Genomic DNA, 51,271 nt, shown 5'->3' on the forward strand with positions numbered 1-51,271 from the left:
ACCGCCGATTGCGCGGTCGCGACGCTGGCGGTGACGGTGCCGGCGCAGGCGTTGGGATTGTAGTTCAGCAGCTGGCTGTAGAAGGGCGAGTTCTTGTCGAGCCCGTAATCGTAGGAGAGATCGTCGGTCAGCCCCTCGACCGGCGCCCAGCGTGCCGCGATGCGGCCGCCGCGACGGTCGTAGTAATTGAAGCCGGTCTGCCCCGCGAGCGGGTTGCGCGTGGTCGGCCCCTGATATTGCACCACGCCGTCCACCTTGACGCTGACGTCGTGATAGCTCGGCAGATCGAGGTGGAGCTCGCCGGTATAGGCGCCGTAATTGCCGATCCCCGCGCGCACCCGCCCCTCGAACTCGCCCGAGGGCGCGCGCGTGACGATGTTGAGCGCGCCGCCCTCGGTGTTGCGCCCGAACAACGTGCCCTGCGGGCCCTTGAGCACCTCGACGCGCTCGACGTCGAACAGCGCGGCGTTGAGCCCGTGCTGGCGGCCGAGATAGACGCCGTCGACATAGATGCCGACGCCCTGTTCGCGCGCGGGCTGGTTGGCGTCGAGCGGGACGATGCCGCGGATGCCGACGGTCAGCGCGCTCTGCCGCGCCTCGAAGGTGGCGACGCGCAGGCTGGGTACCGCGCCGTCGGCGAGGTCGTAGAGGCTCTGCACGTGGCGCTGTTGCAGCGCCTGGGTGCTCAGCACGTTGATCGCGACCGGGGTGGATTGGAGGTTGGTCTCGCGTCGCGTCGCGGTGACCACCACCTCGTCGAGCCCCGGCAGTTCCGCGTCGGCGGCGGCGGCGGCGGCGGGGGCGGCGTCGGGCGTCGACGGGGCGTCGGCCGCGGGCGAGGCGGCGGGATCGACCGCGGCGGCCTCGACGTGACGCGGAACGGCGAGCGCCGGACCCGTGACGGTGAGCGCGGCGATCCCCGCCAACAGATGCCAACGGTGGTGCGAGACGTGCGACATGGAAGATCCCCCCTCAATGGCCGAAAAGCCGGCGCGGGGCCGATACGTGTGGCACGTGGCGTCTCAGTGACTGTTTGGAGACAGCCGTTTACATCTTGATCTCATCCTATTTTCATCTTCGGTGAGCTTGTCGTGATCTTAACGATCGTTGCCGCCACCCGCGCGCGACGGGGCGCGCGCGGGTCGATGCCGAAGCGGTTGGTTCCCGGCGAGCCGGGCAGCAGCAGCAGCAGCGGCCAGCCGGCGAGCCCCGCCGGTAGCCACCAGCCCGAGCGGCCGAGGTCGTGGAGCCGCCGCGCGGTCACGGCGGCGAGCGGCGCGGCGCCGAACAGCAGCACGAAACCGAGCAGTGCCAGCATGGTGAGCCCCGCCACCGCGTCTTGGTGGCGCTCGATCGGCTCGAGCCGCGCGGCCGCGAGCGCGGAGAGCGCGAGCGCGAGGGCAATCGCGCCGCCCGCGGTCAGCAGAAAGGCGCCATATTCGCGTCGCGTCGCGCGCCCGGTCGGCTCGGCATAGAGCCGCCAGGGCCGGATGAAATAATCCATGTGCCGCCTCCCCACGCATCGCGTGGCGCGGCGCCGCGCCGCCCACGTCCCTCCGGGGAATCATAGCGGGCGGGCAGGGGCGGGCCGGGTCGTTCGGCGGCCCGGGATGGCGATCGCGTCACCGCGGCGGGTCGCCGCGGGCGCCGCTCAGCCGAGCGTCTCGTCCAGGAAGCCGCGCATCGCGGCCCAGCTGCGGCGGTCGGCGCGCTCCTCATAGGCGACGCCGGGCACGGTCGAGTCGCGCCGCGCCTCGTCGGTGAAGGCGTGGCCGGCGTTGCCATAAGCGTGGATCTGCCAGTCGGCGCCGGCCGCGCTCAGCTCGCCCGCCAGCGCCACCACCGCCTCGGGCGGGCCGAGCGGGTCGTCCCAGCCATGGCACACCAGCAGCTTGGCGGTGATCGGCGAGACGCTCGCGTAATCGGGGCGGTCGTACACGCCGTGGAAGCTCACCGCGGCGCGGATCGCCAGCCCCGCCCGCGCCATGTCGAGGACGCACTTGCCGCCGAAGCAAAAGCCGATCGCGGCGACGCGCGTGCCGTCTACCTCGGGCTGCGCGACGAGCGCGGCGAGGCTGGCGGCGAGCCGGTCGCGCAGCAGCGTGCGATCGGCGTTCAGCTCGTCCATGTAGCGCGCGATGTCCGGACCGCGCTCGGCGCGCCGACCCTGGCCGTACAGGTCGCAGGCGAAGGCGGCATAGCCGAGCGCCGCGAGCGCCTCCGCGACGCGATTGTCCGCCTCCTTCTGGCCGAGGATGTTGGGCACGACCAGGATCGCGGGCCGCGCGCCCGTGGCGGCATCGTCCCAGGCGAACACGCCCTCGAACCGGCCGCCGGGGCCGTCGTGGAGCAGCGGGCGGCGGGTGATCGTCATCGCTCAGTCTCCGGGCAGGCGCATTGGTCGCGCGCGCCTCTTCCGCTAGAAGCATGGCGGGCGAGCGACAAGCGGGGACGGTGATGAGCGATCGGGTGGGGGCGCGACGCGCCTGGACGGTGCGGCGCGGCGACCCCGCCGAGCCGGCGGTGGCCGCCCTGCTCGCCGCGCACGTCGCCGATCAGCGCGCGGGGACGCCTGCCGGCTTCTCGTTCGCGCTCGACGCGGCGCGGCTCGCCGCACCCGACGTCGCCCTGTTCGCGGCGTGGGACGAGGACGCGCTCGCGGCGGTCGGCGCGCTCAAGCGGCTCGACGCGGCGAGCGGCGAGGTCAAGTCGATGCGCGCGGCCGACGCCTATCGCGGCCGCGGCGCGGGTCATGCGATCCTGGCGGCGATCGTGGCCGAGGCGCGCGCGCTCGGGCTCGCGCGTCTCTATCTCGAGACGGGCACCACCCCGGCCTATGACCCCGCGCTGGCATTGTACCGACGCGCGGGCTTCGCGCCCTGCGCCGCCTTCGCCGATTATCGGACCAGCCCGCACAATCAGTTCCTCATGCTCGCGCTTTGAGGGGCGCGGGCGCGGGGCGGAAACAGGCTATCCCGGCGCGACCCAGCCACGTAGGCAGCCGTCTCGCTCTAGCAGGAGTTCCCTGATGCCCACGCTCGTCCTGATCCGCCATGGCCAGTCGGCCTGGAACCTCGAGAACCGCTTCACCGGCTGGTGGGACGTCGACGTCACCGAGCAGGGCGCCGCCGAGGCGCGCGCCGCGGGCGAGCTGATGGCGGCCAAGGGGCTCGACTTCGACCAGACCTTCACCTCGCTGCAGACGCGCGCGATCAAGACGCTGGACCTCGCGCTGGAGGCGATGGGGCGGCTGTGGCTGCCGGTGGAGAAGGACTGGCGGCTCAACGAGCGCCATTACGGCGGTCTGACCGGGCTCAACAAGGCCGAGACCGCGGCCAAGCACGGCGACGAGCAGGTCCACATCTGGCGCCGCAGCTTCGACGTGCCGCCGCCGGTGATGGAGGCGGGCAGCGCCTTCGATCTCTCGGGTGACCGCCGCTACGCCGGGATCGACGTGCCCGCGACCGAGAGCCTCAAGGACACGATCGCGCGCGTCCTGCCCTATTGGGAGCAGCGGATCGCACCCGCGCTGCGCGACGGCCAGCGCGTGCTGATCTCGGCGCACGGCAACTCGCTGCGCGCGCTGGTGAAGCACCTCTCGAACATCCCCGACGACGAGATCACCGGGCTGGAGATCCCGACCGGCCAGCCGATCGTCTACGAGCTGGACGCGGCGCTGGCGGCGACGGACCGTTATTACCTCAACGAGCGGTGAGGCCGAGGGAGCGGTGAGGCGGAGCGAGCGGCGCTCATGCGGGTGAGGCACCGGGCGCGGTCCCGGCACGGCCGATGTCGTGCCCGCGTCGCTGACCCGCGGCGGCGGCGCCGCCCGCGCGGGGGCGGGGGCGCACGCTACAATCCGATATGGCCCTGCTCCCCTCGCGTCCCTGGCTGCGGCTGGCGTGTCTCGTCGCCGCTGCGATCGTCCTCGCCGCGCTCGTCTTCGGGTTGCGCATCCATGTCGTCGGCGATCCGCCGGGGACGGCGCGCGTGCTGCGTCTCGCGCCGCCCCCCGGCGGCGAGGCCACGCCGCGCTCCGCCGCGCCCGGCGTGAGCGAAGCGCCCGCCGCCGTCCGCGGCTGACCGGATCGCGCGCGTCACAGCGCGACGATGACCACCCCGCGCAGCCGCCCGGCGCAGGCGTCGTGCAAGGCGGCAGGGGCCTGATCGAGCCCCTCCACCCGGCTCACCGCATGGTGGAGCGCGGCACCCGCCTGCCAGCGGAGCCAGTCGGCGAAGCCGCCCGCCGCCTCGTCCGCGCAGGCGCTATAGCCGCGGATCGTCACGTCGCGCAGGATCAGCTGGAAGGAATCGAGCAGCACCGGCGCCGCCAGGGTCGCGCGCGTCGCGTCGAGCTCGGCCCCCAGCGCACCGAGCAGCACCAGCCGCGCGCCCGTCCGCGTCTGCGCCGCCGCCACGGCGAGCTGGTCGCCGCCGATCATGTCGACCACCAGGTCGACGCCATCGGGCGCGGCCGAGGCGAGTTGGGCGGCCAGGTCGCCCCGGTCGCGCCGTACCACCGCATCATAGCCGAGCTCGGCCGTCATCCACTCGGCCTTGTCCGCGCTGCCGGTGCTGCCGACGATCCGGGTCGCGCCGAGCCGCCGCGCGATCTGCCCCGCCATCGCGCCGATCGCGCCCGCGCCGCTGGTGACGAAGACGGTGTCGCCCGCGCGAACCTGTGTGCCGTGGGTGAGCGCGGCATAAGCCGTCCAGCCATGGCCCAGATAGACCGCGGGCTCGAACGCCGCCGCGTCGTCCGGGGCAGGGATCGAGGTGCACTGCGAGGCCGCGACCACCGCCCAGTCGCGCCAGCCATAAGGGTGGAGGACGAGGCTGCCGACCGCGATCGCGCTGTCGGGAGCGCTCGCCACCACCTCACCGATCGCGCCGTCCGCCAACGTGTCGCCCGGATGCAGCGGCGGGAAGGGTATGCCCTCCACCACCTGCGCGCCGGGGTCCGCCATCAGCCGCGTCGAGATCGAGATACGAAACCAGCGATTGCGCACCAGCAGCTCCCCCGCGCGGAGCGGCGGCACCGCGCGCGAGACGATCGCGAGATCGTCCGGCCCGATCATGTCGCGGGGATGGTGGCGCAACGTGACCTCGCGGCCGATCGTCAAGGCTTGGGTCATGGTGCAGGCTCTCCGGCAGGCGACGGGACCGCCCCGCCGCCCGTCTCTTTGGTTAGTGACCGAAGGTCAGTCAAAAGCTGGCGTGACCCGTTCTGGCGAAAGCATGATGCCGTGGCACGCGCGGGCACGGCCGCGAACGTCCCATCGCGGCGGGGCTTTCTTCACGGGCACGAGATGCCGACCAGTTCCCGCGCCGAGCCTGCCGCACAGCGCCGCGACGATCCGTTTGACGCCGCCGCCGCGCTGTTCGCGCGACGCGGCATCGGCGACACCCGGGTGGAGCAGATCACCGCCGCGGCGGGCATGGCCAGGGGCAGCTTGGGTCCGGACCCAAAAGGTTTATCGTCGCGGAAGCGGCTTACCCCGTCATCCCGGGCTCGACCCGGGATCCATGGTGCCGCGAGAGCAACGGGCGTTGCTCTCGTGGAGAAATGGATCCCGGCGCGAGGCCGGGATGACGATGAGGGAAGAGAAAGCGGCCTTCCTCATCGCAGCGCCGGATCCTTCTACCTGCGTTTTCCCGGCGCGAAGCAGGCGATCGCCCGCTGCCGGCGCGTCGTCGGCGCCGCGCGCCCCGGTCGAGCGCGCGGGCCGGCCGGCTCAGCGCAAGGTGGCGCGGTAGCGCAGCAGCGCCTCGGGCTCGTCGGTCTGGACGATGCTCACCCCCGCGCGCCACAGCCGACCCCAGACCGCTTCGGGGTCGCGCAGCGCCTGGACGTCGCCGCCATAGCCCTGCGCGAATCCCTCCCATAAGGTATTGATCCACAGCCGTACCCCGCGCTCGCGCGCGATCGGCGCCACCGCGCCGAGCTGCGCCGCGGTGAGCCGCGGCAGCTCGATCCCGAGCGGGCGCGCGTCTCCCTCGGTCTGATGGCGCAGCATCGCGGCGAGGTCGGCGTGATAGCCCGGGTTGAGCAGGATCGGCATATAGCCCAGCCCCGCGAAGGTCGGCGCCGCCGCCATCGCGGGCGTGCCCGCGCCCACCTCGCTCTTCAGGATGATGTCGCGCTCCATCCCGGCGCGCCGCACCGCCGCGGCCACCTCGGCATAGACATTGGCCTTCACGTCGAGGTTGAGCAGGATGCGCCCGCGCGCGAGCGCCAGCAGCGCGTCGAGCGTCAGCACGCGTTCGTCGGTCACCTCCGTGCCCGCGCCGCCCTCGCCGTCGATGCCGCCGCGCAGGTGGAGCGCGGCGAGCTCGGCCGCGGTGAGCCGGTCGACCGCGCCATGGCCGTCGGTGGTGCGGTCCACCGTGGCGTCGTGGAGGATCACCAGCACGCCGTCGGCGGAGCGGCGCACGTCCACCTCCATCACCTCGACGCCGAGCGCGACGCAGCGCTCGAGCGCGGCGCGCGAATTCTCCGGCACGCTGCCTCTCTCGCCGTGAAGCGGCGCAGGATTGTGGCAGCCGCGATGCGCCGCGACGATCAGTCCCCCGCGCGGGTCGGCGAGGCGCGCGCGGATCGCGGCGGTGTCGCCGGCAGGGCCGATGGTGGGATGACCGAGGGTGGCGAGCGTCAACGCGCCCGCGAGCAGGGGAGCCAGCATGATCGTTCCGTTCACAGCGAAGGGGTGAGGCGCAGTCCGACCCAGAGCGTGGTCGGCACCGAATAATGATCCTTGAGCAGCGAGACGCCGGGGCCGGTCAGCGTCGTGATGCCGCGGTGCGTCGCGTTGCCGAGCTGGGCGATCAGGCTTGCCGCCGGCGTCAGCCGGTAGCTGGCGGCGAGATCGACCTGGCTGCGCGGCGCCCAATACAGGTCCTGCCAGCCGATGTTGCTCACCACCGCGCGCAGCGCGCGGCCCTGCCGGTTGAAGGCGGCGCGCAGCTCCAGCCCACCCGCGTTGTAGAACAAGGTGGCATTGGCGGTGTGGTCGGGCTGGCCCACCAGCCGGTCGACGGTGCGGCTGACGTTCACCCCCGGCGTCGGCGAGTAGGGGACCGCCATGCGGCCGTCGAGCAGCGCGACATTGGCCGAGAGGCCCCATCCCGCGAGCGGCGAGGCGACCGCGCGCAGGCTGTTGACCACGAGGCTGGCCTCGGCGCCGCGGATCCGCGCCGCGGCGGCGTTGGCGGGGGTGCTGACCGCGGCATGGCCGTAGGTCACGCCGTCGAAGGTGAAGGCGCCGACGCGCGTGAGCGTGAAGATCTCGTCGTGGATCCGCTTGTCGAACAGCGCGAGCGAGACCATCCCGTCGACCGCCTCGACGCGATAGTCGGCGGCGACGTCGAGGTTGCGCGACACGCGCGGGCGCACGTCGGGGTTGCCGATCGTCACGGTCACGCCGTCCGCCGCGGCATTGCCCTGGTCGGCGGGATTGACGAAGCCGATCGAGGTGCGCCCGGCATAAGCGTCATAGGGTGGTCGCCCGATGGTCCGGCTGAGCGCGGCGCGCAGATCGAGCAGCGGTGTCGCATGGACCGTCAGCAGCGACGACGGCAGCCAGCGCCGATAGGAGGAAGCGGTCGGATTGGGCACATAGACATAGCCGCCGGTGGCGCGATCGAGCTGGCGCCGGCGCCCGACCGTCTCCTGCCGCGCCGCGTCGTAGCGCAGCCCGGTGACGAGATGCACCGTCTCGCTCCGCAGCGTCGCCATCGCATAGCCCGCGGCGATGCGCTCGCGATGTTCGAAATCGTCCTGATTGTTGTAGATCGTCTGGTCCGTGGCATTGTAGCCACGCGCGGGGGCCGCCTCCACCTGCGCCTGCGCGCGCCGCGGGTCGATCGCATACATGTTGAGCCCCAGGCCGCGCATCGGTGCGTCCGATTTGCCCAGCACCTCGCTCATGCCCAGCCGCGGCGCGGTGACATTGGGGGCGAACTCGCTGCGATCGATCGCGTAGCGCGGGCGATCGTCGGTATAGGCCGCGCCGACCGCGGCGCCGACCCCGCGATCCTCGGGCGCCTGGTTGATGGCGTAATCCAGCCGCGCGGTCGCGATCCGGTCGCTCGCGGTGCGGTGGTAATCGCGCGCGGGGCGCCAGTAGAGCAGGCTGTAGGCGTCGCGGTCGCCATAGGCCGCGGCGGTGATCGCGAACCGCTGGTCGCGCGCCGACGTGTCATAGTCGAAGCCGTAGGCCGCGGTGGCGGTCGGGCTGGCGCCCTTGCCGATGCCGCTGCGCCCGTCGGCGCCCGGCGCCGCCGCGGCCGGGCGCGCGACGTTGGTGGCATATTTCACCATGAACACCGGCTCGCCATAGGTGGCGTGCGAGACCGCGGCCCTGGCGGTGAGCGCGTGACGCTCGGCCGGTCGCCAGGTGGCGCCGACCTGCCCCAGGCGGGTGCGCGTGGTGATGATCTGATGCGCGTAGCCGACCTCGACGTCGCCCTTGGGATAATGGCCGCTGGTGGCGGTCTGCGCAGAGACGCGCTGGCGCTCGCGCGGGTCGACGATCAGCTCGTTGCGCTCCATGTCGTCGCGGAACGCGTAATAGCCGCCGGTGGCGAACAGCTCGAGCCGCGCGGCCGCGCGCGCCTCCAGCTTGGCGGTGACCCCGACGCGGCTGCGCGTGTCCATCACATACCAATATTTGTCCTGCTGCGGCACCGCATGCCCGTTGCCCAACGCGGCGCCGCTCAGCAGCACGCCGGCATCGTCGTAGTAGCCGTAATGCACCGAGTCGGTGGTCATGTGCGTGGTGGTGTCGCTCGCCAGCGATTGGTAATTGGCGGACACGGTCGCGCCGAACTGATGCGCCGCGCCGAAACTGGTGCTGGCGGTGGCGATCACGCGGCCACCGGGATCGGGCTGCGCGCGCGGCCGGCCATTGTCGCTGGCATGGCCGAGCGAGCCCTCGGCGGTCAGGAACGGGGCGCCGCCATGTTCGAACGCCGAGCGCGTCCGCAGGTTGACCGCGCCGCCGATCGCGTGCGGGTCCAGATCGGGGGTGAAGCTCTTCACCACCTGGATCTCGCTCACCATCGACGAGGGCAGGATGTCGAGCCGCACGCCGCGCGCGACCGACCCGATCGAGCCGTTGGGGGTGCCGGGCGACGCGATCGTCAGGCCGTCGATCGTGACATTGTTGTAGCTCGGCCCGAGCCCGCGCAGCACCGGTGTCACCGCTTCGTCGCGCGGATGCTCGTTGTCCGAGGTCGGCAGCACCGAGAGGCCGGGGATGCGGCGCAGCGCCTCGACGATCGTGGCGTCGGGCAGCGCGCGCACGTCGGTCGCGCTGACCACGTCGACGATGTTGGTGGCGCCGCGCTTGGCCGCGATCGCGGCGGCATTGGCGCGGCGGATGCCGGTGACCACCACCTCCTCGCCCGGCGCCGCCGTGTCGCGCGCGGCAGCATCGGCGTCCGGTGCCGCCGGCGCGACCGTCTGTGCGATCGCCGGCAGCGCGGTGATCGCGGTGGCGGCGGCGAGCAGCCGCGCGAGCGCGACGGCATGATGATTCATCTCGAACTGTCCCCCCGATGGTGGCGCCGCCCGTGTCGGGAGGTCACCGCCGCCGAGTGTCGGCGCGACATGTCGTCCGGGTTACGGTTCGCCGTCGCGGGTCAGGCGGGGCGCGCCGCGCCCGCGGCTCAATACCCCGCCGCGCTGCAGAGCGATTCGAGCTTGCGCAGCCGCGGGTCGTCGGCGCCGACCTCGCGGCGGAAGCGCGCGCGATTGGCGCAGGCCTGGCGCTGGAAGGCGGGCGTGCCCGGGCGCGGCGCCACGCGCTGATGGCGGCGGATCGCCTCGGCCTGAGCGCCCATGCGCGAGCGGTGGAACGCGCCCTCCGCGGCCTGTGACGGGCTGATCGCGGGCGCGAGATCCTGCGCGGCGGCGGGGGTGGCCAGACAGGCCAGCGCGATGACGGCGATGCGGTTCATGCGACCTCCTTCGTCCGACGTCGGGCCTAGCGCGCAGCGCACCGGCGACAAGTCGCGCGCCGCGAGCCGTGCCCGCGCGTCGGTCGGGCGCTGGGGCGCGGGAAGACAGGGCAGGGTGCCACCCTGCAGCGCGCCCGCCGCAGGGCGCGCCTTCCACCGGCTCAGCTCGCCATCGGCAGCCGCAGCCGCACCAGCAGCCCGCCGAGATCCTCGCTCTCTTCCAAAGCCACGGTGCCGTCGTAGATCTCGGCGACGTCGCGCACGATCGCGAGGCCGAGCCCGGTGCCGGGCTTGCCGGTGTCGAGCCGGACGCCGCGGTCGAAGATGCGGACGCGGTCGGCCTCGGGGATGCCGACGCCATCGTCTTCCACCACCACCTCGACGAAGCCGGCCTGCGCGCCGACCGTGACGAAAACGCTGCCGCCACCGTATTTGGCGGCGTTCTCGACGAGATTGCCCATGATCTCGTCGAGGTCCTGGCGCTCGATATGCGCCACCAGATCCTTCGGCCCGGTCATGTCGATGCGGACGTGCGGGTAGAGCCGCTGCACCGCGCGCTCGACCGATTCGACGCTGGGCCACACCGCGGCGCGGCTGTGCGCCGAGCCGCGCCGGCCCACGGCGCGCGCGCGCGCGAGGTGATGGTCGACCTGGCGCCGCATCGTGCGCGCCTCGCGGATCACCGTGGTCGCGAGATCGTCCGACTGGGCGGTGGCGGCGTTCATGATCACGGTCAGCGGCGTCTTGAGCGCGTGCGCCAAGTTGCCGGCGTGGCGCCGCGCCTCCTCCGCCTGGGTCTCGTTGTGCGCCACCAACGCGTTGAGCTCCTCCACCATCGGCAGCAGCTCGAGCGGCATCTTGCCGCTGATCCGGCTGGAGCGGCCGGCGCGCATCTTGGCGATCTCGATCCGCAGCCGGCGCAGCGGCAGCAGCCCGTAGAAGGTCTGCAACGCCGCCAGGATCACCAGCCCGACACCGAGGAGCACGAAGCTGCGCACCAAGGTGCGGCGCAGCACCGCGATCTGCGCGTCGAGCGCCTCGCGGCTCGACGCCACCTGGAAGCGCCAGCGCACCTTGGAGCCGGGCAAGGTGACGTCGCGCTCGACGATGCGCAGCTTCTCGTTGGAGAATTGATCGCTGTCGTAGCTATGAACCGCCCGGTCATTGTGCTGCTTGCCGTAGGCGAGCTGGCGGTCCCACAGCGAGCGTGACGGGAAAACCTCGTGCCCGGGCGCGGAGACCTGCCAGTACAGGCCGGAATACGGCTCGAGGAAGCGCTGGTCGGCGGGCTCGCGGTTGAAGGTCACCTCACCGGTCGAGTCCATCTCGGCCGAGACGAGTAGCGAGCGCAGCACATATTCGAGCTGGTCGTCGGCATTGCCCGTCACCGCGCCGACCAGCACACGATCCAGCGCGAACCCGCCGCCGAACAGCAGCGCCGAGATCCACAGCACCGCGATCAGGATCATGCGCCGCGTGATCGAGCCGCGCGCGCGCGGTGCCTCGACCGGCGCGTCGACGGCGGGGTCGGCCGCGGTCACGCGATCAGGCGTCCGGATCGTCCAGGCTGTAGCCCAGCCCGCGGATCGTGGTGATCACGTCCTGGCCCAGCTTCTTGCGGATCCGCGTGACGAACACCTCGATCGTGTTCGAATCGCGGTCGAAGTCCTGGTCGTAGATATGCTCGATCAGCTCGGTGCGGCTCACCACCTTGCCCTTGTGGTGGAGCAGGTAGCTGAGCAGCTTGTATTCCTGCGCGGTGAGCTTCACCGGCTCGCCGTTGCGCGTCACCTTGCCCGAGCGGGTGTCGAGCCGCACGTCGCCCGCGGTCAGCTCGGACGAGGCGTTGCCCGAGGCGCGGCGGATCAGCGCGCGCAGCCGCGCGATCAGCTCCTCGGTCTGGAACGGCTTGGCGACATAATCGTCGGCGCCGGCGTCGAGCCCCGCGACCTTGTCGGACCAGCTGTCGCGCGCGGTGAGCACCAGCACCGGGGTGGTGCGCCCCTCCTTGCGCCAGCGGTCGAGCACGGTCAGCCCGTCGATCTCGGGCAGGCCGAGGTCGAGCACGATCGCGTCATAGCTCTCGGTCGAGCCGAGGAAATGCCCCTCCTCGCCGTCGGTGGCGAGATCGATGGCATAGCCCGCTCCCTCCAGCGTGGACTTGAGCTGCTGGCCGAGGTTCGGCTCGTCCTCGACGATGAGCACGCGCATTACTGATGATCCCCCTCAATTGCCGGTTCGGCCGATGATCTGCCCCGAACGCCCGTCCACGTCGACCCAGATCACGTTGCCGTCGCGCAGGAACTTCAACGTGTAGATGCCGCTGGGCATCTCCAGGTCGACGCCGATATATTGCGCGCCCTTCATCGTCGGCAGCACGCGCCGCTCGATCTCGGGCAGCGGCAGGATCTTGCCCGCGCGGCGCGCCTGCAACGCCACCGCCCCCTCGCGCACCTGCTCGGGCGCGGCCTCGACGGGCGCGGCAAGCAGCAGCGGGAGCAGGGGAAGCAGCATTCTCACCGGTGCTGGCATAGGCGGAGGGGCTTGAACAGCCTGTGAATGATGGCGTCGCGCGGGCAACCCGCCGTGTCGCGAGGATGTTCCCGCGCGCCATGGCCGATCCGCGCCCGCGCCGCCATTGCCAGCCGCGCCCCCGCCACCTAGGTCCGCGCGATGGCCGCACCCATCCTCTCCTACGAAGACCTCGGGCTGGTGCAGGGCGCCGGCTGGCTGTTCCGCCACCTCGACCTGTTCATCGGCGAGCGCGACCGCCTCGCGCTGATCGGGCGCAACGGCGCCGGCAAGTCCACCCTGCTCAAGCTGATCGCGGGCGCGATCGACAGCGACGAGGGGCGTCGCACGATCGTACCCGGCACCAAGGTGGTGATGCTCGAGCAGGACCCGAATCTCGCCGGTTTCGCCACCTTGGCCGACTATGTCCTCTCCGGCGAGCACCCGCCGCAGCCCTATGAGGCCGAGGCGATCGCGGGGCAGCTCGGGATCGACCTCACGCGCGAGGCGCCGTCCGCCTCGGGCGGCGAGCGCCGCCGCGCCGCAATCGTGCGCGCGCTCGCGCTCGACCCCGACGTGCTGCTGCTCGACGAGCCGACCAACCACCTCGACGTCGCCGCGATCGAGTGGCTGGAGGATTGGCTCAAGCGCTTCAAGGGCGCCTTCGTCGTCATCAGCCACGATCGCACCTTCCTCACCCGGCTGACGCGCCAGACCTTGTGGCTCGACCGCGGCGAGCTGCGCCGCGCCGAGGTCGGCTTCGGCGGCTTCGAGGCCTGGACCGAGCAGGTCTATGCCGAGGAGGAGCGCAACGCCGCGCGGCTCGACGCCAAGCTCAAGATCGAGGAGCATTGGCTTCAGCGCGGTGTCACCGGGCGGCGCCGGCGCAACCAGGGCCGGCTCGCCAAGCTCAAGGAGATGCGCGCCGAGCGTGCCGCGATGACCGGGCCGCAGGGCGCCGCCGCGCTGTCGATCGCGAGCGACGACGTGAAGACGAAGGTGGTGATCGACGTCGAGCATGTCTCCAAGAGCTACGGCGAGCGCGCGATCATCCGCGACCTCAATTTGCGCGTCGCGCGCGGCGACCGGATCGGCATCGTCGGGCGCAACGGCGCGGGCAAGACCACCTTGCTCCGGCTGCTCACCGGCGAGATCGAGCCCGACGCCGGCACGATCCGGCGCGCCAAGACGCTCGACGGCATCGTCATCGACCAGCAGCGCAGCCTGATGGCGCCCGAGAAGACCGTGCGCGACGTCGTCGCCGACGGCGGCGAGTGGATCGACGTGCTCGGCACGCGCAAGCATCTCCACGGCTATCTCAAGGAGTTCCTGTTCGACCCGTCGCTCGCCGAGGCCAAGGTCGGCACGCTGTCGGGCGGCGAGCGCTCGCGGCTGCTGCTCGCGCGCGAGTTCGCGCGGCGCTCCAACCTGCTGGTGCTCGACGAGCCGACCAACGACCTCGACCTCGAGACGCTCGACCTGCTTCAGGAAGTGATCGCGGATTACGAGGGCACGGTGCTGATCGTCAGCCACGACCGCGACTTCCTCGACCGCACCGTGACGGTAACCCTGGGGCTCGACGGCTCAGGCCATGTCGACGTCGTCGCGGGCGGCTACGAGGATTGGGAGCGGCAGCGGCGCCCGCGCGTCGAGGCGGCGCGCAAGCCCGCGGCGAAACCGGCGACCGCGGCGCCACCTCCGCCCCCGGCGCGGACCAAGCTCAGCTACAAGGACCAGCGCGACTATGAGCTGCTGCCCAAGCGGATCGAGGAGATCGACGCTCGAATCGCGCGCGACGAGGCGGCGATGGCCGATCCTGGGCTGTACGCGCGCGACGCCGCGGCGTTCGACCGGCTGAGCAAGGGCATCGCCGCGCTCCGCGACGAGAAGGAGGCGGCCGAGCTGCGCTGGCTCGAGCTGGCGGAGAAGGTGGAGGGCTGAGCGCCGGCGCGCGGTTCGCTCCGACCGACTACCGACCACCAGCCACTACCCGGCGCCGCCCATCCGAGTGCCCGCCTGCCTTCGTCATCCCGGCCTTGCGCCGGGATCCAACCGTCCGCGCACGCAGCGCCGGTGAAGCTCGCGGCACGATGGATCCCGGCGCAAGGCCGGGATGACGAGGGCAGCTGGCCGGGATGACGAAGGCAGGGGCGACGGGTTCCTCCGACAAAGGCGCCGGTCCCGTTCGCGCCCATCGTTGCGCCATGATCGTCGGGCGCCCCGAACCCCTGATCGGACAAGGCCCACCTCAGCCTGCTACACCGCGCGGTCGCGCGCGCCCCTCCGCCGCTACGCCTCCGCGGCGGCGCGGTCGCGCAGCAGCATCTCCCGCGCCAGCTCGCGCGCGCGGCCGCGGGGCAGCTCCAGCGCGCGCGCCATCGCCGCGCCCAGCAGCGCGTCCCCCAGCGCCGCCAGCACCAAGTGCAGCGTCTCGTCGCGGATCGGCGCGTCGGGGCGCTCCTCGTCGCGTGCCAGCTCCTCGACCAGATCGTGGATCGCGGTCAGCACGGGGTCGAGCGCGTCGCGGTTACCGGTCAGGATCATCCAGCTCGCCAGCGCGCCCGCACCGCCGCGGCCGAACGCGTCGAACACCACGTCGACCAGCTCGGCCGGGTCGCGCTCGGCGCGCGAACGACGCACCGCGTCGCGGATCGTATCGACGATGCTCGCGGTCATCCGCTCGATCAGGGCGCGTTGCAGCCCATCGGCCGAGCCGAAATGGTGGAGCAGGTTGGCGTGGGTCCGCCCGACACGCCCCGCCACCGCCTTGAGCGTCACCGCCTGCGGCCCGTCCTCGAGCAGCAGCGCGCGCGCCGCCTCCAGCGCCGCGTCGCGCGACGCCTCGGGCGTCAGCCGGCGGCGGGGGAGGGCAGCGGTCGCCCGCGTCATCGGATCGTTACCAGTCGGATTACGGAACGTTGCTGCCCTTGTGCCGGGTTCGGCGCCGAAAGCAACCGATCATCAGGCCGCGATCGGCATCGCGCGCGACGGGTCTCCGGCGAGGTCGAGCGCATAGTCGACGCATTCCACCTCGCGGTCGCGCGCCAGCGCATAGCGCCGCGAATGGCCGCATTCGACGAAGCCGAGCTTGCGCAGCACGCGACCCGACGCCGGATTGTCGGCGTGGTGGTGCGCGGTGACGCGCGTGAGCGCGAGCGCGTGGCGCGCGACGTCGAGCACCGCGCGCCCCGCCTCGGTGGCATAGCCGCGCCCCCAGGCGTCGGGCGTGAGCCAATAGCCGAGCTCGACCCCGCCGCGCTCGCCGCGGTGCAGGCCGACGCCGCCGATCAGCCGATAGTCGCCGGTCCGCTCGACGATCAGGAAGCGCGGCTCTCGCGGATGCGGCGCCAGCGAGAGGAAGGCCGCCGCATCCTCCTCGGCATAGGGCCAGGGCGCGCGCGCCAGCCGCGACACCACCGCCTCATGCGCGATCGCGCGGGCGAGTGCCGGGGCGTCCTCGAGCCAGCCCGGTCTGAGGGTCAGTCTCGGCGTCAACGCGAACATGCTCCGTCTCCTTGTTCGGGCCGCTGCCACACGTGGATGACGGTGGCGCGACACGCGTCGCTGGGGGCGAGGGAGCATGAAAAAAGGGAGCCGGGGCGACCCGTCTCCCTTGTTGGCTGGGTTCCGTGCTGCGGAACCCCGGGTCGCCCTGGTGGGCAACCCGGTTGGTTGCCCGATGTTACTCGGCCGCGGCCGCCATAATATCGACCGAGCAGAATTTGCGGCCGAGCTTGCCCTCGTGGAACACCACGCGGCCGTCGACGAGCGCGAAGAGGGTGTGGTCCTTGCCGATGCCGACGTTGCGGCCCGGGTAGAACTTGGTGCCGCGCTGGCGCACGAGGATGTTGCCCGCGATCGCTTCCTGACCGCCGAACTTCTTCACGCCGAGGCGACGGCCGGCCGAATCACGACCGTTGCGCGACGAACCGCCTGCTTTCTTATGTGCCATTGCTCTTGCTCCTGCGCGCTACGGGATCAGCCGACCGACACGATCTTGAGGATCGTGTGGTTCTGGCGATGGCCGTTGCGACGACGATAATTGTGGCGGCGACGCTTCTTGAAGACGATCACCTTCTCGCCCTTGGCCTGGGCGACGATCTCCGCCGCGACGGTGAGGCCGTCGACCGACTTGAGATCCGCGCCCTCGCCCGCGAGCAGCACGTCACCCAGCGTCACCGACGCGCCGGCCTCGCCCTCGATCTTCTCGACGACGATCTTGTCTCCGGCGGCGACGCGATACTGCTTGCCGCCCGTGCGCACGACTGCGAACATGGCTCTCATCACTTCCCAAATGTCATAGCCCGCGAAGGCGCACCCTGCGGGAGAAGCGTGCGAGCTATGCCAAGCCTCCCGGCCTGTCAACCGATTCCGTCATCGGTCAACGATGGCGTCACCTAGTGGCGATGCTGCCGCTTCAACCCGTAGCGCCCGTCCGCCAGCCGGTCGAACAGGCCGGAGATGGCGGGGTGGTCGATCGGCTCGTCGCTGTCGTCGTGCACCAGGTTCTGCTGGCTGACATAAGCGACGTAGCTCGACTCCATGTTCTCGGCGAGCAGATGGTAGAAGGGCTGGTCCTTGCTTGGGCGGAAATCCTCGGGGATCGCCTGATACCATTCCTCGCTGTTGGCGAAGACGGGGTCGACGTCGAAGATCACCCCGCGGAAATCGAGCATGCGGTGGCGCACCACGTCGCCGATCGAGAAGCGCGCATGCGCGATCGGCGGCGCCACCGGCGCGTCCGTGTTCGCGGAGATCGTCTGTTCGCGGGTCATGCCCTCCATCTAGTGCGGAAATCGTCGCGCACAACAACGGACACGCTTGCGTCGGGGGCGAGACCGGGCTAGGGGCGCCGCTCGATCGCCGCCGGGCGCGCCGTTTCAGGCCCCGGTGTCCTCCGCGGAGAGGTGCCAGAGTGGTCGATTGGGACGGTCTCGAAAACCGTTGTGCCCTCACGGGTACCGTGGGTTCGAATCCCACCCTCTCCGCCACCTTCCTCGCTGCCCTGTCGCTGACGTGACCCTTCCGCCGCGGCGATGACCCGTCGCGGCGAGTTCGGTCGTTCTCTTCATGTCCTGCGCCGTGTCGGCTGAGGTACGATCCTGTCGTCAGCGCGGAGGACGGCGGCATGCGGCAGGAAAACGAGCGTTCACCCGAGAGCCGGGCGTTTCTCCACGACATTCGCACGGGGCAGCGGGTCACCGAGTCGTTCTTCACCGAGGGGCCGCCGCCCGAACTCAAGTTCAATTCCAACCACGATCCGGCCAACGGACGCTTCACGTCCGGGCCCAATGGAGGGCGAGCCGTGTCGCGCATGCGATCCGTGGCAAGGGCGAGGCAAGACAAATTATAGGACGTCTTGTGATCTTTATAGATCATGTAGCACTTATGTTGGCAGGTATTTCGTCCCCGTCGCAAGATGCCGTAATTATACGGCCGCCATCCAGAAAAACAGAGATTTACAGAATGTGCATAGATGAGGCTGGTTATGACTTCAACGCAGTCAATATATGCAACGTAGATGAATATAACCGCTGGTGCGGGGTGCTTGACAACTATGTCGATCAAGCAACGAAAATCGTTCCCGTAGAAATGCAAAGACGCTTTAAAATACGCCATGCCTCTTGGTTGAAATCGATGTGGAAAAATGCGGATCCACGCAGACCATTGATTTTAAGCGTGGAACAGTGGAGCGAATGGACTCGAGCTTCTGCATATTAGAAAATGTTGAGAATAGGGTTGATTAGGTTAAGCTGCACTGGTTGGGTCGCGCCAAAAAGAGGTAATTTCGGTCTGCTGCCTTGGCCACCCAATGGTTGCGCGTTTGGCTCCACTGAACCTGCGAGTGAGCAGCGGTGGCTTGCTTGTATCGGTCGCTTCTGAGTGCAATCCGAGGCGCACGACCACCACCGCCGCTCCCTACGCCTCAGCGCGGCGGCACGTCGTTCTGCGAGATCGGCACCACCTTGATCTCCACGCGGCGGTTGGCGGCGCGGCCCTGCTCGGTGTCGTTGGTCTCGATCGGCTGGGTCTCGCCGAAGCCGCGCGTCGCGATCCGCGCCGCCTGCACGCCGTGGCTCGACAGATAGTCCGCCACCGAGGTCGCGCGCCGCTCCGACAGGTCCTGGTTGTACGAATCGCTGCCGGTCGAATCGGTGTGGCCGTACACGTCGATATAGGTCTGCGGGTAATCCGCCAGCACGCTCGCCACCTTGTCGAGCGTGCCGCGGAACTGCGGCTGCACGTTCGCCGAGTTATACGCGAAGTTGATCCCCGACGGGATGTTGAGCAGCAGATCGTCGCCCTGGCGCGTCACCTGCACGTCGGTGCCGCGGGTGCGCTCGCGCATCTCGCGCTCCTGCTTGTCCATGTACGCGCCGATCCCCGCGCCGGCGAGGCCGCCGATGCCCGCGCCGAGGATCTTCTCGGTCCGGTCGCGCCGCCCGCCGACGAGGTCGCCGAGCAGATAGCCGCCGAGCGCGCCGCCCAGGCCGCCGATCGCGGTCTTGGACATGCGCCGCTCGCCCGTCTCCGGATCGGTGGTGCAGGCCGCGACCGTCAGCAACGACAGCGCCGACGCGGCGGCGACCAGCTTCGACGAGAGCTTCATTCTTCTTCCCTTTCCCCAGATCAATGCGGGACAACCCGATGCGCACGACCATAGTTCCTGCGCCGCTGAACGCGCGATGACGCAGCGAACCGCCACTTTGCGGATTGTCGCGCGCCCGCTTTGCCGCCAAGAGAGGCAGCACGAACATGCTACCGCCGTTCCCCTGGATCGACGTCGTCATCATCCTGGCGCTGGTCGCGCTTAACGGCGTGTTCGCGATGAGCGAGCTGGCGATCGTGTCGGCGCGCAAGGCGCGGCTGGAAGCGATGGCGCGCACCGGCCGCCGCGGCGCCGCCACCGCGATCGAGCTCGCCGCGGATCCGGGCAAGTTCCTCTCCACCGTCCAGATCGGCATCACGCTGATCGGCATCGTCGCGGGCGCCTATTCGGGCGCGAGCCTGGGCACGCCCACCGCGGCGCGGCTCGAGGCGCTGGGGTTGAGCCATGCCGCGGCCGAACGGCTCGGCTATATCCTGGTGATCGGGCTCACCACTTATGCCTCGCTGATCGTCGGCGAGCTCGTCCCCAAGCAATTCGCGCTGCGCAAGCCCGAGACCGTGGCGGCGCTGGTCGCGTTGCCGATGGCCTATCTGGCGCGCTTCACCAAGCCTCTGGTGTGGATGCTCGATTCGACCAGCGCGCTGGCCTTCCGCCTGCTCGGGCTGACGCGCGAGAACGAGGACCAGGTCACCGCCGAGGAACTCCACCTGATCGTCGCGGAGGCGAGCAAGTCGGGGGTGATCGAGGAGCATGAGCGCTCGATCATCTCGGGCGTGGTGCGGCTCGCCGACCGGCCGGTACGCGAGGTGATGACGCCGCGCACCGAGGTGGAGTGGATCGACGTCTCGCTCGACGATGCCGCGATCCGCGCCAAGCTGCTCGACGTCGCGCACAGCCGGTTGCCGGTGGCGGAGGGCTCGATCGACTCGGTGATCGGCGTGGTGCAGGCGCGCGACGTGGCGATGGCGCTGTTCCGCGGCGAGACGCTCGACGTGGCGCGGCTGATGCGCCGCGCGCCGGTGGTGGTCGACCAGATCGACGCGATGGACGCGCTCGACGCGCTGCGCCGTGCCGAGGTGCCGATGGCGCTGATCCACGACGAATACGGGCATTTCGAGGGGATCGTGACCCCGGCCGACCTGCTCGCCGCGATCGCCGGCGAGTTCGTCTCCGACGCCGATCCGGATGAATCGCCCAACGTGGTCGAGCGCGACGACGGCTCGCTGCTGGTGGCGGGAACGATGGCGGCGGACGCGCTGGCCGCGCGGCTCGGCATCGATCTGCCCGAGGACCGCGACTATGCCACGGTCGCCGGGCTGGCGCTGGCGGCGTTCCGCAAGCTGCCCGCCGAGGGCGAGAGCTTCGAGGAGCAGGGCTGGAAGTTCGAGGTGGTCGACCTCGACGGGCGTCGCATCGACAAGCTGCTCGTCAGCGAGGCGTGAGGGCGGGCTCTTCGCATTTCGGCGAGGGCGATGGCCGCGGGAACGTCGCTCGCTGACGCTGGACCGTGCTCCGGGGTAGGCAGCCCTTCTTCTCCGTCATCCTGAACTCGTTTCAGGATCCACCGGGCCGCGAGCACCGTCGCCACCTGAGTTGGCGGCACCGTGGATCCTGAAACGAGTTCAGGATGACGGCAGAGGGGGTGAGGGAAGAGCGATAAAGCGGGGACGGGCGACACGGTTCTGCCCATCCCGCCCGACCCGCCGCCGCCCCCCCCTCAGAACCGATAGCGCGCGCTCGCCAGCACCGTCCGCCCCTGGTCGCGATAGCAGTAGCCCGCGGCGCAGGTGGTCGGCTCGACCCCGAACGCGTTGGTCGCGTTGAGCTGGAGCCGCAGCCGCTGCAGCGACGGCACGTCATAATGCGCCACCGCGTCGACGAAGCGGCGCGCGCGGTTGCGGATCGTATTCTCGTCATTGCCCCAGCTCGGCCCGAGGTAGCGCAGCCCTGCGCCCAAACCGAAGCCGCCCCCCGCGGGGGCATAATCCGCCCACAGCGAACCCATGTGCCGCGGCGTCGCGGACAGGTGGTTCCCCGTCGTGCCAGTGGCGCCGCGGCGGATCGTCATGTCGGTCAGCGCGTAGGCGGCGGTGAGGTCGAGCCCCGCGGCGACCCGCGCCGACGCCTCCAGCTCCACCCCGCGCGAGCGCAGATCGAGCTGGACCTGGCGGTTGACCCCGGTCGAGGCGTCGAACACCACGCCGTCGCGTTGCTTGATGTCGAACGCCGCGGCGGTGAGCAGCACGCCCGCGCGCGGCGTCCACTTCACCCCGCCCTCATATTGGCGCGCGCTGGTCGGTCGTGCCGGCGAACCGTCGAGCAGCAGCCCGACATTGGGCTCGAACGAGGTCGACCAATTGACATAGGGCACCACCCCCTCCGCCACGCGCAGCGTCGCGCCGACGCGCCCGCTCAGCCGCCGGTCGTCGCGCGTGATCGCCGCCGCGCCGGGCACGTCGGTGCGCGCGTCGAGCCAGTCGTGGCGGATGCCCGCGGTGACGCCCAGCGCGCCCGCGTCGATCTGGTCCTGCGCGTAGAGGCCGGTCTGGCGGAAGCGCTGGCGCGCCACCGTGTCCACCGCGGGGCGCGCCAGATCGGTGTCGCTCAGGGGCGTGCTGCCATAGCCCTCCGCGCTGCGGTAGCGGACGTGATTATAGTCGAGCCCGACGAGCAGCCGGTGACGCAGCGGCCCGGTCGTCAGCTCGGCGCGGAGCTGGTTGTCGAGATTGACGCTCTTGGTCCATTCGGCGACGCGCGCGCCCAGCCGCGTGATCGGCGGAGTCGGGTCGGTCACGTAGGAATAGGCCGAATCGACCGTCACGTCCTGCACGCGCAGATTCTGGTGGAACGACACCGCGTCGCCGAAGCGATGCTCCAGCGCATAGCCGGCGCGCCACTGGCGGTGCGTCAGGTCGTTGAAGCGCGGGTCGCTCAGCGGGATGTCGGTGACGCCGGCGGCGTCGTTGTAGAAGGCCGCGCTCGCGCCCGTGCGCGACCACATATATTCGCCGAGCACGGTCAGGTCGGTCGCGTCGCCGAGCCGCGCGCTGGCGGCGGGGGCGAGGAAGTAGCGATCGTCCTTGAAGCCGTCGAGCGCGGTGTCGCTGTCGCGCGCCACCCCGGTGAGGCGCAGCGCGACGCCGTCGCCGAGCGGTGCGGAGACGTCGGCGTTGAGCTGATAGCGGTCGTAGCGGCCGACGAAGCCCTGCAGCTCGGCGAAGGCGTCGGCGCGCGGGCGCTTGCTGGTGACGTCGACCAGCCCGCCCGCGCCGCTCGCGCCGTACAGCACCGAGGCGGGACCGCGCACCACCGCGAGCCGCTCGATGCCATAGGGCTCGTTGCGCCACAGCCCCGAGGGGCTGTTGAGCTGGCGCAGCCCGTCGCGGAACACGCCGGTGTAGGTCGCCTGGAAGCCGCGGATGAAGAAGGCGTCGAAGCGCGGGTCGAAGCCGTAGCTCGCGGTGTTGACCCCCGGCACATAGGCCAACGCCTCGTTGAGCGTCTGCGAGGCGCGATCGTCGAGCCGGCGGCGGTCGAGCAAGGTCAGCGACTGCGGGATATCGACCAGCGGGGTGGCGGTCTTGGTCGCGGTGGTGGTGCTGCCGGTGACGATGACGTCGCCGCTGTCGTCGACGGTCTGGGCGGCGACCGCGAGCGGCGCCGCGAACGCGGCGCAGCCGAGGAGGAACGAGAGACGATGGCGCATGAACGGACCCCTTTCGCGGGGGCCGCTAGCTCATCTGCGAATGCGTCGCAAGAGCGTGCGCTGCATCAGAGGGCGTCGAGCGCGCGCCGCAGCCGGTCGGTGCCTTTCTCCGCGGCGTCGAGGACTCGGTCGGGCAGCGAGGAGGGCGCGGCGCCGAGCGTGCGATAGTCGCGCGCCAGCTCGTCCATCGTCGGCACCATGAAACCCTCGTGATCGCCCTCGAACAGCGTGAGCTGGACCGTGCCCGCGCGGCGATCGAAGTGGATCCGCCGCCCCGCCACGCTGCGCCCGGTCGCCTGATCGGGGCCGACGCGGCGGTCGAGGATGCTCAGCCGGGTCGCGTCGGAGACGATGTCGGTGTCATGCCCGGTCGCGAGCGCGACGCGGTTGAACCACGTCACCGACTGGTCCGGCGAGACCGAGGTGACCATGCCGTCGCGGATGCCGTGATAGAGGTGGACCGCGGGGATCTGCGCGGGCAGCGGCATGTAGAGCGGCGAGCGTCGCCGCGCCGCGGCGACGTCCAGGCCCTTGCCCGACGAGGCGGTGCATTGGCGGATGTCCTGGCCATAATGATCGAAGGCGTGGTGATCGTACCAGCTTTCGAGGTCCGCGATCGGCACCCAGGCGATGTAGCGGCGCACCGGCACCTTGCCCGAGTGGAGCGTACACAGCGCGGTATAGGCGCCGCCCGAGATGCCGACGACATAGATCGCGCGGCGATCGACGCGGCCGTGCGCGATCGCGTAGTCCACCGCGGCCTTCACCGCGTCGGTCACCCCCTCGCTGCAACAGGCGGCGGGCGTGTTGTTCGGACCGGCGAGGTTCGGGCGGATATAGTTCCAGCCGCGCGCCGCGACGAGCCGGTCGAGCCGCACGTCGTTGCCGAGGCTGCCCGCATAGGTCTCGCCCCATTGATGCAGGTCGACCACGAGCGGGGCGGGGCGGTCGGCGGCGACGAAGCGCGCGGCCTGCGCGGCGCCGTGGCCCGCGGCGGGAACGGTGACCGTCACCGCGACCGAGCGCCAGTCGCTCCATCGGCTCTGGATCATCGTCTCGATCGACCCGACGCGCGGATAGGCCGCGGCGCCGAGCACCAGCCCCGCCGCCAGCATCGTCACCGACATCGTCCAGCGCCGCGCGCGAGCGTGAACCCGATTCGCCATGATGTACCCCCGCTCCGCCCATAGGGCAGCGCGTGCGGACGTATATGGTTGATATGAAACCGTTATGAACGGGATCTGTGTCGAATCGAGACGCGTCGGCGCGGCGTTCCGATCAGCCGACCCGCAGCACCTCGATCACGTCCTCGCGACCGTTGAACGCGACCCATTCGCCCGCGCTCGCGCCCAGCAGCGCGCGCGCCAGCGGGGCGGACAGCGCGAGCAGGCCGGCGGCGGGATCGGCCTCGTCGTCGCCGACGATCGTCACCACACGCTCGCGCCCGTCGAGCGTGAAGGTCACGGCGGTGCCGAAGCCCACCACGCCATCGTCGCGCGCCGCGGTCTCGATCGCGGTGGCGCGGCGGGTCTTCCAATAGCGCAGGTCGCGCGCCACCGCCTTGCGCGCTTCCTCGTCGTCGGCGGCGTCGAGCGCCGCCTCCAGCGCGGCGATGCGCTCGTCGATCAGCACCCGGCCGCGCGCGGTCACCAGATTGGGCCCGGGCGGGATCGGCAACTCGAAGCGCGGCTCGAGATGCTCGTCGTCGCTCTCGCGGCGGAAGGCGACGCTCATCCCAGTTTCCCGAACTGCGCCTCATAGCCGGCGCGATCACCCTGCGCGAGCAGCCGCGCCTGGTCGCGCCAGCGGTCGCGCTCCATCCGCCCGGCGAAGGCGCCGAGCTGCGCGTCGAGCTGCGCCGCCTCGGCATCGTCGAGCCAGGCGAGCTGGTCGACGCGCGTGATGCCGAGCTCGCCCAAGCGCGCCGCGATCTTGGGGCCGAGCCCCTTGAGCAAGGTCACCGGCACCGCGCCGGGTTCGTCAACGACCGGTGTCGCCGCGGCATCCGCCGCCGCACTCGCGGGCGACGCGTCGAGCGGCGCGGCCGCGGCGATCGGCTCGTCCGCGAGCGGGCGTTCGGCGGGAGCTTCGTCGCGGGGGGCGGGCGCGGTGACCGGCTCATCCGCCCGCGGCGGAGGGGCGGCGGGTGCGCTCGCGGTCTCGGTCGAATGTGCGCGCGGCGGCTCGGCGGCGCGCTCGCGCGGTGCGGCGTGCCGCTCGGCAGGGGGCGCCTCGCCGGGATCGCGCACGATCGGCGGTATCCCTTCCGCGGTGTTGGTCGCCTCGACGCCGTCGGCGCGCAGCTCGTCGATCCGCTGCTGCTCCTCCGCCTCGGCGGCGTTGCGCCGGGCCTTGAGCCGCGCGCCCCAGATCATGCCGATCACGGTGAGCACCGCGAGCAGCGCCACCAGCACGAGCGCGATCGTGACGAGCACCTGATCCTGCGAGATCGGTTCCAGGGCATAGCTGGAAGAGTTCATCGGCGGGTCCTAGCGTCGGGCAGCATCACCGGATCAACCATCGGCGCGCGCCTTCGCTCCGATGTCGCGGCGGAAGAAGCCGGTAGGGAAGTCGATCGCCTCGACCGCACGATAGGCGGCACCGCGCGCGGCGGCGACGTCGGCGCCGGTCGCGGTCACCGCGAGCACGCGGCCGCCGCTCGCCACCAGCGCGTCGCCGTCCTGCCGCGTGCCCGCCTGGAACACGGTCGCGCCGGTCGCCTCGGCGGCGTCGATCCCGCCGATCGCGCCGCCGGTGCGCGGTTCGCCGGGATAGCCCTCGGCCGCCATGACCACCGTCAGCGCGGCGTCGTCGGCGAAGGCGGGAGCGGGGAGGTCGGCGAGCCGCCCCTCCGCCACCGCGAGCAGCACCTCGACGAGGTCGCCCGCGAAGCGCGCCATCAGCACCTGGCACTCGGGATCGCCGAAGCGGACGTTATATTCGATCAGCTTGGGGCCGTCCGCCGTCAGCATCAGCCCGGCGTAGAGCACGCCGACGTAAGGCGTGCCCGCGGCGGCGAGCGCGTCGATCGTCGGGCGCACGATCTCGCCCAGCGCCTGCTCCTCCAGCTCGGGGGTGAGCACCAGCGCGGGGCTGTAGGCGCCCATCCCGCCGGTATTGGGTCCGGTGTCGCCCTCGCCGACGCGCTTATGGTCCTGCGCCGAGCCGAAGGACGCGGTGGAGGTGCCGTCGCTCAGCACGAACAGGCTCGCCTCCGGCCCCTCCAGCCGCTCCTCGATCACCGCCTCGACCGGTCCCTGCGCGTAGAGGTCGCGGATCGCCGCCTCCGCCTCGGCGCGCGACATCGCCACCACCACGCCCTTGCCCGCGGCGAGCCCGTCGGCCTTGATCACGCAGGTCTCGCCGAAATCGTCGAGGCAGGCGAGCGCGCCGTCGCGCGTCGTTACCTTGAAATAGCGCGCGGTCGGGATGCCGACGCGCGCGCACAGGTCCTTGGTGAAGCCCTTCGACCCCTCCAGCTTCGCCGCCTCGCGACCGGGGCCGAAGACGGGCACGCCGATCGCGCGGATGTTGTCGGCGAGCCCGCGCACCAGCGGCACCTCCGGCCCGACGACGACCAGTCCGATCTGGTGGCGTCGGACGAAGTCGATCACCGCGCGGTGATCGTCGACGTCCAGCTCCGCGATCGTGGCGTGCTGCGCGATGCCGGGGTTGCCCGGCGCCGCGAAGAGCGTATCGAGACGGGGAGATTGCGCCAGTTTCCACGCGAGTGCGTGCTCGCGTCCCCCCGATCCCACCAGCAGGATGTTCATGGCCGACCCCCTCTACGATACTCAGGCGGGCCGGCTGGTAGCCGAGGCCACGCCCGGCGACAATGCGATGGCGGTCAGCGTCAGCGAGCTGTCGGGTCGGCTCAAGCGCATGGTCGAGGGCGAGTTCGGCCATGTCCGGCTGCGCGGCGAGATCTCGGGCTACAAGCGCGCGACCTCGGGCCACGCCTATCTGTGCCTCAAGGACGATGCCGCGGTGATCGACGGCGTGATGTGGAAGGGCAGCGCCGCCGGGCTCGCCTTCCGCCCCGAGGACGGGATCGAGGTGGTCGCGACCGGGCGGCTGACGACCTATCCGGGCCGCTCCAAATATCAGATCGTGATCGAGCGGATGGAGCTCGCCGGCGCGGGCGCGCTGATGGCGCTGCTCGAGAAGCTGCGGCTCAAGCTGGCGGGCGAGGGGCTGTTCGACCGCGAGCGCAAGCAGGCGCTGCCCTTCATGCCGCGCACGATCGGCGTCGTCACCTCGCCGACGGGCGCGGTGATCCGCGACATCCTCCATCGGCTGGAGGACCGCTGCCCGACGCACGTCATCGTCTGGCCGGTCAAGGTGCAGGGCGCCGGTGCGGCCGAGGAAGTGGCCGCGGCGGTGCGCGGCTTCGACGCGCTGCCGGCGGACGGTCCGGTGCGCCGTCCCGATCTCGTGATCGTCGCGCGCGGCGGCGGCTCGATCGAGGACTTATGGGCCTTCAACGAGGAGGTCGTGGTGCGCGCCGTCGCCGCCTGCTCGATCCCGATCATCTCCGCGGTCGGCCACGAGACCGACACGACCTTGTGCGACCATGCCGCCGACCTGCGCGCGCCGACCCCCACCGCGGCGGCCGAGATCGCGGTGCCCGTGCTCGCCGAGCTGCGGCTGTCGCTCGACGCGATGCGCCAGCGCACCGAGCGCTGCGCGCGCCGCTATGTCGAGCGCGGGCGCGAGCGGCTCGATGCCCTCGCGCGCGTGATGCCGACGCGCGACCGACTGCTCGGCCCGCAGCGTCAGCGGCTCGACGAGCTGGGCGCGCGGCTCGACCGCGGGCTGGAGCGGCGCGTGACGCGCGCGCGCGGCGAGCTCGACCGTACCGCTGGCGCGATCCGGCCGGCCGCGCTGGAGCGGCGGCTGGAGGCGGGGCGGGCGCGTCTCGCCGATCTGGGCCGGCTGGTCGAGAGCCTCAACCCGGACAAGCTGCTGGATCGCGGCTATGTACGGGTAGAGGCCGCGGCGGGCGGCACGGTGACCAGCGCGGAGGCGGCGCGCGCCGCGGGGGCGCTGCTGCTCCACTTCCGCGACGGCGCGGTGCCGGCGCAGGTGGGGGAGGGGGCGCCGCGCGAGCCCCGACCCGCCAAGGTTGAGCCAAGGCCGGTGCGGGCCTATCCTGATAAGCCCGACCAGCCGCGCCTGTTCTGAGAGTTGCCCCGATGCTGATGAGCCACACCGACCGACCTGCCAAGCTCCACTATCTCGCCAACGGCTTCCGCGTGCTGGTGCCGGGCGACCATGTGGTGTGCGCGGTGTCGGGCGCGCGCATCGCGCTGGAGGACCTGCGCTATTGGGACGCGGCGACGCAGCGCCCCTTCGCCAGCGCGGCGATCGCGACCGAGGCGCTGGCGCCGCGGTGATCTCCCTGTTCAGGGCGGCATGGCTCGGGGCGGGGGCGCTCGCCGCGGCGGGCTGCGTGCCCGCGGCGCCTTCGGCCGCGCTGCCCGCGCCGGCCCCCGTCGCGCCCGCCCCGGTGGCCGCGCCGCGACCGACACTCCCGCCGCCGCCCGAGCTGGTCGCGCCCGCGCGGCTGGGCCTGCCCGCGACGATCGCGCAGGGCGGTCTCGCGCTCGGCACCGCGCCGGCGGGGACGGTGCGGCTCACGCTCGACGGTGCGCCGGTTCAGCTCGCGCCCGACGGGCGCTTCCTGATCGCGGCCGACCGCGACGCGAGCGCGGCGATGACGCTCACCGCCGCGCTGCCCGATTCGCGCACGCTCACCGCGACGCTGCCGGTGACGCCGCGTGCGTGGCGGATCGAGCGGCTCGACCGTGTCGCCAAGGTGCCCGTGCCCGACGCCGATTTCGCGCGTCGTCGCCCCGCCGAGCTGCGGCAGATCGCCGCCGCGCGCGCGACCGCTTCGGTGTCGGACGGCTGGCGCCAGCGCTTCCGCTGGCCGGTGACGGGGCGGATCTCGGGGCTGTTCGGCGCGCAGCGGATCTATCGCGGCGAGCCGGGCAGCTATCACGGCGGGGTCGACGTCGCGCGCGGCGTGGGCACGCCGGTGGTCGCCCCGGCCGACGGCGTGGTGACGCTCGCCGCCGACCCGCCCTTCACGCTGGAGGGGCGGCTGCTGATCCTCGATCACGGGGCCGGCCTGACCAGCGCCTTCCTGCACCTGTCGCGCCTCGACGTGCGGGTGGGGCAGCGGGTGCGGCAGGGCGAGCCGATCGGTCTGGTCGGGCGCACCGGCCGCGCCTCGGGGCCGCACCTGCACTGGGCGATGACGTGGCACGGCGCGCGGCTCGACCCACAGCCGGTCGCCGGGCCGATGCCGGCGGGATAGGCGCGGCGGCTAGGCTACGTCCGGTGTGACCGGCCGCGTGCTCCTGCGTTCGCAGCAGCACGGTTCAGGCGAGGCGCGACCCGTCGCTCCAGGCCGCCCACGCCGGCCTCAGCACAGCCTTGGTTCGAGCAGGTCGCTCAGCTCGCGCTCGAGTCGCGCCATCGTGAAGGGCTTGCCGATGAACCGGTCGGCCGCGCGGGTCTCGAGATGGTCGTCACCGACGAAACCCGACATCGCGATCGTCAACGCGTGGGGATACCGCGCCAGCACGCGGCGGATCAGCCCGAAGCCGTCGAGCGTGCCGGGCATGCGCACGTCGGTCAGCAACACGTCGAACCGAACGCCGTCCTGGATCATGCCATAGGCCTCGTCGCCCGAGGCCGCGGTGTGGACGCTGTAGCCGGTGCTCTGGAGCTGCTCGCAGACGGTGCTGCGCACCAGCGGCTCGTCATCCACGACCAGGATCACTGGCGGTCGTTGGTCGTCAGACATGCGTGCTTGGTCCCGTGCGACACCGTTTATCGTGAAAATTTAACCGTTCGACGAACCTGTCGCCGCTGCCGCCCGACGTGTCAAGACGGGACAGGGTCGCTGACGATCCAAAGTTGACGTTGCGGCAATTTACAAGCGGGCGTGGGATTTCGGCATCACCCGGCGCGGGTCAGGACAGCAATTTGGGGCCGTCCTTCTCCAGCTTGGCGCGCAGCGGCTCGGCGAACATGGCGAGCAGGCCGGGCAGGTCGAAGACCGCGTGGACGTTGGTGTCGGTGACGTCGAGCCGCACGCCGACGCGCTGCCCCATGCCCTCGACGGTGAAATGCAGCGTGTCGCTGTCCCAGCGGTGCTCGGTGACGTGTCCGCCGGGAATATAGCCCGCGAGCTTGTCGAACCCGCCCTCGATCCGCCGCTTCGCGCCGGCGCGGCCGAGCTGGTGCGGCAGGTCGATCTCGACCGGGCGGCTCATGCCACCGCCTCCGCCGGCGCGGCGGTGGCGAACAGCGCGGAGTCGTCGGCGAAGGCCTTGAACTCCAGCGCATTGCCGCTGGGATCGCGGAAGAACATCGTGGCCTGCTCGCCGCGCTCGCCCTTGAAGCGGACGTGCGGCGCGATGCCGAACTCGATGCCCGCGGCCTCGACCCGCGCGGCGAGCCGCTCCCAGTCGGCCATGGTCAGGACGATGCCGAAATGCGGGACCGGCACGTCATGGCCGTCGACCGGGTTGGTCACCGCGACGGGACGCGCGGCGGGATCGAGGTGTGCGACGATCTGGTGACCGCCGAAGTCGAAATCGACCCAGGAGTCGCTCGACCGCCCCTCGGCGCAGCCCAGCACGCCGCCGTAGAAGGCGCGCGCGGCGGCGAGGTCATGAACCGGAAATGCGAGGTGAAAAGGGCGCAGTGTCATGCCGCTGTTGTAGCCGATGTGCCGCGCCAAGGGGAGGGGCGGCACGCGGCCGCGTCGGGCGGCTTCGCCCCTCCGCTTCGAGGGATCGTCGCGCGACCGTGATCGCGTCCCGCATCATCGTCATCCCGGCCTGGAGCCGGAATCCATCGGTTCAGACCCGAAAGGTTCGTTGTCGCGGTGGCGACTCGCCCGCGTCATCCCGGGCTCGACCCGGGATTCATGGTGCCGCGAGAGCCGCCAACGTCGCTTTCGCGGAACAATGGATCCCGGCGCGGGGCCGGGATGACGGTGAGGGAAGAGAAAGGCGTATCCCTGATCACAGCGCATTATTCGCGAAGAGCTGCGGCCGATCAGGCGGCGGAAGATGCAAGCCACTTTTGGGTCCGGACCCACCGCCCCGCGAGATCATCGCGCGTTGCTCTCGCGGTGGGGTGGATCCCGGGTCGAGCCCGGGATGACGGGGTAAGCTGCCTCCGCGACAATGAACCTTTTGGGTCCGGACCAAAGGAACCGGCGGCGAGCCCGGGATAACGGGAGCTTGCGACCATCGCCTTCAAAGAAGGGATCGGGGCGTGGGCGCTTCGGCGAACCCGTCGGCAGCGGCGACGCCCACACCAAGCCCGGCTCAGCGGCGCCGTGGCCCGCGCGGCCCCGACGCGCCGTTCGGCCGCCGCTGCGGCACGCGTGCGGCACGCGGCGGCGCGGCGCCGTCCATCGGCTCGATTCGCACGCCATTCTCGTCCTCGCCGTCGCTGTTGGCCGAGGCGCGCACCGCCGCGGCGAAGCGTCCCGCCAGCGCGCGCGGTACCTGGAACTGGGTCTCCATCGGCCCGATCCGGATCGCGCCGATCTCGCTCTTCGTCACATGGCCGCGGCGGCACAGCAGCGGCAGCACCCAGCGCGGGTCGGCGTTCTGGCGCCGGCCGATGTTCATGCGGAACCACACCACGTCGTCGAAGCCGTCACGGTGCGCCTTCGGCCCGTCGCTCGGCGCCTGGCCGGTCAGTTCCTCGGGCGCGGGCAGTGCGGCGCGCTGCGCCGCCACCAGCGCGGCGGCGATGTCCTCGGGCGAGCGCTGCGCCAGCAGCTCGGCGGCGAGCGCGCGATCGTCGTCATCCACCTCGACCGGCGCGAGCAGTCGCTCGAGCAGCCGCTCGCGGTCCTTGGCGCGGATCTCCTCCGCGCTCGGCACCTCGCCCCACTCGGTCGCGATGCGCGCGCCGCGCAGCATCATCTCGACGCGGCGGCGGCGCGGATAGGGCACGATCAGCACCGCGGTGCCCTTCTTGCCCGCGCGCCCGGTGCGGCCCGAGCGGTGCTGGAGCACCTCGGCGTCGCGCGGCATCTCGACGTGGATCACGAGGCTGAGCGTCGGCAGGTCGATGCCGCGCGCGGCGACGTCGGTCGCGACGCAGACGCGCGCGCGACGGTCGCGCAGCGCCTGGAGCGCCTGGTTACGCTCGTTCTGCGAATGCTCGCCCGACAGCGCCACCGCGGCGAAACCGCGCTCGACCAGCCCGGCGTGGAGGTGGCGGACGTTGTCGCGCGTGGCGCAGAACAGCATCGCGGTCTCCGCCTCGTAGAAGCGCAGCAGGTTGATCACCGCATGCTCGATGTCGGCGGGCGAGACGGTGACGGCGCGATAGGCGATGTCGCCGTGGCCGCGCTGCTGGCTGACGGTGGAGATGCGCAAAGCGTCGCGCTGATAGGTCTTGGCGAGCTGGACGATCGGGCGCGGCAGCGTCGCCGAGAAGAGCAGGGTGCGGCGCTCGGTCGGGGTCTGGTCGAGCAGCGCCTCGAGGTCGTCGCGGAAGCCCATGTCGAGCATCTCGTCGGCCTCGTCGAGGATCGCGACGCGGAGCTGGCCGAGCTTGAGCGCGCCGCGCTCGGCGTGATCGCGCAGGCGGCCCGGCGTGCCGACGACGATGTGCGCGCCGTGGTTGAGCGCGCGGCGCTCGCGGCTGGCGTCCATGCCACCGACGCAGGTGGCGATGCGCGCGTCGGCGTAGAGCCACGCCAGCTCCTTGGCGACCTGGAGCGCGAGTTCGCGCGTCGGCGCGATCGCCAGCGCGAGCGGCGCCGCGGCGGGGGGCAGCGCGCCGTCCTCGCTGAGCAGTTGCTCGGCCATGGCGAGCCCGAAGGCGACGGTCTTGCCCGAGCCGGTCTGCGCGGAGACGAGGAGGTCGCGGCCGTGCGCGGCCTCGGCCGTCACCTCGGACTGGACGGGGGTGAGCGCGGTATAGCCACGCGCGGCGAGCGCGCTGCCCAGCGCGACAGGAAGATTCGGAAAGTCCATGAGGACTGCGCACATGGGCGCGATCCGCCGAAATTGCCAGTGGGAACGGCGCCGCGCGGCGGGACGTTCGGCGCTTTTCTCCCGATCACGGCAGGATAGACGCGATATGGCGCTCGTCAACGACCCCGTCTGGTTCATCACCGGCTGCTCCACCGGCTTCGGACGCGCGCTCGCGCGGCTGGTGCTGGAGCGCGGCTGGCGCGCGGTGGTGACCGCGCGCGATTCGGACCGTGTCGCCGATCTGGTCGAGCGCTACGGCGACCGCGCGCTGGCGCTGTCGCTCGACGTGGTGGATCAGACGCAGATCGAGGATGCGGTGGCGGCCGCGGCGGAGCGCTTCGGCCGGATCGACGTGCTCGTCAACAACGCGGGTTACGGCTATCAGTCGAGCATCGAGGAGGGCGAGGATCACGAGATCCGCGCGCAGTTCGACGCCAACGTCTTCGGCCTGTTCGCGCTGACCCGGGCGGTGCTGCCCGGCATGCGCGAGCGCCGTGCCGGTGCGATCGTCAACATCACCTCGGTCGCCGGGCTCGTCGGCTTCCCGTCCTCGGGCTATTACGCCGCCTCCAAGCACGCGGTGGAGGGCTTCTCCGACTCGCTCGCCGCCGAGGTGGCGCCGCTCGGCATAACGGTCACGTGCGTCGAGCCGGGGCCGTTCCGCACCGACTGGGCTGGCCGCTCGCTGCGCCAGACGCCGAGCACGATCGCCGACTATGCCGACACCGCCGGCGCGCGCATGGCCTCGACCAGGGGCGTCTCGGGCAACCAGCCCGGCGACCCGGTGCGCGCGGCCGAGGCGATGATCGAAGCGGTCGAGCGCGACATGCCGCCGCGCCATCTCGTGCTCGGCCAATGGGGCTATGACGCGGTGACCGAGCGGCTGCGCGCGCGCGTCGCCGAGATCGAGGCGCAGCGCGACTTGGCGCTGGGCGCCGACTTCCCGGCCGACGCTACCAGCGGTAGTTGAAGCTGACGGAGACGCGCTCCTCCTTGGCGGTGCTGGGCATCACCTCGTGGCGCAGCCAGCTCTCCCACAGGAAGAGCGTGCCCGGCGCGGGCTCGGCATAGACGAAGGTGCCGTCGCGCGGCGGCGCCGCCATCAGCATCGCCAGCCGCGGGTCCTCCAGCTTGAGCGCGCCGGCGCCGGGCGGAACCGCGACGTAGAAGGTGCCCGATACCGCGCTGTGCGGGTGGAGATGCCCCGAGTGGGTACCGCCCGGCTTCATGACGTTGACCCACAGGCTGTCGAGCTTGAGTTTCCGACCGCCGAGATCGAGCCCGGCCTCGGCGGCGAAGATGGCGACGTGGCGGTCGAGCAGGCGCTTGAGGTCGGCGAAGGCGGGGTCGCGCTGCGGCAGGTCGTCGAGCGAGGCGTAGCTGGTATAGCCGCGATAGCCGTGCGCCTTGGACCAGCGCTTGCCGGCGACGTCCTCTGCGGCGAGGGCGCGGCAGGAGTCGGCCAGCTCGGCGAGCAGCGCGGGCTGGTCGAGCTGCGCCTCGTAGAAGTGGGTGGGGAAGAGCTGGCGGGTCGGCATGGCGGGTCCTTCGCGATCGGGCAGGGGCTTAGCGGAGGGCTGGCGGGGGTGCGAGACGGAGAGTGCGCGCCGGCATGCCGCCCGTCACGCCTTGTCCTTCCGTTATCCCGTTCTCCTTGCGTCATCCCGTTGTCCTTCCGTCGCCCCGTTCTCCTTCCGGCGTCCCGTTGTCCTTCCGTCGCTCCGTTCTCCTTCCGGCGTCCCGTTCTCCTTCCGTAGTCCCGTTCTCCTTCCGTCATTCCATTCTCCCGTCATCCCGGCGCAGGCCGGGATCCACCGTGCCGCGCGTTCAACGGCCGGCGAGGGCGCGGAAGGATGGATCCCGGAACAAGTCCGGGATGACGGGAGGAGAGGGAGGGGGTGACACCCTCCACCCGTGCTCCACCCGTGTTCCTGCGCATGCAGGAACCCAGGACCGCGCGAGCACCGTCTGCCGCCCTGGGCTCCCGCTTCCGCAGGAGCACGGCGACAGCGGGGGCGTCGCGCATTTCTCCGCCGCGACCCCGCCTATGCCCCCAGCCGCAGCGCGACGTCGTTCATGAAGCGCACGTCGTCGCCCTTGGCGAGCCAGCCCGCCTCGCCCGCGACCGCGCCGAGCAGGTCACTCAGCGGCTCGATCTCGCTCTTGGCGTAATTGCCGAGCACATGGCCGGTCACCCGATCCTTGTGCCCCGGATGGCCGATGCCGATCCGCACGCGGCGGAAGTCGGGCCCGAGATGCTGGTCGATCGAGCGCAGCCCGTTATGCCCCGCGGTGCCGCCGCCCTGTTTCACCTTCACCTTCATCGGCGCGAGGTCGAGCTCGTCGTGGAAGACGGTCAGCGCCTCGACGCCGAGCTTGTAGAAGCGCAGCGCCTCGCCGACCGAGCGGCCGCTCTCGTTCATGAAGGTGGCGGGCTTGAGCAGCAGCACCCTCACGCCGTCGACGCGCCCCTCCTGGAGCCAGCCCTGGAACTTCTTGGCCGGCGCGGCGAAGCCGTGGACCTCGGCGATCGAGTCGACCGCCATGAAGCCGACATTGTGCCGGTGCATCGCATATTGCGCGCCCGGATTGCCGAGCCCGACCCAGAGTTGCACGTTGTTGGTCTCCTGATGGGGTGAGCGGAGCGGCAGGCCGCACCTCACCCTTCCGCCTTACCGGCCCGTCCGTCATCCCGGCCTTGAGCCGGGATCCATGCCGCCGCCAGCGCCGCAACCGGTTCACTCGCGGCACCATGGATGCCGGGTCGAGCCCGGCATGACGGATGTGGGAATAAGCGCGCCCTCCCCACGAAAGCGAAAGGGGCAGGGCAGCGTCGCCGCCACCCTGCCCCCCAAGGCTCACGCGGAGCGCGACGATCAGGCCTCGTCCGAGCCCTCGGTCGTCGCGGCGTCCTCGGCCTCGTCGGCGGCGCCCTCCGACTTCAGCGCCGACGGCGCGACCAGCGTCGCCACGGTGAAGTCGCGGTCCTCGATCGCGGGGGTCGCGCCCTTGGGCAGCGTCACCTCGCTGATGTGGATCGAGTCGCCCACGTCCTTGCCCGCGACCGAGACGGTGATCTCGCTCGGGATGTTGCTGGCGTCGACCACCAGCTCGAGCTCGTGGCGCACGACGTTGAGCACGCCGCCCTTCTTGAGGCCCGGCGAGCTGTCCTCGTCGGCGAACACCACCGGCACCGCGACGGTGACGGTCGCGTCGGCAGCGATGCGGAGGAAGTCGACGTGGGTCGGGCGTTCGGTCACCGGGTGGAAGGCGACGTCCTTGGCCAAGGTGCGCTGCCCGCCGACCATGATCACCGAGTTCATGAAGTGGCCGGTCATCAATGCCTTGACCAGCGCCTTCTCCTCGAGGTGGATCGCCGACGGCTCCTTGTTCTGGCCGTAGATCACGGCGGGGACGCGGCCTTCGCGACGCAGCGAGCGGGAGGCTCCCTTGCCAACCCGGTCACGCGTCTCGGCCGCGAGCGTGATGGTATCGCTCATGTGGGTGCTCCGAAACGTGGAATGACTGATATGCTCCCGCCACGCCTCCAGGGATGACCATGACGGAAGTGCGCGCGCTTAGCCGCGACGCGCCCGAAACGCAATCAGTAGTTCACCCGCACCGCCTTGAGCCGGTAGGCGCCGAGCTGCGCCTGCACGCTCTGCGCGCCCGCGAGATGCCCCGCGCCGACCGCGACGAAGACGGTGCCCGGCCGCTTCATCCGCTCCGCGATCCACGCCGCCCAGCGCTTGTTGCGGTCGACCAGCAGCGCCTTCGCCACCTCGGGCGAGTCCTTGAGCGAGTCGTTCATCTCGCTCGCCACGCCGTCGGGATCGCCCTTCGACCAGGCGGTGACGAGCCGGTCGAAGGTGCGCTCGGCGGTGGGCAGCTCGTCGAGCGTGCTCTCCAGCAGCTGGAGCTGGGCGGGCGGCGACAAGGTGTCGAAGATGCCGAGCTGGCCCTCGAACGTCTCCAGCCCGACGACCTGCTTGCCCGCGGCGCGTGCCGCCTCGGTCAGCACCTTCTCGGGGCCGTTGGCGGCCTGGTAGCCGAGCTTCTGCACCGGCAGCAGCGACAGCGTCACCGCGGCGAACCACGGGCGCATCCTGTCATAGGCCTGGGCGGTGACGCCGCCCTCGCCCATCGCCTTGGCGAAGGCGGGGCGGTAGTTGGGCGGCAGCTGCTCGGTCAGCGTGCTGCCCGTCGGCGCGAACGCCTTGGCGGCGACGATCTTCTGCGCGGTCTGTGCGTCCGGCTCGACCATCTCCAGCACAAGGGTCTGCGAGCGGTCGAACGCGGTCTTCACGCCCTCGTCGAACCAGGACAGGCCGGGCTTGAGCACGTGGATCGTGCCGAAGAGATAGATCGTCGTGTCGGCGTCCTTCACCACCCACAGCGCGGGATCGGCGTCGGCCGGCGCGGCGGGGGCGGGCGCCTGCTGCGCGCAAGCGGGGAGCGCGAGCAGCAGCGCGAGGGCGGAGAAAGCGGTCTTCATGGCAGCGTTCATGCGGCGGCGTCCCGGCGAAGGAAAGGGTGCGCTATCGGCGCGTGCGCCGCGCCGGGCAAGCGCGACGGGCCGCGCCGGTCCGGTCGCGCTCAGCGGTGGCAGAGCTGCGCCGCGACCGACTCGAGCGTGCGATAGGCATCGGCGCGGACCTTGACCGGCAGTCGCGGCGTGTCGGCGACGCGCGTGCGCACGCGTTCGGCCTGCTGCCACAGCGAGTCGGCCTGTTCCTGCGTCAGCGTCTTCGCCGTGCGCGCGATGCCGATGCCGCTCTGGAGCCGAGTGGCGTGCCACGCCAGCACCGAGGACGCCGGGACGACCCCCGGCGCGAGCCCCAGCGGCCGGCAAGCCGCGAGGCGGCGCGCCGCCGCCACTGGTTCGCCCGGCGAGGGCATCGGCCCGGCCGAACCCGCCGACGGCACCGTACCGGTGAGAAGAAGAACAGAGATGAGAAGGGGATGGGTCGACATACGCACACCTGTCCTTGATCTGGCGCGGCGCGGCCTAGCATCGGTCCGATGAACCGTCGTCGACTCGACTGGTCATTACGGCGATCCTCTTCGCTATGTCCCGATCCTGCTCAGTCAAGCCACGGGGATCGTGGCGAATATTGATCGCAGGCGGGCAGAAACAGCGCGGTGTCCCGCGCCGGGATCGCGCCCGATCTGTCCGCGGGCGGGCGCTATCTCTTTGTTAACCGGAGCGAAGGTAAGAAAAGGCCGAACCGGGTCAGCGCGCGAAGGGGCGGCGCCTGCCGGGTCGGTCGATCCCAGCGCGGGCGTGTGAGAGAAAATGGCGGCTTCCTTCTTCCTTCGGCGCCTCGTGCGCGATCGCACCGCCAATGCGGCGGCGCTGATGGCCGCGGCGATGATCCCGCTCGTCGCGCTCGCGGGCGCGGCGCTCGACGTCGGGCGGATGTATGCGGTGAAGTCGCGGTTGCAGCAGGCGTGCGACGCGGGCGTGCTCGCGGGGCGGCGCTTCATGGCGACCGACGCGGGCACGACGCTCGACGCCAATGCCGCCGACCGCGCGCGGACCTTCTTCGCCAACAATTTCGGTGCGGGCTGGTTCGGCGTCGACACGCCCAGCTTCACCCCCGTCAAGACCAGCGACCAGCAGGTCGCGGGCACCGCCTCGGTGCGCGTGCCGATGACGGTGACCAAGATCTTCTCGTCCGCCGCCACCACGCTGACGGTGACGTGCAAGGCACGCTACGACATCGCCGACACCGACATCGTCTTCGTGCTCGACACCACCGGATCGATGGCGTGCCGTCCCGAGGACACCGACGCGCAGTGCAACAGCTATGTCAGCAGCAACCCGGCGCAATCCTACACGCGCCCGACCAACGACCCCGATGCGATGCCGGGCTATCTCGGCTCCACCGGCTATGCCGTGCCCGAGACCACCGCGGGCAGCGGGTCGCGGATGAAGGCGCTGCGCCAGGCGGTGAAGGACTTCTACGCGGTGATCGCGTCCTCGGTCGATAAGAGCACGCGCGTCCGCTACGGCTTCGTCACCTACACCTCGACGATCAACGCGGGGAAGGCGATCTACCAGATGGCGCCCTCCTATCTGGTCGGCGGCAGCGCGGGCGAGACCGCGACCTATCAGTCGCGCCGCCTGGTCGACGATTACATGATCAGCTACAGCGGCACCACCAACGGCAAGAGCCAGTCCAACTGTACCGACATATGGGGCGGCAACCGCTCGCCCAGCGCGGCGCTGACCTACAACAGCACCACCGGCACCGCGACCGTGACCGGCGGGCAGCTGTGGAACGCCAGCGAGAGCCGCTGCTACGGTTCGGTGACGCGCACGCTCGGGCCACGCTGGTCCTATGAGGCGCGCGACTATGACGTGTCCAAGTTCGTCGCTGGCCTCAAGGTGCTCGATCCGACGATGGTCAAGGGCGAGACCTCGACCTGGGACGGCTGTGTCGAGGAGCGCAAGACCGAGGCGGGCACCACCAGCTTCACCTCCAAGGCCTATGACCTCGACCCCGAGCTGGTCCCCACCACCGACATCAACACGCGCTGGCGCCCGATGTGGGCCGACGTCGAGTATAACCGCCGGTACGCGGGGACCGACGTCGCCAATGGCGATGACACCGATCACCCCAATCTGGGCGGGGTGAGCCGTCGCTCGTTGGGCTTCTACTCGTGCGGCAAGCCGGTGCGTCGCCTGACGACGATGAGCGCGTCGGACATCGCCGCTTACGTCGACGCGCCCGACTTCAAGCCGCTGGGCGGCACCTATCATGATACCGGCATGATCTGGGGCACGCGGCTGCTCGCGGGCAGCGGCATCTTCGGCGCCGACAATGCCGGGCGCACCGGCCAGCCGGTGCCGCGCAAGGTGATCGTGTTCCTCACCGACGGCGACATGTCGCCCAACAAGGACGTCTACGGCCTGTACGGGATCGAGTGGCTCGACAAGCGCGTCAGCGGCGGCGACACCGGCAATCTGACCAGCTATCACAACGCGCGCTTCCTCTACGAATGCGGCCGCGCGCGCTCGCTCGGCATCGACGTGTGGACTGTGGCGATCGACACGGCCTCCAACGACCAGCTCACGCAATGCGCGCGCAACAGCTCGCAGGCGCTGGCCACCACCACGGGCAGCGGGCTGACCGCGATCTTCCAGAAGATCGCCAAGCAGGTCGCGATGCTGCGGATCGACCAGTGAGCGCGCGCGCGCGCCGGCTCGGGCGCGACCGCCGCGGCGTGAGCACGATCGAGTTCGCGATGCTCGCGCCGGTGATGTTCCTGGTGATCTTCGGGCTCGGCGAGCTGTTGTACCAGGCCTATGTCCGCGCGGTGCTGGAAGGCGCGGTGGTCAAGGCCGGGCGCGACAGTTCGCTGGAGAACAATGCGGTCGACCAGGACGCGATCGACGCCAAGGTGCGCGCGATGCTGGCCGGGCTGGGCGGGGGCATGACCTTCGCGTCGGAGCGGCGCAGCTACGCCAGCTTCGCGCTGATCAAGCCCGAGACGTTCGACGACAAGAACAAGAACGGCAAGCGCGACGCCGGCGAGTGTTTCGACGACATCAACGGCAACGGCAAATGGGACGCCGACCCCGGCACCACCGGCCAGGGCGGCGCCAACGACGTGACGCGCTACACGATGACGGTCACCTACAAGCGGCTGTTCCCCGTGGGTGCCTTTCTCGGCTGGTCGCCGACCCAGTCGCTGTCGGCGTCGACGCTGCTCAAGAACCAGCCGTACAAGACGCAGACCAGCAATGCGGTGACGTCGATATGCACCTGACGTTCGCGACCCGCCTGCTGCGCGACCGCGCGGGCGTCTCGATGGTGGAGTTTGCGCTGGCGCTGCCGGTGGTGCTCGCGCTCGGCTGCTACGGGCTGGAGACGTGCAATCTCGCGATCGTGTCGCTCAAGGTCAGCCAGATCACGCTCAACCTCGCCGACAATGCCTCGCGCGTGGGCAGCATGCAGAACGACAATTCGACCCAGCTGCGCGAGATCGACGTCAACGACGTGCTCACCGCGGTTCGGCTCCAGGGCGAGAAACTGGGGCTGACGACGCGCGGGCGGATCATCGTCTCCTCGCTCGAGGAGAGCGGTGGCAAGCAGTATATCCATTGGCAGCGCTGCCTCGGTACCCAGCGCGGCACGGCCTTCGACTCGCATTACGGCACCGCCCCGATCACCGCGGGGACGCAGAGCGGCAGCGGCTATGCCGGCACCGTGGTGACTGGGATGGGCAAGACCGGCGCGCAGGTCACCGCGCCGCCGGGGACGGGGGTGATGTTCGTCGAGGTCAATTACGCCTATCAGCCGCTGGTGAGCGCGGCGTGGCTGGCGGCGGGGGCGGAGCAGCTCCATTACACCGCCTCGTTCATCGTGCGCGACCGCCGCACCTTCGACCAGATCTACAACCCCGCGCCCGAGGCGCAGCGCTATACCTGCGACCGCTACACCGCCACCTGAGCGGGGTGGGGCTCGCTTGATTCCCCGCCGGGCTTCCGCCACAGCGCCGAGGTGACCGACACCAGCGCCAACCGCCCGCTCAGCTTCCAGGCGATGATCCTGCGGCTCCACCAATATTGGTCGGAGCGCGGCTGCGTGATCCTCCAGCCCTATGACATGGAGATGGGCGCGGGCACCTTTCACCCCGCCACCACGCTGCGCGCGCTGGGGCCGGACACGTGGAACGCCGCCTTCGTCCAGCCGTGCCGCCGCCCCACCGACGGGCGCTACGGCGAGAACCCCAACCGGCTCCAGCATTATTACCAATATCAGGTGATCCTGAAGCCGAGCCCGCCCGATCTGCAGGAGCTGTACCTCGGCAGCCTCGCCGCGATCGGGGTCGACATGGGCGTTCACGACATCCGCTTCGTCGAGGACGATTGGGAGAGCCCGACGCTCGGCGCCTGGGGGCTCGGCTGGGAGGTCTGGTGCGACGGGATGGAGGTGACCCAGTTCACCTATTTCCAGCAGATGGGCGGCTTCGACATGAAGCCGGTGGCGGGCGAGCTGACCTACGGGCTCGAGCGGCTGGCGATGTACATCCAGGACGTCGACAACGTCTACGACCTGCGCTTCAACGACGCCGGGGTGAGCTACGGCGACGTCTTCCTCGAGAACGAGCGCCAGATGAGCGCGTGGAACTTCGAGGTGGCCGACACCGAGACGCTGTTCGACGCCTTCCGCAAGGCCGCGGCCGAGTGCGAGAACAGCCTCGCCGCCGGGCTGCCGATCCCGGCCTATGAGCAGGCGATCAAGGCGAGCCACACGTTCAACCTGCTCCAGGCGCGCGGCGTCATCTCGGTGGCGGAGCGCCAGGCCTATATCGGCCGCGTCCGCGACCTGGCGAAGGGCGCGTGCGGGGCGTGGATGGAGAAGAACGGGTGGGCGGCGTGAACCACATGACCGACTTCCTGCTCGAACTCCGCTCGGAGGAGATCCCCGCCCGCATGCAGGCGAAGGCGCGCGAGGACCTCGCCCGTCTGTTCGCCGCCGAGCTCGCGCGCGCCGGGCTGGCCGCCAGCGACACCGTCACCTACGCCACGCCGCGCCGGCTCGCGCTGATCGCGCGCGGCCTGCCCGAGGCGACTGCCGCCGTCTCCGAGGAGATCAAGGGCCCGCGCGCCTCCGCTCCACCGCAGGCGCTCGAGGGCTTCCTGCGCAAGACCGGGCTCGCCCGCGAGCAGCTCAGCGAGCGCGACGGCGTGCTCTATGCGACCAGCGAGCGGCCCGGCCGCGCCACCGCCGAGGTGCTTGCCGAGGCGGTCGCGGCGGTGATCCGCGCCTTCCCCTGGCCCAAGTCGATGCGCTGGGGCGCGGAGTCGCGCTCGACCGAGAGCCTGCGCTGGGTCCGCCCGCTCCATGGCATCGTCGCTTTGTTCGGCGAGGAGGTCGTGCCGGTCAGCGTCGCGGGGGTCGAGAGCGGCGCGGCGACGCTCGGCCACCGCTTCCACCATCCCGGCGCGATCACGATCGGCTCGGCGGCCGACTATGTCGAGAAGCTGCGCGCCTGCCACGTCATCGTCGACCAGGACGAGCGCGCCGCGCTGATCCGCGACCGCGCCGCCGCGCTGGCGGCGGAAGCGGGGCTGGTGCTGGTCGAGGACGAGGGGCTGGTGGCGGAGAATGCCGGGCTGACCGAGTGGCCGGTGCCGCTGCTCGGCCGTTTCGACCCCGCCTTCCTCGACGTGCCGCCCGAGGTGATCCAGCTCACCGCGCGGGTGAACCAGAAGTATTTCGTGTGTCGCGACGGTGAGGGGCGACTGGCGGATGCGTTCGTCTGCACCGCCAACATCGCGGCGAGCGACGGCGGGGCGCGGATCGTCGACGGCAACCGCAAGGTGCTGGCGGCGCGGTTGAGCGATGCGCGCTTCTTCTACGAGACCGATCGCAAGGTACCGCTCGAGCAGCAGGCGGAGAAGCTCGGCAAGATCGTGTTCCACGAGAAGCTCGGCACGGTGGCGGACAAGGTGGAGCGCGTCGCCAAGCTGGCACGCTGGCTGGTGGAAGAGGGGGTCATCCTGCCCGCGCGCGGGGAGGATATGGCGGCGCTCGCCGACATGGCGGAGCGCGCCGCCAAGCTCGTCAAGGCCGACCTCGTCACCGGCATGGTCGGCGAGTTCCCCGAGCTCCAAGGGCTGATGGGCGGCTATTACGCCGCGGCGCAGGGTGAACCCGCTGCGGTCGCCGAGGCGGTGCGCGATCATTACAAGCCCGTCGGGCAGGGCGACGACGTGCCGACCGCGCCGGTGACGGTGGCGGTGAGCCTCGCCGACAAGCTCGACAGCATCACTCAGTTCTTCGGCGCCGACCTGCGCCCGAGCGGCTCCAAGGACCCGTTTGCGCTGCGCCGTTCGGCACTGGGCGTGATCGCGCTGATCCTCGACAACAGGTTGCGCTTCCCGCTCGGCCATGTTGTGTCGCGCGACGCCCTCGACTTCTTCGCCGACCGTCTCAAGGTCCAGCAGCGCGAGGCCGGCGTGCGCCACGACCTGATCGACGCGGTCTTCGCGCTTGGCGGCGAGGACGACCTCGTCCGGCTGCTCGCGCGGGTGCGCGCGCTCCAGTCGTTCGTCCTCACCGAGGACGGCGCCAACCTGCTCGCGGGTTACAAGCGCGCCGCCAACATCCTCAAGAAGGAAGGCATCACCGACACCGCACCGGCGCAGCGGCACGAGACCCTGTCCTACACGCCCGAGAAGGACGAAGCCGCGCTCATCGCCGCGCTCGACTCGGCCGAGCCCGCCGCCGCCGACGCGGTCGCGCGCGAGGACTTCGAGCGCGCGATGGCCGCGCTCGCGACGCTCCGCGCCCCGATCGACGCCTTCTTTGACAATGTGACCGTCAACGACCCCGATCCGGCCAAACGCGCGGCGCGGCTGGCGCTGCTCGCGCGCGTCCGCGCCGCGGTCCACGAGGTCGCCGATTTCGCCAAGATCGAAGGTTGAGCCACACCGCGCCAGCGACTCAACGTACACACCATTCGCGCGTCCGCCCTCGCCGAAACAAGGACCTGGAAGCATGACCGAGCAATACGTCTATCGCTTCGGCGGCGGGGTGTCGGAGGGCAAGGCGGGCGACAAGAACCGGCTCGGCGGCAAGGGCGCGAACCTCGCCGAGATGGCCTCGATCGGCCTGCCGGTGCCGCCGGGCTTCACCATCTCCACCGCGATGTGCGCGCGTTACTATGAGGAGGGCGAGCGCTTCCCCGAGTCGCTGCGCGGCGAGGTTGCCGAGGGCATCACGCATATCGAGGGCGTCACCGGCCGACGCTTCGGCGACGCGGCCGACCCGCTGCTCGTCTCGGTGCGCTCGGGCGCGCGCGTGTCGATGCCGGGGATGATGGACACCGTCCTCAACCTCGGCCTCAACGACGCCACCGTCGAGGGGCTGGCCGCGGCGAGCGGCGACGCGCGCTTCGCCTGGGACAGCTATCGCCGCTTCATCCAGATGTACGCCGACGTGGTGCTCGAGCTCGACCACGGCGCCTTCGAGGAAGCGCTGGAGATCGCCAAGGAGGACCGCGGCTACACGCTCGACACCGAGCTGTCCGCCGACGACCTGCGCGGCCTGGTGGCCGAGTATAAGCAGCTGGTCGAGCAGCTCTGGGGCCGCGCCTTTCCGCAGGATGTCCACGACCAATTGTGGGGTGCGGTGGGCGCGGTGTTCGGCTCGTGGCAGTCCGATCGCGCCAAGGTATACCGCCGGCTCAACCACATCCCCGGCGACTGGGGCACCGCGGTGAACGTTCAGGCGATGGTGTTCGGCAACATGGGCGACACCAGCGCCACCGGGGTCGCCTTCACCCGCGATCCCTCGACCGGCGAGCGCGCTTATTACGGCGAGTTCCTCATCAACGCGCAGGGCGAGGACGTCGTCGCGGGCATCCGCACGCCGCAATATCTGACGCGCGCGGCGCGCGAGCGGGCGGGGGCCAAGCCGCTGTCGATGGAGGAGGCGCTGCCCGCGGTCTACGCCGAGCTGGCGCGCGTGTTCGACACGCTCGAGACGCATTACCGCGACATGCAGGACATCGAGTTCACGGTGCAGCAGGGCGTGCTGTGGATGCTCCAGACGCGGTCGGGCAAGCGCACCGCCAAGGCCGCGCTGAAGATCGCGGTCGACATGGCGGAGGAGGGGCTGATCACGCGCGAGGAGGCGATCGCGCGCGTCGACCCGTCCGCGCTCGACCAATTGCTCCACCCGACGCTCGACCCAGCGGCGGCGCGCGACGTGCTGACCAAGGGGCTGCCCGCCTCGCCGGGTGCCGCCTCGGGCGCGGCGGTGTTCGACGCCGACACCGCCGAGCGCTGGGCCGCCGACGGGCGCGCGGTGATCCTGCTGCGCACCGAGACCAGCCCCGAGGACATCCACGGCATGCACGCCGCCAAGGGCATCCTCACCGCGCGCGGCGGGATGACCAGCCACGCCGCGGTGGTGGCGCGCGGCATGGGGCGGCCGTGCGTCTCGGGCGCAGGCGCGCTGTCGATCGACGCGCGCGCCAAGGTGGCGCGGGTCGGCGGGCGCGAGCTGCGCGAGGGCGACGTGCTGACGATCGACGGCGCCACCGGCGAGGTGATGGCGGGCGAGGTGGCGACGATCCAGCCCGAGCTGGCGGGCGACTTCGGCACGCTGATGGAATGGGCCGACGCGGTGCGCCGCCTCAAGGTGCGCGCCAATGCCGAGACGCCGGCGGACTGCCGCACCGCGCGCGACTTTGGCGCCGAGGGCGTCGGGCTGTGCCGCACCGAGCATATGTTCTTCGAGAGCGACCGCATCACCGCGGTGCGCCAGATGATCCTGGCGAGCGACGAGCGCGGCCGGCGCGCCGCCTTGGAGAAGCTGTTGCCGGCGCAGCGCGCCGACTTCACCGCGATCTTCGAGGTGATGGCCGGGCTGCCGGTGACGGTGCGGCTGCTCGACCCGCCGCTCCACGAGTTCCTGCCGCACGAGGAGAAGGAGTTCGCCGAGGTCGCCGAGGCGGCCGGGGTGGCGGTGGACGTGCTCCAGCGCCGCGCCGCCGAGCTGCACGAGTTCAACCCGATGCTGGGGCATCGCGGCTGCCGGCTCGGGGTGACCTATCCCGAGATCTACGAGACCCAGGCGCGCGCGATCTTCGAGGCCGCGCTCGACGTGGCGGAGAAGAGCGGGGAGGCGCCGATCCCCGAGGTGATGATCCCGCTGGTCGCGACCAAGCGCGAGCTCGACCTGATGAAGGCAGTGGTCGACCGCGCTGCCGAGGCGGTGTTCGCGGAGCGCGGGCGGCGGGTGGAGTATCTGGTCGGCACGATGATCGAGCTGCCGCGCGCCGCGCTCAAGGCCGGTGAGATCGCCGCGAGCGGCGAGTTCTTCTCGTTCGGTACTAACGACCTCACTCAGACGACGCTGGGCGTGAGCCGCGACGACGCGGCGCGCTTCCTCGGCGCGTACGTGGAGCAGGGGATCTACGCGCGCGACCCGTTCGTCAGTCTCGACGTCGAGGGGGTGGGCGAGCTGGTCGCGCTGGCGGCCGAGCGCGGGCGCGCGACGCGGCCGGGGATCAAGCTCGGCATCTGCGGCGAACATGGCGGCGACCCGGCGTCGATCGCCTTCTGCGAGCAGGTCGGGTTGGATTACGTCTCGGCCTCGCCGTACCGCGTGCCGATCGCTCGGCTGGCGGCGGCGCAGGCGGCGCAGGCGGCGCGCTAGAGGCTGACTCCCGCGCTCATGCCAGAGCGGGAGCCCAGCGCGGCGGGCGTGACGCTCGTGGCTCAGGGCTCCTGCGTCCGCAGGAGCTGCCGGCTGGTTCACACCAGGTGGATCACGCCAGGCGTTTGATCCCGCTCCTCTGAAGCGGCAACGTGCTCCGGCGAACGCCGGAGCCCGGGGGCACCGACGCTATGGCCCGCCGCTCTGGGGCTCCCGCGAGCGCGGGAGTAGGGTGCGGCTTGGGTATACCAACCTCTTCGGACGCCCCGGTCAGGGATCGAGCGGGTCGAGCGGGTCGATCCGGAGCGACTCGCGCGCCGGGCGGAACTCGATCGCGCCGGGCGAGCGCCGCGGGCCGATCGCTCCCGGCAGATAGCCCAGCTCGCGCCGGTTACGCGCGGCGAAAGCGGCGCCCTCGATGTAGCGGCTCTGTTCGGGGTTGCAGACGATCAGCGCGGGGCGGTCGGGCGGGGCGCCGAGCGCGACCAGCTCGCGCGTCGCGTCGCGCAGGTTTGTCGTGGTGTGGCGGGCAAAGGGTTCGAGCACGATCGCCTCGGCCGGCACACCGTAGCGCTCGATCAGCGCCCGGCGCATCTCCACCGCCTCGGTGAAGCGGGTCGCTCGCGGGTGGGCGCGGCCGCCGCTGACGATGATCAGCGCGGCATCGCCCGCGGCATAAAGCTCGGCAGCGAGACGGACGTGGTACTGGCCGCCGGGGCTGAGCGGCATGTCGGGCACCTCCGGTCCGACCCCGGTGACGATCAGCGCGGTGTAGCGATAGCGTGACCAGTCGAGCGCGCGGGCGCGGCGGCGGGCGGGGGCGTCGAGCGCGGTGTCGTCGCGGACCGCGTCGGTGCGGTCGTTGGTCTGGAGCAGCGCCAGCGCGAGCTCGACGCTCGGATCGAGTGCGCCGGCGCGCTGGGTGGCGGCGAGCGCGACGGCGGCGCGCAGCCGCGTCTTCGCCTCGGCGCTGTCGGCGGCGACCTCGGGGCCGTCGATCGCCGGGTAGCGCGGCGCGACGCCGAGCGCGTAGATGTCGAGGATCGCGGTGACGCCGCGCAGCTCGCGACCGAGCTGCACCGCCGCGCCATCGTCGGCCACGGCCGGCGAGGCGCCGGCAGGCGGGCGGGCCGCCGCGGCGAACGAGGCGATCTCCGCCGCCTCCCAGCGCGATGCGCGCGCGACGCAGGCGGCATCATCGCCGCAGGCGCTCACCCGTGCGGCGCGAGCGCGACGCAGCGGCTCGGGCACCGCGCCCGCGCCCAGCCGCGCGAGCAGCGGGAACAGCCGCGCCGCCAGCGCCTCGCTCGAGCGGTCGCGCACCGGCACCGCGGTGGCGCGCGCCGACGCACCCGCGGCGAGCGGGACCGCCGCCGCGAGCAGCAGCGCGACCGCGCGCGCGCTCACCACGAGCGGGTCACCACCAGCCGCACGTTGCGCCCGAAGATCGGGCGGCCGTAAATGGCGTTGGCGGTGCCCTGGCCGCTGAGATTGTCGGTGCGCGTATTGCCCTCCGTCAGCCCCTTGGCGTTGGTGAGATTGTCGCCGACCACCTGCACCTGCCAGTCGCCCCGCGTGGCAGTCACGCCCGCGCCGAAGGTGGAATAGGACGGCAGCGCGGTGTTGTTGTAGATGTCGACGTAGCGCTTCCCCATATAGTTCCAGCGGCCGTACAGGTCGATGTCGGTGTCGCCCGCGGCGAAGCGGAAGGTCGGGCGCAGGTTGCCGTACACCTTGGGCTCGCGCACGATCTGCTTGCCCTCGGCGGCCTGCGGGTCGGCGCCGGTGCTGCTGCGGAAGTTGCGATATTCGGGGCTGCTGACCGTCAGCGCGGCGTTGAGCTGGAACCAGTCGGTTGCCTTGAGCAGGCCGTCGAGCTCGACGCCCTTGATCTGCGCCTCGCCGATGAAGGGCACGTTGACGTCGTTGCGCCCGGTGGTCGGGTCGAAGGCGAGGAACGAGGCGTTGAGCGGATCGAAGTTGGTGTAGAAGCCGGTGGCGTAGAGGTACGAGCCGCCCGATTGCAGCTTGATGCCGACCTCATATTGGTCGGCCTTGGTGGTGATGATCGTCGGGTTGATCGAATAGGTCACCTGCATCGACGGCGGCGTCTCCAGGTGCGAGGCGCGCGCGTAGAGGCCGAAGTGGCGCGTGAAGTCGTAGTTCACGCCCGCGGTCCAGTTGGTGATGTTGGGCTTGAGCGTGCGGTTGGTGACGGTGCCGGTGAAGCCGCGCGTGGCATTGTCCGCCAGCGTGGTCGGGTCGCCGAGATTGTACTGCGCGGTGTTGGCGGCATAGCCGGCGTAGTCGTAGCGCTCGTGGCGGATGCCCGCGTCGACGCGCAACCCGCGCACGACCTCCCAGGTGTCGTTGGCGTAGAGCGCGACCATCTTGGCGTCGGCGTCGCCCTTGGTCAGCGTCGCTGCATAGTTGAGCGCGCCATTGTCGGTGACTCGGCCGAGCACGGCGCCCGTGGCGGAATAGGCCACGAGGTCGAGCGTACGCGGCTTGCCCGCCACCTCGATCAGATAGTTCTGGTAGATCGACTCGGCGCTGGCGCCATAGGCGCTCGCGTAGACCCCGACCTTGAGGTCGTGCCGCCCGATCCCGGTGTCGAACGCGCGCGCGACGCTGAGATCGCCCTGCGCCGAGTAGAAGCGCGAGTGGATGTCACGATACTGGCCCTGCACCACCAGCCCCGGGGCGGCATAAGGGTCGTAGACCGTGTTGGTCCCCGCGAGGACATAGCCCATCGACGCGACCGGCCCGAAGGCGGCGCGCGAGGCGGTGAGATAGGAATTGGCGAAGGCGTTGCCGTCGCTCGGGTTGGTGGTCGAGTAGAAGGCGGTGAAGTCGAGCCTGCCCTTGGTGAAACCCGCCTTGGCGGAGATCAGCCAGTCGCCGAGGTCGGTGTCATATTGCACGCCGGCGTTGAACATCTGCATGTGGCGCCCGGTGGCGAGGTCACTCGAGCGGCCCTGGATCACGCCGGCACCGTCGCGATATTTCAGGTTCACGTCGCGCAGCGCGGGCGAGTTCATCGTGCCGCTGAAATAATCGATGTAGCGATCGAGCGAGCGGCTCGGGTCGCGCGGGTCCGCGGTCGGGATCGGCAGGTAGAAGACGTTGTGGTCGTTGACGTAGTTGGCGCTGACCTTGAGCGTGCCGGTGCCCGTGTCGTGCGTGAGGTTGGCGCGGATCTGGCCGCCGCGGTCGTTGGGGAAGCCGTTGTCGCGATAGCCGTCATGGTAGCGCAGAAAGCCGCCGATCGCGTAATGCGTGCTGTCGTCGAGCCTGCCCGACTGGACCGCGTCGAGCCGGTACAGCCCGGTGTCGCCGAGCGTCACGCGTGCCTTGCCGCGCGCTTCGTCGCGACCGGTGACGGTCACCGCGTTGACGATCGCGCCCGAGTAGCTGGCGTAGACAGGGGCGGGGCCGCCGCGCACCACTTCGAGCCGCTCGGTCATCAGGTCGGGGCGGATCAGCGCGTCGCCGCGGAAGAAGAAGCCGTCATTCTCGTGGAACAGCGGCAGGCCGTCCTGCTGGAAGCTGACGAAGCCGCCGTCGTTGGGCAGGCCGCGGATGCGGTAGATGTTCTGCACCTCGCCGCCGGTCGACTCGGTCTGGAAGCCGGGGAGCTGGCCGATCAGGTCGGCGGTGTTGAGCGGCGCGATGCGCTGTATCTCCTCCTGCGACACCGAGTTGATCGCGTAGGAGACGTCGAAGCGGCGCTCGGCGCGGGTCGAACCGGTGACGATGATGTCGTCCGCCGCGGTGTCGGCGCCCTGCGGCGCGGCGGCTTCCTGCGCCAGCGCGGCGGGCGCCGCCAGACAGATGGCCATAGCGGCCGTGCAAGCGAGCACGTGCTTTCTCACGATAGGTCCCCAATATGTCGTTGATACGGCGTTGCGCCGTTGCGGCGGGGGCTAGGTGCGGGCGGTGACGATCCGGTGACAATCCAGCGTCTTCTCAGTGACATGGGATCGGTTCCGCCGCCCAAGCACATTTTTGCATTTTTCCGTTGACGGCCTGTTGGACCGCTCATATAAGCCGACTTCTCGACGGGGCGGGCCACTCGCTGGAACGCTCCATCGATCAGCGCTAGACCAGGTGCCAGCGTCGCTCCGGTAAAAGGGAGTTTGACGGGGCGCCGGTTTTTCGCGGCTCTTTGACATTGTAGGTTGAGATGAAGGGACATGTGGACGGTGGTCTGCGGGTCTTGTGCATTCAAGGTGCACGGGGGTCGTCAGAGCATAAGTCGTTTCATGTGTCCTTCACG

At 70.9% G+C, this 51,271-nt stretch carries 48 protein-coding genes and 1 tRNA gene (1 of these 49 only partly in view); 17 read left to right on the top strand and 32 right to left on the bottom strand.

Annotated features, from left to right (window positions below):
• From EV292_RS14860 to EV292_RS14870, 3 genes are all read right to left on the bottom strand, one after another.
• Positions 1–959, bottom strand: the start of a protein-coding gene (locus EV292_RS14860; protein ID WP_132910007.1) for a TonB-dependent receptor. The gene continues 1,651 nt to the left of window position 1, outside the view; 959 of the gene's 2,610 nt are visible here — the first part of the coding sequence; it begins with the start codon at positions 957–959; the stop codon falls past the left edge of the window.
• 101 nt (positions 960–1,060) lie between these two features.
• Positions 1,061–1,504, bottom strand: coding sequence for a DUF805 domain-containing protein (locus tag EV292_RS14865; RefSeq protein WP_132910008.1), 444 nt, complete (start codon positions 1,502–1,504; stop codon positions 1,061–1,063).
• A gap of 147 nt (positions 1,505–1,651) precedes the next feature.
• Entirely contained in the window at positions 1,652–2,374 is a 723-nt protein-coding gene (locus tag EV292_RS14870) for a dienelactone hydrolase family protein (protein WP_132910009.1), read from the bottom strand.
• Positions 2,375–2,457: 83 nt separating this feature from the next.
• Here EV292_RS14870 and EV292_RS14875 point away from each other — a divergent pair, with 83 nt between their 5' ends.
• From EV292_RS14875 to EV292_RS14885, 3 genes are all read left to right on the top strand, one after another.
• Entirely contained in the window at positions 2,458–2,943 is a 486-nt protein-coding gene (locus EV292_RS14875; protein ID WP_132910010.1) for a GNAT family N-acetyltransferase, read from the top strand.
• Between the two features lie 85 nt (positions 2,944–3,028).
• Positions 3,029–3,715 (top strand): 2,3-diphosphoglycerate-dependent phosphoglycerate mutase, encoded by a 687-nt coding sequence (gpmA, locus tag EV292_RS14880; protein ID WP_132910011.1) that lies wholly within the window; start codon positions 3,029–3,031, stop codon positions 3,713–3,715.
• A 149-nt stretch (positions 3,716–3,864) separates the two neighbouring features.
• Positions 3,865–4,083: a hypothetical protein gene (locus EV292_RS14885; RefSeq protein WP_132910012.1), complete on the top strand. Its 219-nt coding sequence runs from the start codon at positions 3,865–3,867 to the stop codon at positions 4,081–4,083.
• 14 nt (positions 4,084–4,097) lie between these two features.
• Here EV292_RS14885 and EV292_RS14890 read toward each other — a convergent pair whose 3' ends face one another.
• The 7 genes from EV292_RS14890 to EV292_RS14925 all read right to left on the bottom strand — a co-directional run bounded on the left by EV292_RS14890 (position 4,098) and on the right by EV292_RS14925 (position 12,474).
• The gene (locus EV292_RS14890) at positions 4,098–5,135 is read right to left on the bottom strand and encodes an NADP-dependent oxidoreductase (RefSeq protein ID WP_132910013.1); all 1,038 of its coding nucleotides are present in this window, start codon (positions 5,133–5,135) and stop codon (positions 4,098–4,100) included.
• Between the two features lie 600 nt (positions 5,136–5,735).
• The gene (locus tag EV292_RS14900; protein ID WP_132910015.1) at positions 5,736–6,683 is read right to left on the bottom strand and encodes a glycerophosphodiester phosphodiesterase family protein; all 948 of its coding nucleotides are present in this window, start codon (positions 6,681–6,683) and stop codon (positions 5,736–5,738) included.
• Between the two features lie 11 nt (positions 6,684–6,694).
• Positions 6,695–9,541, bottom strand: a complete 2,847-nt coding sequence (locus EV292_RS14905; protein WP_132910016.1) for a TonB-dependent receptor — start codon at positions 9,539–9,541, stop codon at positions 6,695–6,697.
• Positions 9,542–9,669: 128 nt separating this feature from the next.
• Positions 9,670–9,960 carry a hypothetical protein gene (locus EV292_RS14910; protein ID WP_132910017.1) on the bottom strand — a complete coding sequence of 97 codons (291 nt, stop codon included), beginning with the start codon at positions 9,958–9,960 and terminating at the stop codon, positions 9,670–9,672.
• A 161-nt stretch (positions 9,961–10,121) separates the two neighbouring features.
• Positions 10,122–11,429 carry a HAMP domain-containing sensor histidine kinase gene (locus tag EV292_RS14915; RefSeq protein WP_132910074.1) on the bottom strand — a complete coding sequence of 436 codons (1,308 nt, stop codon included), beginning with the start codon at positions 11,427–11,429 and terminating at the stop codon, positions 10,122–10,124.
• A gap of 76 nt (positions 11,430–11,505) precedes the next feature.
• The gene (locus tag EV292_RS14920; RefSeq protein ID WP_132910018.1) at positions 11,506–12,171 is read right to left on the bottom strand and encodes a response regulator transcription factor; all 666 of its coding nucleotides are present in this window, start codon (positions 12,169–12,171) and stop codon (positions 11,506–11,508) included.
• A gap of 15 nt (positions 12,172–12,186) precedes the next feature.
• A complete protein-coding gene (locus EV292_RS14925) occupies positions 12,187–12,474 on the bottom strand; it encodes a hypothetical protein (RefSeq protein WP_243693796.1) in 288 nt (95 codons plus the stop codon).
• Between the two features lie 159 nt (positions 12,475–12,633).
• Between EV292_RS14925 and EV292_RS14930 the strand changes: the two genes are divergently transcribed.
• Positions 12,634–14,412, top strand: coding sequence for an ATP-binding cassette domain-containing protein (locus EV292_RS14930; RefSeq protein ID WP_132910020.1), 1,779 nt, complete (start codon positions 12,634–12,636; stop codon positions 14,410–14,412).
• Positions 14,413–14,760: 348 nt separating this feature from the next.
• On the opposite strand, the gene EV292_RS14935 is transcribed toward EV292_RS14930, so the two are convergent.
• The 5 genes from EV292_RS14935 to hspQ form a co-directional block, all read right to left on the bottom strand.
• The gene (locus EV292_RS14935) at positions 14,761–15,360 is read right to left on the bottom strand and encodes a TetR family transcriptional regulator (protein WP_132910021.1); all 600 of its coding nucleotides are present in this window, start codon (positions 15,358–15,360) and stop codon (positions 14,761–14,763) included.
• 72 nt (positions 15,361–15,432) lie between these two features.
• Positions 15,433–15,975: a GNAT family N-acetyltransferase gene (locus tag EV292_RS14940; protein ID WP_132910022.1), complete on the bottom strand. Its 543-nt coding sequence runs from the start codon at positions 15,973–15,975 to the stop codon at positions 15,433–15,435.
• 178 nt (positions 15,976–16,153) lie between these two features.
• Positions 16,154–16,423 carry a 50S ribosomal protein L27 gene (rpmA, locus tag EV292_RS14945; RefSeq protein WP_132910023.1) on the bottom strand — a complete coding sequence of 90 codons (270 nt, stop codon included), beginning with the start codon at positions 16,421–16,423 and terminating at the stop codon, positions 16,154–16,156.
• Between the two features lie 26 nt (positions 16,424–16,449).
• Positions 16,450–16,746: a 50S ribosomal protein L21 gene (rplU, locus tag EV292_RS14950; RefSeq protein ID WP_132910024.1), complete on the bottom strand. Its 297-nt coding sequence runs from the start codon at positions 16,744–16,746 to the stop codon at positions 16,450–16,452.
• 122 nt (positions 16,747–16,868) lie between these two features.
• Positions 16,869–17,246, bottom strand: coding sequence for a heat shock protein HspQ (gene hspQ / locus EV292_RS14955; RefSeq protein WP_132910025.1), 378 nt, complete (start codon positions 17,244–17,246; stop codon positions 16,869–16,871).
• A 126-nt stretch (positions 17,247–17,372) separates the two neighbouring features.
• On the opposite strand from hspQ, the gene EV292_RS14960 reads away from it, so the two are divergent.
• Together EV292_RS14960 and EV292_RS14965 are read left to right on the top strand one after the other, a co-directional pair.
• Positions 17,373–17,462, top strand: a tRNA-Ser gene (locus tag EV292_RS14960).
• Positions 17,463–17,599: 137 nt separating this feature from the next.
• On the top strand, positions 17,600–17,824 hold the full coding sequence (locus EV292_RS14965; RefSeq protein ID WP_132910026.1) for a hypothetical protein: 225 nt from the start codon (positions 17,600–17,602) through the stop codon (positions 17,822–17,824).
• A 573-nt stretch (positions 17,825–18,397) separates the two neighbouring features.
• Here the strand turns inward: EV292_RS14965 and EV292_RS14970 are convergent.
• Positions 18,398–19,081: an OmpA family protein gene (locus EV292_RS14970; protein WP_132910027.1), complete on the bottom strand. Its 684-nt coding sequence runs from the start codon at positions 19,079–19,081 to the stop codon at positions 18,398–18,400.
• Between the two features lie 146 nt (positions 19,082–19,227).
• On the opposite strand from EV292_RS14970, the gene EV292_RS14975 reads away from it, so the two are divergent.
• A complete protein-coding gene (locus EV292_RS14975) occupies positions 19,228–20,523 on the top strand; it encodes a hemolysin family protein (protein WP_132910028.1) in 1,296 nt (431 codons plus the stop codon).
• A 275-nt stretch (positions 20,524–20,798) separates the two neighbouring features.
• Here the strand turns inward: EV292_RS14975 and EV292_RS14980 are convergent, their stop codons facing one another.
• From EV292_RS14980 to purD, 5 genes are all read right to left on the bottom strand, one after another.
• The gene (locus EV292_RS14980) at positions 20,799–22,787 is read right to left on the bottom strand and encodes a TonB-dependent siderophore receptor (RefSeq protein ID WP_132910029.1); all 1,989 of its coding nucleotides are present in this window, start codon (positions 22,785–22,787) and stop codon (positions 20,799–20,801) included.
• 65 nt (positions 22,788–22,852) lie between these two features.
• Positions 22,853–23,953 carry a prolyl oligopeptidase family serine peptidase gene (locus EV292_RS14985; RefSeq protein WP_132910030.1) on the bottom strand — a complete coding sequence of 367 codons (1,101 nt, stop codon included), beginning with the start codon at positions 23,951–23,953 and terminating at the stop codon, positions 22,853–22,855.
• Positions 23,954–24,065: 112 nt separating this feature from the next.
• Positions 24,066–24,521: a GreA/GreB family elongation factor gene (locus EV292_RS14990; protein ID WP_132910031.1), complete on the bottom strand. Its 456-nt coding sequence runs from the start codon at positions 24,519–24,521 to the stop codon at positions 24,066–24,068.
• On the bottom strand, positions 24,518–25,267 hold the full coding sequence (locus tag EV292_RS14995) for a hypothetical protein (RefSeq protein WP_132910032.1): 750 nt from the start codon (positions 25,265–25,267) through the stop codon (positions 24,518–24,520). Before EV292_RS14995 ends, EV292_RS14990 begins: the two co-directional genes overlap by 4 nt.
• 33 nt (positions 25,268–25,300) lie before the next feature.
• The gene (purD, locus tag EV292_RS15000; RefSeq protein WP_132910033.1) at positions 25,301–26,560 is read right to left on the bottom strand and encodes a phosphoribosylamine--glycine ligase; all 1,260 of its coding nucleotides are present in this window, start codon (positions 26,558–26,560) and stop codon (positions 25,301–25,303) included.
• Between purD and xseA the strand changes: the two genes are divergently transcribed.
• Genes xseA through EV292_RS15015 form a run of 3 tightly spaced genes read left to right on the top strand, consistent with a single transcriptional unit; the run spans position 26,559 to position 29,109 of the window.
• Positions 26,559–27,971 carry an exodeoxyribonuclease VII large subunit gene (xseA, locus tag EV292_RS15005; protein WP_132910034.1) on the top strand — a complete coding sequence of 471 codons (1,413 nt, stop codon included), beginning with the start codon at positions 26,559–26,561 and terminating at the stop codon, positions 27,969–27,971. The two genes, purD and xseA, sit on opposite strands and share 2 nt — an antisense overlap.
• An 11-nt stretch (positions 27,972–27,982) precedes the next feature.
• Positions 27,983–28,183 carry a DUF2093 domain-containing protein gene (locus EV292_RS15010; RefSeq protein WP_132910035.1) on the top strand — a complete coding sequence of 67 codons (201 nt, stop codon included), beginning with the start codon at positions 27,983–27,985 and terminating at the stop codon, positions 28,181–28,183.
• Positions 28,184–28,188: 5 nt separating this feature from the next.
• Positions 28,189–29,109, top strand: a complete 921-nt coding sequence (locus EV292_RS15015) for a M23 family metallopeptidase (RefSeq protein ID WP_132910075.1) — start codon at positions 28,189–28,191, stop codon at positions 29,107–29,109.
• 108 nt (positions 29,110–29,217) lie between these two features.
• On the opposite strand, the gene EV292_RS15020 is transcribed toward EV292_RS15015, so the two are convergent.
• From EV292_RS15020 to EV292_RS15035, 4 genes are all read right to left on the bottom strand, one after another.
• On the bottom strand, positions 29,218–29,601 hold the full coding sequence (locus EV292_RS15020) for a response regulator (protein ID WP_132910036.1): 384 nt from the start codon (positions 29,599–29,601) through the stop codon (positions 29,218–29,220).
• Positions 29,602–29,770: 169 nt separating this feature from the next.
• Entirely contained in the window at positions 29,771–30,073 is a 303-nt protein-coding gene (locus EV292_RS15025) for a polyhydroxyalkanoic acid system family protein (protein ID WP_132910037.1), read from the bottom strand.
• Positions 30,070–30,513 (bottom strand): VOC family protein, encoded by a 444-nt coding sequence (locus EV292_RS15030; protein ID WP_132910038.1) that lies wholly within the window; start codon positions 30,511–30,513, stop codon positions 30,070–30,072. Before EV292_RS15030 ends, EV292_RS15025 begins: the two co-directional genes overlap by 4 nt.
• Before the next feature lie 625 nt (positions 30,514–31,138).
• Positions 31,139–32,809 carry a DEAD/DEAH box helicase gene (locus EV292_RS15035; protein ID WP_132910039.1) on the bottom strand — a complete coding sequence of 557 codons (1,671 nt, stop codon included), beginning with the start codon at positions 32,807–32,809 and terminating at the stop codon, positions 31,139–31,141.
• A 106-nt stretch (positions 32,810–32,915) separates the two neighbouring features.
• Between EV292_RS15035 and EV292_RS15040 the strand changes: the two genes are divergently transcribed.
• On the top strand, positions 32,916–33,779 hold the full coding sequence (locus EV292_RS15040) for an oxidoreductase (protein ID WP_132910040.1): 864 nt from the start codon (positions 32,916–32,918) through the stop codon (positions 33,777–33,779).
• Here EV292_RS15040 and EV292_RS15045 read toward each other — a convergent pair.
• From EV292_RS15045 to EV292_RS15065, 5 genes are all read right to left on the bottom strand, one after another.
• Complete coding sequence (locus tag EV292_RS15045) at positions 33,763–34,347, bottom strand: TIGR02466 family protein (RefSeq protein ID WP_132910041.1); 585 nt, start codon at positions 34,345–34,347, stop codon at positions 33,763–33,765. The genes EV292_RS15040 and EV292_RS15045 overlap by 17 nt on opposite strands.
• A 507-nt stretch (positions 34,348–34,854) precedes the next feature.
• Positions 34,855–35,424 (bottom strand): aminoacyl-tRNA hydrolase, encoded by a 570-nt coding sequence (gene pth / locus EV292_RS15050; RefSeq protein ID WP_132910042.1) that lies wholly within the window; start codon positions 35,422–35,424, stop codon positions 34,855–34,857.
• A 261-nt stretch (positions 35,425–35,685) separates the two neighbouring features.
• Positions 35,686–36,309, bottom strand: a complete 624-nt coding sequence (locus EV292_RS15055) for a 50S ribosomal protein L25/general stress protein Ctc (RefSeq protein WP_132910043.1) — start codon at positions 36,307–36,309, stop codon at positions 35,686–35,688.
• A 104-nt stretch (positions 36,310–36,413) separates the two neighbouring features.
• Positions 36,414–37,316 carry a TraB/GumN family protein gene (locus EV292_RS15060; RefSeq protein ID WP_132910044.1) on the bottom strand — a complete coding sequence of 301 codons (903 nt, stop codon included), beginning with the start codon at positions 37,314–37,316 and terminating at the stop codon, positions 36,414–36,416.
• An 89-nt stretch (positions 37,317–37,405) separates the two neighbouring features.
• Positions 37,406–37,783 carry a hypothetical protein gene (locus EV292_RS15065; protein WP_132910045.1) on the bottom strand — a complete coding sequence of 126 codons (378 nt, stop codon included), beginning with the start codon at positions 37,781–37,783 and terminating at the stop codon, positions 37,406–37,408.
• 322 nt (positions 37,784–38,105) lie between these two features.
• On the opposite strand from EV292_RS15065, the gene EV292_RS15070 reads away from it, so the two are divergent.
• The 6 genes from EV292_RS15070 to ppdK all read left to right on the top strand — a co-directional run bounded on the left by EV292_RS15070 (position 38,106) and on the right by ppdK (position 46,992).
• On the top strand, positions 38,106–40,001 hold the full coding sequence (locus tag EV292_RS15070; RefSeq protein ID WP_132910046.1) for a TadE/TadG family type IV pilus assembly protein: 1,896 nt from the start codon (positions 38,106–38,108) through the stop codon (positions 39,999–40,001).
• Entirely contained in the window at positions 39,998–40,585 is a 588-nt protein-coding gene (locus EV292_RS15075) for a TadE family protein (RefSeq protein ID WP_243693797.1), read from the top strand. Before EV292_RS15070 ends, EV292_RS15075 begins: the two co-directional genes overlap by 4 nt.
• Positions 40,576–41,268, top strand: a complete 693-nt coding sequence (locus EV292_RS15080) for a histidine kinase (protein ID WP_132910048.1) — start codon at positions 40,576–40,578, stop codon at positions 41,266–41,268. Before EV292_RS15075 ends, EV292_RS15080 begins: the two co-directional genes overlap by 10 nt.
• 93 nt (positions 41,269–41,361) lie before the next feature.
• Positions 41,362–42,201: a glycine--tRNA ligase subunit alpha gene (locus EV292_RS15085; protein ID WP_132910077.1), complete on the top strand. Its 840-nt coding sequence runs from the start codon at positions 41,362–41,364 to the stop codon at positions 42,199–42,201.
• 5 nt (positions 42,202–42,206) lie between these two features.
• Entirely contained in the window at positions 42,207–44,252 is a 2,046-nt protein-coding gene (gene glyS / locus EV292_RS15090) for a glycine--tRNA ligase subunit beta (protein WP_132910076.1), read from the top strand.
• A 73-nt stretch (positions 44,253–44,325) separates the two neighbouring features.
• Positions 44,326–46,992 (top strand): pyruvate, phosphate dikinase, encoded by a 2,667-nt coding sequence (ppdK, locus tag EV292_RS15095; RefSeq protein ID WP_132910049.1) that lies wholly within the window; start codon positions 44,326–44,328, stop codon positions 46,990–46,992.
• A gap of 270 nt (positions 46,993–47,262) precedes the next feature.
• On the opposite strand, the gene EV292_RS15100 is transcribed toward ppdK, so the two are convergent.
• Both EV292_RS15100 and EV292_RS15105 read right to left on the bottom strand, forming a co-directional pair.
• Positions 47,263–48,399 carry a YdcF family protein gene (locus EV292_RS15100; protein ID WP_243693798.1) on the bottom strand — a complete coding sequence of 379 codons (1,137 nt, stop codon included), beginning with the start codon at positions 48,397–48,399 and terminating at the stop codon, positions 47,263–47,265.
• On the bottom strand, positions 48,396–50,834 hold the full coding sequence (locus EV292_RS15105) for a TonB-dependent receptor (protein WP_132910051.1): 2,439 nt from the start codon (positions 50,832–50,834) through the stop codon (positions 48,396–48,398). The genes EV292_RS15100 and EV292_RS15105 overlap by 4 nt, the downstream gene beginning before the upstream one ends.
• Positions 50,835–51,271: the final 437 nt, after the last annotated feature.

It is taken from the genome of Sphingomonas sp. BK235 (genome assembly GCF_004345855.1).
GTDB lineage: Bacteria > Pseudomonadota > Alphaproteobacteria > Sphingomonadales > Sphingomonadaceae > Sphingomonas.

Excerpts from the sequence above, each read along its gene's own strand:
- EV292_RS14870 (WP_132910009.1), bottom strand. The coding sequence starts at position 2,374 with ATGACGATCACCCGCCGCCCGCTGCTCCACGACGGCCCCGGCGGCCGG.
- EV292_RS15070 (WP_132910046.1), top strand. The coding sequence starts at position 38,106 with ATGGCGGCTTCCTTCTTCCTTCGGCGCCTCGTGCGCGATCGCACCGCC.
- EV292_RS15010 (WP_132910035.1), top strand. The coding sequence starts at position 27,983 with ATGCTGATGAGCCACACCGACCGACCTGCCAAGCTCCACTATCTCGCC.
- gpmA (WP_132910011.1), top strand. The coding sequence starts at position 3,029 with ATGCCCACGCTCGTCCTGATCCGCCATGGCCAGTCGGCCTGGAACCTC.
- EV292_RS15080 (WP_132910048.1), top strand. The coding sequence starts at position 40,576 with ATGCACCTGACGTTCGCGACCCGCCTGCTGCGCGACCGCGCGGGCGTC.
- EV292_RS14990 (WP_132910031.1), bottom strand. The coding sequence starts at position 24,521 with ATGAGCGTCGCCTTCCGCCGCGAGAGCGACGACGAGCATCTCGAGCCG.
- EV292_RS14975 (WP_132910028.1), top strand. The coding sequence starts at position 19,228 with ATGCTACCGCCGTTCCCCTGGATCGACGTCGTCATCATCCTGGCGCTG.
- EV292_RS14905 (WP_132910016.1), bottom strand. The coding sequence starts at position 9,541 with ATGAATCATCATGCCGTCGCGCTCGCGCGGCTGCTCGCCGCCGCCACC.
- ppdK (WP_132910049.1), top strand. The coding sequence starts at position 44,326 with ATGACCGAGCAATACGTCTATCGCTTCGGCGGCGGGGTGTCGGAGGGC.
- rplU (WP_132910024.1), bottom strand. The coding sequence starts at position 16,746 with ATGTTCGCAGTCGTGCGCACGGGCGGCAAGCAGTATCGCGTCGCCGCC.
- EV292_RS15065 (WP_132910045.1), bottom strand. The coding sequence starts at position 37,783 with ATGTCGACCCATCCCCTTCTCATCTCTGTTCTTCTTCTCACCGGTACG.
- EV292_RS14925 (WP_243693796.1), bottom strand. The coding sequence starts at position 12,474 with ATGCTGCTTCCCCTGCTCCCGCTGCTGCTTGCCGCGCCCGTCGAGGCC.
- EV292_RS14915 (WP_132910074.1), bottom strand. The coding sequence starts at position 11,429 with ATGATCCTGATCGCGGTGCTGTGGATCTCGGCGCTGCTGTTCGGCGGC.
- EV292_RS15055 (WP_132910043.1), bottom strand. The coding sequence starts at position 36,309 with ATGAGCGATACCATCACGCTCGCGGCCGAGACGCGTGACCGGGTTGGC.
- EV292_RS15030 (WP_132910038.1), bottom strand. The coding sequence starts at position 30,513 with ATGACACTGCGCCCTTTTCACCTCGCATTTCCGGTTCATGACCTCGCC.
- EV292_RS15025 (WP_132910037.1), bottom strand. The coding sequence starts at position 30,073 with ATGAGCCGCCCGGTCGAGATCGACCTGCCGCACCAGCTCGGCCGCGCC.
- EV292_RS14930 (WP_132910020.1), top strand. The coding sequence starts at position 12,634 with ATGGCCGCACCCATCCTCTCCTACGAAGACCTCGGGCTGGTGCAGGGC.
- xseA (WP_132910034.1), top strand. The coding sequence starts at position 26,559 with ATGGCCGACCCCCTCTACGATACTCAGGCGGGCCGGCTGGTAGCCGAG.
- EV292_RS14885 (WP_132910012.1), top strand. The coding sequence starts at position 3,865 with ATGGCCCTGCTCCCCTCGCGTCCCTGGCTGCGGCTGGCGTGTCTCGTC.
- EV292_RS15060 (WP_132910044.1), bottom strand. The coding sequence starts at position 37,316 with ATGAACGCTGCCATGAAGACCGCTTTCTCCGCCCTCGCGCTGCTGCTC.
- EV292_RS14935 (WP_132910021.1), bottom strand. The coding sequence starts at position 15,360 with ATGACGCGGGCGACCGCTGCCCTCCCCCGCCGCCGGCTGACGCCCGAG.
- EV292_RS14910 (WP_132910017.1), bottom strand. The coding sequence starts at position 9,960 with ATGAACCGCATCGCCGTCATCGCGCTGGCCTGTCTGGCCACCCCCGCC.
- purD (WP_132910033.1), bottom strand. The coding sequence starts at position 26,560 with ATGAACATCCTGCTGGTGGGATCGGGGGGACGCGAGCACGCACTCGCG.
- hspQ (WP_132910025.1), bottom strand. The coding sequence starts at position 17,246 with ATGACCCGCGAACAGACGATCTCCGCGAACACGGACGCGCCGGTGGCG.
- EV292_RS14865 (WP_132910008.1), bottom strand. The coding sequence starts at position 1,504 with ATGGATTATTTCATCCGGCCCTGGCGGCTCTATGCCGAGCCGACCGGG.
- EV292_RS14980 (WP_132910029.1), bottom strand. The coding sequence starts at position 22,787 with ATGCGCCATCGTCTCTCGTTCCTCCTCGGCTGCGCCGCGTTCGCGGCG.
- EV292_RS15040 (WP_132910040.1), top strand. The coding sequence starts at position 32,916 with ATGGCGCTCGTCAACGACCCCGTCTGGTTCATCACCGGCTGCTCCACC.
- EV292_RS15105 (WP_132910051.1), bottom strand. The coding sequence starts at position 50,834 with ATGGCCATCTGTCTGGCGGCGCCCGCCGCGCTGGCGCAGGAAGCCGCC.
- EV292_RS14920 (WP_132910018.1), bottom strand. The coding sequence starts at position 12,171 with ATGCGCGTGCTCATCGTCGAGGACGAGCCGAACCTCGGCCAGCAGCTC.
- EV292_RS15045 (WP_132910041.1), bottom strand. The coding sequence starts at position 34,347 with ATGCCGACCCGCCAGCTCTTCCCCACCCACTTCTACGAGGCGCAGCTC.
- EV292_RS14875 (WP_132910010.1), top strand. The coding sequence starts at position 2,458 with ATGAGCGATCGGGTGGGGGCGCGACGCGCCTGGACGGTGCGGCGCGGC.
- EV292_RS14900 (WP_132910015.1), bottom strand. The coding sequence starts at position 6,683 with ATGCTGGCTCCCCTGCTCGCGGGCGCGTTGACGCTCGCCACCCTCGGT.
- EV292_RS14985 (WP_132910030.1), bottom strand. The coding sequence starts at position 23,953 with ATGGCGAATCGGGTTCACGCTCGCGCGCGGCGCTGGACGATGTCGGTG.
- rpmA (WP_132910023.1), bottom strand. The coding sequence starts at position 16,423 with ATGGCACATAAGAAAGCAGGCGGTTCGTCGCGCAACGGTCGTGATTCG.
- EV292_RS15035 (WP_132910039.1), bottom strand. The coding sequence starts at position 32,809 with ATGGACTTTCCGAATCTTCCTGTCGCGCTGGGCAGCGCGCTCGCCGCG.
- EV292_RS15085 (WP_132910077.1), top strand. The coding sequence starts at position 41,362 with ATGATCCTGCGGCTCCACCAATATTGGTCGGAGCGCGGCTGCGTGATC.
- EV292_RS14995 (WP_132910032.1), bottom strand. The coding sequence starts at position 25,267 with ATGAACTCTTCCAGCTATGCCCTGGAACCGATCTCGCAGGATCAGGTG.
- EV292_RS15020 (WP_132910036.1), bottom strand. The coding sequence starts at position 29,601 with ATGTCTGACGACCAACGACCGCCAGTGATCCTGGTCGTGGATGACGAG.
- EV292_RS14890 (WP_132910013.1), bottom strand. The coding sequence starts at position 5,135 with ATGACCCAAGCCTTGACGATCGGCCGCGAGGTCACGTTGCGCCACCAT.
- EV292_RS14940 (WP_132910022.1), bottom strand. The coding sequence starts at position 15,975 with ATGTTCGCGTTGACGCCGAGACTGACCCTCAGACCGGGCTGGCTCGAG.
- EV292_RS14965 (WP_132910026.1), top strand. The coding sequence starts at position 17,600 with ATGCGGCAGGAAAACGAGCGTTCACCCGAGAGCCGGGCGTTTCTCCAC.
- EV292_RS14970 (WP_132910027.1), bottom strand. The coding sequence starts at position 19,081 with ATGAAGCTCTCGTCGAAGCTGGTCGCCGCCGCGTCGGCGCTGTCGTTG.
- glyS (WP_132910076.1), top strand. The coding sequence starts at position 42,207 with ATGACCGACTTCCTGCTCGAACTCCGCTCGGAGGAGATCCCCGCCCGC.